The organism is Ensifer sp. ENS07 (genome assembly GCF_014852185.1).
GTDB lineage: Bacteria > Pseudomonadota > Alphaproteobacteria > Rhizobiales > Rhizobiaceae > Ensifer > Ensifer adhaerens.
Genome location: NZ_JACVBE010000020.1, coordinates 1 through 56,390 on the forward strand (window position 1 = coordinate 1; position 56,390 = coordinate 56,390).

Sequence of the window (56,390 nt, forward strand, 5' to 3'; positions counted from 1 at the left end):
GCTACGGCGACGGAAATTCCGATCCTTCCGAACACGCAAGTCCACCGCGGCGATATCCTGACGATCGTCGGGCGAACGCAGGACACCGCGGCTGCCGCCAAAGCACTGGGTGTGGCCGACCGGCCGAGTGACATTGCCGATGTCGCGTTCATCGGCGCCGCGATCGCGATCGGTGGCTTGCTTGGCGCGCTCGTCTACAAGGTCGGCGATGTGCCGTTTACCCTGTCCACGTCCGGGGGCGCGTTGATTTCCGGGCTTTTCTTCGGCTGGCTGCGCTCCGTGCGTCCGAAATTCGGGCGCATACCGACCTCGACCGTCTGGTTCATGAACTCGGTCGGTCTGAATGTCTTCATCGCCGTGGTCGGCATTTCCTCGGGCCCGGGTTTCGTCGCCGGGTTGCAGCAGCTTGGTTTCAGCCTGTTCCTTTGGGGCATATTTGCAACGACCGTGCCACTGGTGCTGGCCATGTATGTCGGGAAATATGTGTTCCGGTTCCATCCAGCCATTCTCCTGGGGTGTTGCTCCGGTGCGCGCACGACCACCGCGTCGCTGGGGATGATCAACGATCGGGCCAAGAGCCAGATCCCCGGGCTCGGCTATACCGTGACCTATGCCGTCGGCAACACCTTGCTGACGATCTGGGGCATGGTGCTCGTGATGATGATGACCTAGGTCCTCTCTGGGACAGGCCCGGGGGCGGGTCCGTCGGAATGCGCGTAAAAACAGACAGATAGACAATCCGTGCAGGACCGTTCCGGAAATGCCCTTGCGCGTCCATTCCGGGCCGGCGTGGATCGTCTTTCTGCCCGCGGAAACGACCGTCCTGCGGACCGCTTCTGCGACCGGAATTTAGTTGCCACAGAGTGAGAGCCGCGCGTTGGGGCGGCGGGCAGTCCTTTCAAAACTGGATCGGGAGCGTGTTATGTCGAACAAGACCGCACATGTTGATCAGTTTCTGCTCATCCATTCGGGGCGTGCAGACAATTGGCGCGAAATCACCACGCTGGCGGACGCCTGGGCCGCCAAGCGTGGCGAGCGGGCAGCGCTGGAAGCGACGATCGCCGCGGTCAGGGCGGCCGAGGAGTACCACGCCTATCCGGGGGGGCGATTGCTGTCGGCGCTGGCCGAGCGCATCGCCACGGACGACGCCGGCGGGGCTGCAAAGCTAGCCCGACGCATCTCGAACGGATTGCTCACCCATTCCTATCGCGGCCGCCCGAGCGAGTGGGACGTGCATGAAGAGATGGCGGCGACCGAAGTGACTGACATCATGCCACCGGGAACGGGCGAGGCAGGCGGGCGGCGCCCCTATTTCGAAGTTCTTTACGTCAACAGCCAGCCCGCCGCGCGGTGGGATGCCTTCGCAGCCGAGATCCGCAGGCTACGCCGACCCGAGGATGGTTTCATCTACGAGCCCGTTCTGGTGGGTTCGTTCGAGGATGCCTTTTGCGCGGCCGCTCTAAATCCCGATATCATTGCCGTCGTGCTGGCCGAAGGATTTCCGTACCACTCTCGTCACGACGCGCCAGTGCTCCGCTCGGTGCTTGACCCCCTGGGAGAGACCGAGGGACCGGATATGTCGGCGTTGCGCTTGGCGCGCAGCCTGAAGCGGATCCGACCGGAACTCGACGTCTATCTGCTGTCTGACCGCCAGGTCGAAAAGATTGCCGGCGACCCGACGGCCGATGCCATCAGGCGCGTGTTCTATGCGGTCGAGGAGCCGCTCGAGCTGCACCTGGCCATCCTGGAAGGCGTGCAGGCGCGCTACGAAACCCCCTTCTTCGACAACCTGAAGAAATATGCGCGCAGGCCGATCGGCACATTCCACGCCCTGCCCATCGCCCGCGGCAAATCCGTCTTCAAGTCGGACTGGATCCGTGACATGGGCGAGTTCTACGGCCTCAACCTGTTCCTGGCGGAAAGCAGCGCGACCACCGGCGGTCTCGACAGCCTGCTGGAGCCGACCGGCACTATCAAGCGATCCCAGGAACTGGCGGCCCGCGCCTTTGGCGCAGACCACGTGTTCTTCGTTACCAATGGTACGTCCACCTCCAACAAGATGGCTGTGCAGGCGCTGCTGGCGCCAGGCGACATCGCAGTGGTCGACCGCAACTGCCACAAGTCGCACCACTACGGCATGGTGCTGACCGGCGCCCAACCGTACTACGTCGAGGCGTTCCCGATGACGGAATATTCGATGTATGGCGCCGTGCCGCTTGCGACCATCAAGCGCGCGTTGCTGGCGCTGAGGGCCGAAGGTCGCCTTGACCGGTTGAAGCTGCTCGATCTCACCAACTGCACGTTCGACGGCCATATGTACAATGTCCGGCGGGTGATGGAAGAGTGCCTCGCCATCAAGCCGGATCTCATCTTCCTCTGGGATGAGGCGTGGTCGGGATTTGCCCGGTTTTCACCCTTCCTGCGGCCACGCACCGCCATGGGGGCGGCGGCCGACATCGAGGACTGGCTGCGCGATCCGGCCTCAATCAGCGCCTATGAGAAGCAGCGCGCCGATCTCGGCAAGGATCCTTCCGACGAAGCCCTGCTCGCCGCACGCCTGATCCCAGATCCGCGCCTTGTTCGGCTGCGCGTCTACCAGACCAACTCCACCCACAAATCCATGTCCGCGATCCGGCAGGGTTCGATGCTGCTCGTCAAGGATGTGGATTTCCACACTGTCGAGGCGCAATTCCACGAGGCGGTGTTCACCCATGCCTCGACCAGCCCGAACCAGCAGCTGATCGCCAGTCTCGACGTGGCGCGCCGGCAGATGGAACTCGATGGATATGGGCTGGTGATGAACGCGATCGAGATCGCTCTCAAGATTCGTCGGGCAATCAACGAACATCCGCTGATTTCAAAGTATTTCCGCGTTCTAGGTGCGGATGAGATGATCCCGGAGCAATATCGCCAGTCAGGGTTCAAGGACTACCTGGCACCGGGTGCGACCTGGGCCACGGCGGTGAAGGCGAGGAACGAGGACGAATTCTACCTCGACCCCACGCGCATGACGCTAGTGTGTGGCACGGCCGGTTTCGACGGAACCCAATTCAAAGGCCTGCTGGCAAACGAGTACGACATCCAGCTGAACAAGACTTCGCGCAACAGCGTGCTGCTGCAATCCAACATCAACAATACCCGCAGCGATATCGCCCACCTCGTTCGCGTTCTGGTCGAGATCTGCCACGGCATCGAGAAGCGGCTCGCCGACGGCGGGGAAGAAGAGCACGCCGTGTTTGCGGCGCGAGTAAAGTCGCTGATGACCGACGTGCCGGATCTTCCCAATTTCAGCCACTTCCATGAGCTCTACCGCGGCGATGCCGGCCGGGCGACGCCGGAGGGCGACATGCGCGCTGCCTTCTTCCACGCCTACGACGCCTCCGTGTGCGAATACGTGCCGCTCATCGGCGCGGAGTGCGACAAGAGGCTGAAGCAGGGGCCGGAAATGGTCTCGGCTAACTTCGTCATCCCCTATCCCCCGGGGTTCCCCATCATGGTGCCGGGTCAGGTCCTGACGCAGGAGACGATCGACTTCATGCGGAAGCTGGATGTGAAGGAGATCCATGGCTACGAGAAGGCAAGGGGTCTGAAGCTAGTCAAACCTGATGCAGTTGCGGCCAAGGCGAAACGATCGGCGAAAGCACGGTAGTGCCGGAGCTTGCACGGGTCCGCGGGCTGCTACCCGGACGAATTCGACCCCCCCATGCTTTTCATGGATTGCCGGTTTGCATGGACGTTTGGGGTCGGCGGTAAAGGTGCCTTGGCCCTTGATTGAGGTGGGAGGGAGTTCGTCTGGTCATGATTTGGATCGAGCAATTCCTGGTCAAGTATCCTGAGCTTGCCGTATTCCTTGCAATTAGCATCGGGTATCTGATCGGCGGCCTCAAGTTCGGAGGTTTCAGTCTGGGTCCGGTCACCGGCTCGTTGTTCGCCGGTATCCTCATCGGTCAGTTCGCCGATGTTCCGATTGCCGGGATGGCGAAATCGCTGCTTTTTCTCCTGTTCCTTTTCGGTATCGGCTACTCGGTCGGGCCGCAGTTCCTGCAGGCCTTGAAACGGGACGGCATGAAGCCTGTTCTGCTTGCGGTGGTCGTCTGTGTGACCGGGCTGGTCACAGCCGTTGTGGTCGCGAAAATCCTCGGCTTGGATTCTGGTTTTGCGGCCGGGCTTTTGTCGGGCGCGCTCACTGAAAGTCCGGCAATGGGCACTGCCACCGAAGCGATCAACGCATTGCCGCTGCCCGAGGCGGATCGCGCACGGTTTGTCGCCCACATCGCCGTGGCCGACGCAGTTTGCTACGTATTCGGCGCTGTTGGCGTCATCCTGTTTTGCAGCGTTGTCGGTCCAAAATTGCTTGGCATCGACCTCGTCGCCGAGGCGCTAAAACTTGAGAAAGAATACGGGATAACCCGAAAGGCCACCGGGGTCGCGTCCGCCTGGCACAGGTTCGAAATTCGCGCCTACCGGATAGCGGAGGGCGCGCCCATCGCCGGTCGATCGGTCGTCGATGCCGAGGCAACATTTCCGGAGCATCGACTATTCATTCAACGCCTGCGACGCGGGGGCTTAATCCTTGAGGCCGCTCCCGAGCTTGTGATTGAACCTGGCGATATCGTTGCGGTGTCCGGAACACGAGAGGTGCTGGTCACCGTCCTTGGTCAGCGCTCCGAGGAAGTCGAGGATCGTGAGCTGTTGGACGTGCCGATATCGGTGACCGACGTGTTGCTGACGAGCCCTGAACTTAATGGCCGAAGCATTGCGGATGTGGCGACAGAAGGCTGGACAAGAAGCCTCTATCTGCGAACGATCAGTCGTGGCGGCCAGGAGATTCCTCTGGCGCCAGGGATCACAGTGCAGCGCGGGGATATCCTTCGCCTCGTCGGCCCGGAACCGGTCGTGGTGAGCGCCGCCAAGCGCATTGGTGTCGTGGTCGCGCCGGCCACTGCAACGGACTTCCTGGTCCTCGGCCTTGCGATCTTCCTGGGCGGGCTTGTCGGCGTTCTCGTCACGTTTCCCATCGGAGACATGAGGATTTCGCTGAGCACCAGTGTGGGCACACTCCTCGCCGGATTGGTGGTGGGGCACCTGCGCACGCGCTTTCCACTTTTTGGTCGCATACCGGATGCTGCGGTGTCACTCATGACCGCGCTTGGTCTTGCCGCCTTCGTCGCGATGACTGGCCTTCATGCAGGTCCGGTATTTGGCCCCGCTATCGCGGAAGCGGGTGTCGGGCTCCTGGTCGGCGGCATGATCGTCACAATGGTTCCATTGATCGTAGGCCTTTACTTTGGACGCTACGTGCTTGGCATGAACCCCATACTGTTGTTGGGTGGACTAGCCGGCGCGCAGACCATGACGGCCGGCATGGCCGCCGTCCAGGACAGGTCGGGGAGCTCGGTAGCAGTCCTTGGTTACACGCCTGCAGTCCCTATCGGCCATATACTGCTCACCACATGGGGGACGGTGATCGTGGGTATCATCGCCGGATAAGAAGCCAATAATCTAATCGATCAGCGGCAAAACAAGTGCACGACGAGAATTTGCAACAGACTTCTAAAGTAAAGTGGCGAATACTGACTGCGGACCGACAAGGCGAATCGCCCGTGACTGAAAGGTGCTTTTGATGCGGCATGTATTACACGTAGTCTCACCCGCACTTTTCAGCGTGGCACTGGGGGTTGCGGCACCTGCTTCGGCCCAGGAGCCAGCAAAGCCGGCGCAGGCCAGCAAGGAAGCCGAGCATTGGATACCGAAGCTGCGGCTCGGCGACGACAATGCTTATTTCGAATTCTACGGTCAGATCAACAAAGGCCTGCTGAGCTACGATGACGGCGGGCAAACGGATAACTATTTTCCGGCCGACAATGGGAACTCGTCGTCACGCGCGGGCTTTCGCATCTACAGCCTCATGGAAAACGACTGGTCTTTCGGGGCCAATCTCGAATGGGAGTGGAACCCTTACTCGACAACCAATGTGAACCAGTTGAACGAGGATCACTTCGACTGGGGGACTGATCTGCTGCGCAAGGCGGAAATCTATCTAAATTCGAAGGACTACGGCAAGTTCTGGTTCGGCCAGGGCAGCATGGCGTCGGATACGACCGCCGAGGTGGATTTGTCCGGCACGGACGTTGTTGGTTACTCACTGGTGTCGGATATGGCCGGCGGACCGTTTTTCCGCAACGCCGACGGTACGCTGTCGACGGTCCGCGTAAAGGACGCTTTCACCAACTATGACGGCCTTAGCCGCAAGCTGCGCGTCCGCTACGACACCCCAGCCTTTGGCGGCTTCAGCTTTGCGACGTCGGTCGGAACACAAGTCGTTCCGGAGGAAACCGACGTCACCGTCTGGGACGCGGCGGTTCGATACAATGAGACCTACGACGCCTTCAAGGTCGCAGCTGCAGTTGCCTTTTCAAGGCCCGGCGATGGCAACTCGATATACGATGCGTCCGTTTCGGTCCTGCATCTCGATACCGGGCTCAGCCTCACCCTTGCAGCGGGCTACTCGGACAAGGAGACGGTTGATGGACGCTACGGCTACGTAAAGATCGGCTATCAGGCGGATATCTTCGATGTCGGCAAAACCGCGTTTTCGGTCGACGCCTATTTTGGCAAGGACATCGCGGGCAGGGGCAGCAAGAGCGATTCCTTCGGCGCGCAGATTGTCCAGAACCTCGACTATCTACAGACGGAACTCTACCTTGGAGCCCGGACCTATTCGCTCGACCAGGAGACCGCCGATCTTCAAGATAGCTTCGCTGTGTTGGGTGGCGCCAGAATAAAGTTTTAAGGAACAAAGCGGCGAAGCAAGATCGGTCCATGATCTTTCGCGCCGCTCCCGTCTTCCGCCGCTTATTTCCAGGATCTCGTTATCTGAGCAAATGGGTGATCTGAATTGACCACTGCAGGGACTGGTGTCTGCACAGCATTGATTGTTGCCGCGTTCCTCGTTCCAAAAACGGTTTCGGCCGCAGCCGCAGAGGCAGATATCGTCGCTCAGCTTGCGTCTTGCGCGGCTCGATTGGAAGCAGGCAGGAGCTACGAAAGCTATGTCGACGGATTTGCCGACGCGCGCGACGCTGTGAGTGGCGCGCTCGCGTTCATGCGCAGCAGGGTTGAAACGCCCGAAGCGGAGGAAAATGCCGAAACCCTGAAGACGGCGTTTTCTGCCGATCTTCTGAATAGCCCGATGCAGGCCCGGTCCCGTGTCTCCGCGCTTGTCGATGAGTGTTTGGCGCAAACGGCTGCGGTTGAAGCGATATTCAATGGCGTTGAGACAAGCCGTGTCAACGAACTCGAGGCCGCAACAAATGCGCAGCGTGAAGCCACTGAACGCGCTGAAAGCGAAGCCGAAAGGGCGGAGCAGGCGGAGCGGCGGGCGATCGCTGCGGAAGCCGCGGCAGAGCGAGCCAAGGCCGAGATCGCAATCCTCAAGGAACAGCAACGCGAACGGCAGGAGGCAAAGGCACCCACGACCGAAAGGAGCGATCCGCGCGAGGAGAATGAGAACTCCGTCTCACTAAACGTGCGGGAGAACGTCCAGCGTGCACTTCAGGCAAATGGTTACACCATTTTTGAAAGCGCCGAAGAGATGGAGTGCATGTGGACCGGTTCAGCGCACCAGTGCAGGCGGCCAACGGGTGGAACCATGATCAGCGTCATGTCCAGTCCATACAGAGTCCACATCCTGAATGCAGGCAGCTCGATCGACTGTTTGAGGCTTCGCGAAGGTGAATTGGTCGCGCAAGGCAATGGTGACGATTGCCGGTAGAGGGCCTTCGCAGCCGGGTTTCAGGCAACGCGCCCGGCTTCGCTGGCGTGTCGAATAAGGCACACCCGGCCCCGGAGCGAGTTTCGATCGCTCGGACTGTCCGACCCGAGTGACGAGCGGAAGCTCTCGAATGGCATTGCCGCGGCCACTGGATTGCGAAGTGCTCCTTGACAGGGCGATTAGGCCCTACCTTTGGTCGGGCCAGCCATCGCCAGACTTGATACTCAAGCCGGTAAGCCGGCGAGGCGCAGGCCCTCACGCAGTCGATCTGCATCCTCGGCCCTTTGGAGATACAAAGCGTCCACGAGCCAATCTACATGTTCGCTTGGGCCGGCAGCCGGATCGCCTTGCCACAACGCGCTGACTGCTGCGATGCAAGCCTTGCCACACTGCTGCGCCTCTTCGAGACGCCCCAAGTGACCGAAGGCAGCCGCGCGCAAAGCCATGTACCGCGGGTGTCGCCGGCTTGGTGCGTCCAGTATTAGTTGTTCCAATAGACTGGCCGCCTCTTGGTAGCGCCTGAGCCGAAACATGATGTGCGAAAGATAATAATTATACCAGGGCGGGTGGCATGGGTTGAGTCGAAAAGCAATCTCGGCTGCGTGCAGAGCCAGTTCGGGCTTTCCGATGCACGATTGGACCCAGGCCCAGAAAATCTGGATCAGCGGATCGTTGGGGTTCAGGGTTCGGGCAAGGCCCAAATGCCGCTCGGCCCGCTCGAAGTCGCGCCACATCAAGCACATGTATCCGAAGGTGGAGTGCACCCGGGCATCGTTGGGGTCTTTCGCCAGTGCTTCTTTGGCCTGGTGAAACGCCTCGATCCGGTTCTCGTCCTTCTCTCGTGGTACTCCGACGCTCATCTCGACCGAACGATTGAGATAAATCCAGGCGAGGCCCGCATGGGCACGGGCAAAGCCTGGATCGATCTGGAGTGCCTCTTCAAATTGTGCTTGCGCACGTGCTTGGGCCTCAGGCGTGAATACGTCGGAAAATCTATTCCCCTGGAGGAACAGGTCATAGGCCCGAATGTCTTCCGGCTGACGTCGCCGGGCTGTCACCTCGCTATCCTGGATAATCCGTTGGGCCACCATAGCGACAATGCTCTGGGAGATTTCTTCCTGAAGGGCGAACACGTCCTCCAGTGCGCGATCGTATCGTTCCGCCCAGAAATGGGCACCGCTTCCAGCATCAATGAGCTGGGCCGTGATGCGAACGCGCTCGCCTGCGCGACGGACACTGCCCTCGACGAGGTATCGAACCCCGAGCGAACGCCCTATCTCGCGAGCGTCCACATTTTTCCCCCGAAACGAGAAGGAAGAGTTTCGCGCGATGACCATGAGCTCGCGAAAGCGCGACAGCTCCGTAATTATGTCTTCGCTGATACCGTCGCTGAAATAGACCTGTTCGGGATCGCCGCTCATGTTTTCGAATGGCAAGACCGCCACCGTAGGTCTATCGCTCGACGCCCAGGCGACTTTCGCACCCTCAAGGACGTTGTCGAATACCAAGCTGTAAGTCCGGACCGGCCGTGAAATATTCTTCAGACGCTGCTCGCCCGCGAACTCGAACCGACAGTCGAGTTTTCCAGAGAGGTGGTCGTAGGCTGTCCCGGAGATAAGGAGACCACCTGGCGGGCAACACTGTTCCAATCGGGCCGCCACGTTGACACCGTCTCCCAAGAGGTCCTGATCATCCACTAGTACGTCGCCAAGATTGATGCCGATACGCAAGACAATCCGGCGCTCAGCCGGTATTCGCGCCTGCCATTCAGGCAATTGTTTTTGAACCGCAGCGGCGCAGGCTACAGCCTCGACGACGGAACCGAATTCGGCGATCAGGCCGTCGCCCGTCAGCTTGAAGAGACGCCCATGATGCTGCGCCAAGAGAGGCTCGAACAGTCTCCGGCGCAGGTCCGTGACTGCCACGAGAGTTGACGCCTCGTCCAATTCGACGAGACGTGAATAGCTGACAATATCGGCAACGAAGATTGCCGCCAGTCTGCGTTCTCCGAGGATGCTCATCTCCTCGCCCCTTGCTGCCAATTGCTCTTGGCTACACAAACCGAACCCAACAACAATAGCCCAGCGACGCCTCTGCGGCCATCTCCTGATTTGGAGACTGTGCTGGTCGAAGAGATCTGGAAGCGTGTAGGACTCGAATTCGGAACGGGCGCCGTGATCGATTTTGATCATCTAGGGTCGAATGCCCGTATCTGGCCCATCTTTGGATCTGAACGGGTTTACGATTAAAGCGATCAGGAAATGCAAGCCCATTTTGCCGCAAGGCAAAGCCCACGCAATTGCTCATCGGTCAGTTCGCCGATGTTCAGGTTGTCAATGATCTCAGGTCAATTTTACGCAAGGGATGGGAAGAGATAGCGTCGACGGCGAGGGGCAAAATCGCCGTCACCCGTGATCAGGGTTCCCGAATAGCAGCAACCTCGTCCTCGAGGATCGGGAATGAACCTTCAATTGCTGCGCCAATGAAGGCTTTCCGTGACAGATCGAGCGCTTCGCCGCGCTCTAATGCGCCATGGCAGCGATTCCTTGCGCGTTCATAGAACCATCCGCCCTGGGGCAGCTCACTCAGATATTGCAGGGCGTCCTGTGGTCCGTTGATACACCGCTCGCCATTCACGCCAATCCTGACAGGATTATCCCAAATGATGGTTTGCATTTGCGTTGACTCCGGTTCGGCACAGAACGTCTAGCGGGAAGCATTGTTCCAACCATCGCTTTGGTAGTTGAGAGGCTCGGGTTCGCCACGATGGTCACGTGCCGCCGACGCCTTGCCGCGTCACCGACTAGGGGCGTTCGTCAGCGCAGAACGCCACGCCGAAATAGACATCTTTTCAGCGATGCTTCCCTCAATCATCAGCACGCTATCGAAGAAATCAATTCCGCCCTCGGATTGGATCGAGGAGGTATCGTGCATAATGGCAATAACCGTCGCCTCCGGGCAATTCTCCTTGATCGCTTGATAAAACGCTTGCACCGCCTGCCCATCAAGAGCGCTTGTTGCCTCGTCAAGGAAGAGCAAACCCGGCTTCAGCAACAGGACTTTCGCAAGAACCAGCTTCTGCTTTTCACCCCCGGACAAGAGCTTGTCCCACTGCTGCCCCTCGCGTCCTTCATCAAAGAGCTCCCCAGAAAATTCGTGGAGCCCTGCTTCTTCAAGCGCCGTGGAAACCGCAGCGTCCTTATGCTCACGCGCCTCATCCGGAAGACAGACGAGATCCTTCAGGCAAACGCCCTGCAGTTTGACCTCCTGGGCCGCAAAGAGAGTTCGCAAACCATCCGGCAACGCGATCTTGCCCCGACCGTGCGGCCAAAGACCGTTTATCGCCTTGAGAAGTGAGGTCTTGCCACTCCCCGATTCACCCATCACCAAAGTCCACTCGCCCGGAGCGAAATTCAGTTCAATGGCGGTCAAAAAGGGCTCGTCGTCACCAGTATGCAGGAGCTCGACCGAATGGATGGTCAAGCCGCTTTCTACGGCTCCCCCTGTGGTATATTCAAACGCGGCGGGTCCACTTTGAGCATAGTAGTCTTGCGGTCGCTGCACCGTTTCTATCGCCTGCGCAAGCTCTGTTATGCGCCGCGCGTCCGCCCGCAGCGTCGCGATGTCAGGCATCGCATGAATGAACCATGAGCATTCGTTGATGAGGGCCGTCGCTAGTTCGGCACCGGTGACATAGTCTTGTAGGCTGATGGTCTTGTCGACATAGGGAAGCAGGCCCGGCGCGTAGGCCACGATGCGTGAGCCGATGAAATTATGCACCAGCTCAAAGCCCATATAGCCGGCGGTAATCCGATTGAGCCTCGCCCATGTGTGGTCGATATCGCGATACCGGTGCACATTGAGTGCCTTTTGCGCTGGCTCCCCTCTGATAACCGCAACGTGAAAACTACGGCGCAGCAACTGGTTGAGTTCGCTGCGATAACTGCCTTCCGCCGATTGAATGCGGATGGACAGACCCTGAAGGATACCTCCCAGCTTGGCCGCAATGAATGTGTTGAGGGGCACGTAGATCGCAATCGCCAGCAGCGTCAGGAAGGCGCTGCCGTAGCCCCCGAGAACGTCAAGCCCACGGACCGGGCTTGACGTTTCGATCAGCTTACCGCCAACGAACGCGAGCGATAGCACCACCCCGGCGATGCCGACGCCCAGACCGATTGCACCGCCGGTCATGCCCTTTATTGCTTCCTGTACCCGCTGATCGATGTTGTCCGGCGATGACGTGTCCCCTTCACCCGCCCCACCAAACCCATTTTGTTGCAAGTGGAAGTGGGTGTGATTGGAATCGAGAAGTGCCTGATTGAAGCGTTCATCCAACCACTGGCGCCATTTTCGGTGTAGGCTGGTCGAAAGGAAGTGACGGACCGCAGTAAACCCCGCGTCCCTTGTGATCGCGATCGCAGCAAGCGTCGCTGCGGTCTTTAGAAGCGACGCAGGCGTTGTCGGTACGGTGGGATGGTGGAAATTCGCGATCCGGTTGACCAGTTCGCCCGAGGTCAGCGCGAACCATACGCTTGCCTGAGCCGACAATCCGGTAAGCAGCAGGATGAGAAAGGTCAGGCCCCAAGCTTCTCTCCACCGGTTGGAGAGCCAGTAAGCGAGCAACAGCCCCCAGAAGCTGCGCATGGAGGATACGGGGCTGCTTGGGCGTTGCCGTTTCTCGCCGAAGGGCCGTTTAACCAGTGCTGTTGCCCGTTGCGCCTTGCCGCGCAAGACTTCACTCAAGCTCATCTTCCTGAATTGGGGCGCGGATCCGGCTTGTCAAATACAGATGACGTTGCGGCGGCGTACTAGCGCTACGTTAGGCAGCGATGTCTGAGGACTGGCCTGTCATCTGCATCCCTGCCGAACCGCAACTCCACGGGGCTGCGATTCACCGTCTATTCCAGCGATAACGTCTTGAGCGCGGCCGTGTCGTTTCACGATGGAGCTTGCTCGCGGCAGCCCCGGGGCCACTGAGGCACTCAGCTCAGCCAGGGTCTCCGATTTTCCTACTTGGAACAAACCAGCCGTATTTGGGTTCAAAAACCACGCTGGCGCAATTTCGCGTATCGAGGAGGACCTGGCATGCTCAAGTGGGCCATAATATTCTTCATCATCTCGCTCGTCGCGGGCTTGCTTGGGTTTTCTGGCATTTCGTCGGCGAGCGCCGGCATTGCTAAGGTCCTGTTTTACATCGCCCTGGCAATCTTCCTTGTGTTCCTCGTCCTTGCATTCATGGTCGGAAGCATCGCGTTCTAGGAGCGTCAAGCTCGCCACATCCGACAACGGCCCTCCGGCCACATTTAGAGCCGCGAGAAAAGCCAGCGGAGAGCCTGACACACCTACTATGGCGGCTCAGGCCGGTTGGACGCACCCGTGCGAGTGGCAGTGGGGAAGGGAGCGTTCGGGTTCATTCGTGCTCTTGCGTAGTCGTGCAGCACCCTGATTTGACGGAATGGCCGTGCAGGCAGGCAACAGCAACACGCCGTTCGTCAAACTACGGAACTGCGGCGCCCCTGCATGTACCGATCGAGATCGGCGCGTGTGGGGCCGATGCGAATGAAAATTTCACGCGCCTCCAAGGGCGTCAGACCATAGGCAGCTATAAATTCAGCGAGGTCGTAGTGCCCGCCGTAAACAGCCTCTGAGGGGTCTATGATCTTGGCGCGTCCTCTTTTGGTGTAGGTTGAAAGCGATACACCGCCGCCCGACATGGGTTGGTTTTGCTTCATCTTTCTCTCCCTAGTTGCCGATGCACCTTCCGATTGGATCGACGACCGGCTCGTTCTTTTGTGTAAACTCGTCAAAGCGCTCCGCAGTGCTTTTTGTTCCCTTCGGGAACCTTTGAAGCCGTTTGGTGTTCGATGCGCGTCTTGCGGGCGGCGAGGAAATTATTGAGGAGTTCAAGGGAAGCCCGGACGCGAGGCCGAAGCACAAGCCCCGTCCCTATCGCCGTCCGTTCCTGGATAGCCATTTGAGGAAACGAACGAACTGGACTTCGTCGGCGCGAAGTCCAGAGATCGGTTTGGCGTTGTTCCGGGCCCGAGGGATTTTCTGGTTGGCATCCGACAAGGCAAGAATTGCCGGATGCACGTAACTTTTGCGGCAAACGGCCGGTGTGTTGTGAAGGGCATCTGCGGCTGCCTGGCACATGCCTTTGACGGTTGGGCGTCGGCCCTCCCTTAGAGCCTGACGGGCAACGGCATATGCAGCAACGCTTCCCGCCCAGGTTCTGAACGTCTTGGCTGAAATCGGCGCTCCGCAGATGTCTGCAAGATACCGGTTGAAGCGGCCAGATTCGATCGGTTCCGGCCTTCCGTCTGGCCCCACGCAAACGAAGAGCTGGCGGCCTGGAAGCTCCGCTATCTCCTCAAGTATCCGCTGCAGCCGCGGGTTTCTCAACCGTCTTCGGATGCGCTGTCCACCCTTTCCCTTAAAGTTCAGCTCAATGCTGTCGTCAGCAATCTTGAGATGCCGTTTGAGCAGCGTGGCGGCGCCATAGCTGCCATTCTCCTGTACGTAACTTGAATTTCCGATGCGAAGTGGCGCCTGATCAAGCAGCGACGCAAGGGCTGCAAGAACGGTGGCAGGGTTGCCAACCGCGCCTTCCATCTGCTTGCGGATCGTTCGCCGCAGCCGAGGCAGCGCTTTGGCAAAGGCGATAAGCTGGCTGTATTTGTCGCGGCTGCGCATGTCCTGCCAGATTTCGTGGTATCGATACTGTTTGCGACCGCGCGCATCATAGCCCGTTGCCTGGAGGTGTCCGTTTTGCCTAGTGCAGATCCAGACATCTTCATAGGCTGGCGGCAATCCAAGCTTCTGGATGCGGGCAAGAATGCGGGTGTCTTTCAGAAGCTCACCGTTCGGCCGTCGGTAAACGAAGCCGTTGGTGGAGCGCGACCGGCTATAGCCCGGTTCCTTATCCGAGACATAAACAAGCTCGGCGGCGGCGTCGCACCCTCTCTGCTGCGTGTCCAATCAGATCCGCCCCATCAGAAGGAGGATCACAAGAACGATGACCACTACGCCCAGCAGTCCGGATGGCCCGTATCCCCAGCCCGATGAGTGAGGCCAAGCGGGGAAAGCACCGACGAGGAGCAGGATAAGAATGATCAACAGTACGGTTCCAAGCATCTAGCGATCTCCTCTCAAAAGCCGATCAGGTCGTCTCCCAGCACGGGCTCACACGGGCGCCGCCGCGAAAAGACGGGTCGTCCAAGTGGACTTGCCATGATGTCTTCATGTTCAAGCCACCTGATGTGGGCATCCAACGCATTCTTTGGCGATTGGTTCCTTCGATCCCCGTCGGCAATCACGACAGTCATCGACCTTCTATTTCGGTCGCGGGTTTGCCGTTTCACGATTCCTTTCGTGCATCGCACCGGGCCTTGGGTCCTCAAAAGCTTGGCTTCTCGGGATTGAAGGCGTATCTTCGGCCAGGCAAAGCCATAGGCGGCGGACGCGGCCGAAGAACGTTGTTCCGACGATCAGGTTGAGGCGATGGCATCGGGCAAGAAAGCTGACGTTGAAAAACGGGAATTGCTGGCTGACGGCGAAGGATCGTGCCCAGTCGATAGCGACGCGGCGCAACTCGACCACGTGCCGGATAGATTGCTGATACTTGCCAACCGGCTGCAAAGGGCTCTCGACAATCGGCAGTTGTCGCGAGAAACCACAGACCTCCTACGTCGGAAGCATTGAGATGGTCACCGAGCGGATCGAGGATACCATATGACGCCGGACCTGCAGCGATTGCGGGTGCTAGTCGCCGAGGATGAGTTCTTTGTTGCGAATGACATCGCTCTTTGGCTCGAGCAGGCCGGCGCGACGATTATCGGCCCAACGCCCACGGTAAAGGAAACGTTGAATAGTCTCGCCGAGGCGGTCGACGTTCAGGTGGCTGTTCTCGATATCAACCTCAACGGCGAACTGATCTTCCCCGTCGCAGACGAACTTGCGCGTCGATCGGTTCCGGTGATTTTCTTCAGTGGATATGACGACATGAACGTTCCCGAACGCTTCCGCGCGGTTGCGCGTGTCAGCAAGTGTTCCGGCTCGTCGGACCTCTTGAACGCGGTCTTTGAGCAGCATCTTCTGAGCCTGTCGAACCTGGCGCCGCTGCACGCCGGGCTGACTGATCAATCTGTGAGCGAACTGATACCGGCGCTGCGTTACAGAGCGCGGCTTCTTATGGTCGGAGCTCCGGCGAAAGCCGCCGATCTTCTCCTGGAGCGGACCCTAGAGCGCGCCATTGCCCTGGCGGGTACAAGGGGCAGGTCTCAAAGCCTTGACGTATGGCTGTATGAACTGATGGCGGCAATTCACATCGAGAGCCCATACGGGCCGCACTAGGCACTCCTGGCCGCCGCGATGCGAGAGGGCGCCGACCGGTGTGAATGGGCGGCGCGCGGACCTCATCCGGATTCGGCGTTCTCCTCTCATCCGGCATATCTTCGGGTTCGGGTTCTCCTACGGGAGGTGGCGTTTCATGCGGCCTTGGCATTGGCGGTTGCCGCTCGCCTGGATCGTGTCGTTTGGGGTTCATGTCCATGCTCCTCGTTTACAGGCAGAACAAGGGTAGCTGCGCTTGGTTCCGAGAAGTATCAGCGGCATTCACGGAACGAAGTTCTACCCGGAACAATCGATCGTCAGGTGGGTTGCCCACGAACTTGACTGAGACATCTGGTGTTCGCCGCTAAAGAAGGTTCCGTCGTAAGCCGGTGCAACTGGCACCCGGCGCTGTGCCATCTGTTGGTGTTCTGCGAGAGCAGGCTTCCAGCGCGGGCGCGCCACACCCTATTGTGGGTTTGGGGTTTGCTGAGCGGGCGCCATGCCCTGCGGGCTCTCGGTGCTTGGACGTTGTTCAGCATCAGGCTGCTGCTGTTGGGATGACGCCGGTTGTGACGGTCCCACTGCTCCGGCCTGCTCACCGCCGCGCTGGCCCCATTCGACGAAGCCCCAAACAAGCAGCGCCAGAAAGAGGCTTGCGGCAAGCACAAGGAAAACACGGGCACCCATGCCGGCCTGACGGGTTTCACGCGCGGAGAAAGTGGTTCGATCAGCGCCGTGCGTTGCTGTTTTCGGTTCGCCGCGTTCGTCTAACTGCTCAGCCATCGCATCTCTCCATTGTCATGCCGTCGACGTTCACTTCAGGGTCTGGCGGACCAAGCACCCCTTGCCCAAGCCAGTCCTGGGCATTGCAGGTCGAACCGATAACTTCTCTGAAGGTTCCAAACGGGGTCACCGTCGGGCCCCGGCTGTCATCCGGCCTGAACCGTACCCGCTGGGTCGATCGCCCGTCATCGTAGCGGAACTACAAATCGAAGGACGCGAGGATAGGGTAAGGACCCCGAGTTGCCCTTGGTGCATTGCCCGACCAATCGCTGCAGGCTTTTGGCGCGATCCAAAGTGATCTTTGCGCCTGGGCATCGATACGGAACAAAGACGGGATTGGTCGGTTGGTCTCTCTCCACAGGCAGGAGGGTCAATGACATGGACGACAGGAAAGAACGCATTCGCCAGCGTGCCTATGCGATTTGGGAAAGCGAAGGACGCCCCGAGGGTGAGGATCGACGCCATTGGGAAAGGGCAGAACGCGAATTGGCAGAGCGAGACCAACGTCCTGCAAGCGACGCTACAAACGACAGACGAGAGGAGAGTGAGGTGGGAACGGTCGTCGCGCCTTCGACCGCCCCGCGGGGAAAGGCCGGTCAGCCAAACAATGAACCATGAATTCGGAGGAGCAGACCCATGCGAATAGCTGCCATCATGACGAAGGACGTGCACGTCGCGAGTCCTGACGATACCATTGCGACAATTGCGCGGGAAATGGCCAGGAACGATATTGGCTGTCTTCCCGTTGGTGACAACGATCGGTTTGTCGGAATGATGACCGATCGGGATATCGTCGTGCGCTGGGTGGCTGACGATCGCACGCGCGTGGGCGACATCATGACGGCCAACGGGAAATATTGTTTCGACGACGAGGAAGTGTCCGAAGTTGCGCGTAACATGGGCGACGAGCAGGTCCGTCGACTGCCGGTCGTTGACCGCAACAAGCGCCTTGTCGGCGGCGTTTCGTTTGCCGGCGCAGCGCGCCGGGATCCCTCTCTCGCCGGCATAGGCTTGCAGGGCATGACGAACCCCGGTGGGCCACATAATCAGAGGCCCTAGCCATGGCCGATATCCGCGAAAGGCGCACTTTGTGGCGCTCTCCCGTTGCACTGTCTGAATCCGAGCAGCGTGTTTGGGCGAAAGAGGTCGCCCTGCACGCCCATGCAGGCCAGTTGGACAAGGCGGGAGAACCCTATATCCGTCATTGCCAGCGGGTTGCCGGGGCGGTGGAAGGCGACAAAGCCAAAACAGTCGCCTTTCTTCATGACGTCGTTGAAAAGGGCCCGGGCTGGACGTTCGAGAGATTGCTGGACGCGGGCTTTTCCCAAGACGTCGTGGCAGCCGTCGAAAGCCTGACCCATCGCCCTGGAGAAACCAAGGACGCGCTGACAATCCGCGCGGCGGCCAATGCGCTTGGAGCTGTGGTAAAACGAGCCGACCTTCAAGACAATCTAGCCCAAGTCGAAGGACAAGGCAGGGATGTCGCGCAATACAGACGCAGCTTGCTGCTGCTCGGTGTCGCCGCCAACAACGATGAGCACATGGGGCAAAATGAGGGCGCCGACGATGATCGTCGAAGAGACCAGTTCGGGCCCAAGTTTTCGCAGGGCGATGCCCGCGCCATGACTCGGCGCGAGAACGCCGATCGCGTCGCGAAGACGGGCCTTATCCTCTTTTTTGGATTGGCTGCGGCCGCCGCGATCTTTTTTATCCTATCGCGTTGATCGTCAGCCGCTTGGGTCAGGGCGCCTCGCTCAATCGACCGGAACACCGTTCATGCGATAGGCGAGTTCGTCGCGGGCACGGCTGAGTCTGCTCTTGATGGTGCCGACCGCGCAATCGCAGATGCTGGCCGCCTCCTTGTAGCTCAGGCCGTAACCGGCAACGAGCACCAAAACATCCCTGTGATCGGGCGCCAGCGTGTCAAGCGCGTTGCGCAACTCGCCATTCAATACGCACCAATCCTGGGGAGCCGGCATGGGGATGGGAAGATCGGCGCAGTTGATGGCGCCGGGCGCCTCGCGTTTGCGCAATTTGTACTGCGTGCGAAACGCGTTGTGCATGATTGTGAAGAGCCACGATTTGAGATTGGTCCCGGGTTCGAAGCTGTCGATACCGCGCAGCGCGCGAAACAGCGTTTCCTGTAGGAGATCGTCGGCCTCAAAGCTCGACCTGGAAAAGGTTCGTGCAAATGCCCGCAGGGCCGGGATGAGGTCGACCACCTGTGTCTCAAGCGGGCGGGTGTTGTCTTCAAGGGTTGGGAATGAAGGCATCGGGGCTGCCTTTCGGGATTGCCGGATTGTTCTGTTGGTCAATGCGTGGCCGGCAATTAAGTTCCTGGGTTTTCATGGATCGCCGATCGCAAACCAACGCCGCCATAACTCGTTCTTTAGCCCGCGTCGTGGATCGCTTGTGAACCATCCGTCAGGAGTGACCCCGACGCCGACCTGCAGGGGGCGCGTGCGCGAAAAACATCGTTACCGCCGATTATGAACCCGTGTGAGAAAATCACGCATAAGGAGCGCTGCCTGATCCAGGTGGGTTTCCAGGAGCCAATGCCCGCCATCGAGGAGATGAACTTCGGCGTCCGGCAAGTCGCGGAGATAAGCTCGGGCAGATTTCTCTGGCATGTAGTGGTCGTTGGATCCCCAAACGATGAGGGCAGGGGGCTGATGGTCCGCCAGATATTTGCGGTGTTGCGGAAACCATGACCGGTTCTCCTTCAAACCTACGATCAGGTTGACGGCGATCTCCTTCCGCTTTGGTGTCATGAGCGACCAATGCAGTTTCCATAGGTCGGGAGGAATGGCCTCTGCGAGATCAGGCTTCAAGTCGTTCAGGAACTCTTCCCGGAAAATCTCCTCGGTCACCGCCTCGGCCAACGTGCGTTTCATTTCCGGCAACGGAAGCGCCCAGGTCTTTTCAATGTCTGCATATTTGGGGCCCAAGGCATCTTCATAGGGGATGTCGCCGTTCTGAATGATGAGCCCGACGACGGATGCCGGCCGTAGAATGGCCATGCGAATTCCGATCGGCGATCCGAAATCATGCAGATACAGAACGAAGCGATCGATCTTAAGTGCGTCGATGAAGCTGCTCAGAAAGGCTGCGTATCCGTCGAAGCTGTAGTCGAAATCCTCTGGCGTCCCGCTGTAGCCCGCACCGGGGAAATCCGGAGCGATCAGGTGCCAGCGGTCGGAAAGCCGTGGCATTAGATTGCGAAACTCGTAGGATGAACACGGATATCCGTGCGGGAGCAAGATAACCGGAGCATCTTGTCGTCCCGCTTCGCGATAGAAGACCTCAATGCCGGCAACCATGATCCGCCGATGCCGTACCAGCGTGTCCATAGCAAATCCTCCGCAGGATGAGCTGACTGCTTTCGAACGGGATCGACCGATCACCAACGAGCGCAGCCGCTCGTGACAGGGGATAACTGGTACCATCGCCGGTTGTTCCCTTTCGGGGAACCGGCGAGCGATATGCTGGATATCCGTAGACTGCTGCAAGGGCGACAGCGCATTCGATTTCAATGCCTTGCGCCCATATCTTGAAGCGACTGACGATCCTCCCCCGTAATGCTGTCGGCGCCGGCGCGCTTTCCCAATCGCTCTCGATTTTCAGCTATGCGTTTCCATAGATTGCCGGCCGTCTTCGCGCTCTGGTTATGCCGTCGAAGCCGAAGCACGACGCAATGCCAGATACTCCCAAATGGCAACGCCAAAGAGGGTCGCGGTCGCCAGAAACTGGAGGTGATAATTGGCGGCAAGCGCAGAAAGCGCTCCTGCAAGGGCAAGGATCGCGAACCCGACAATGTGCGAAATCGGGAACTGGTGCGCCGCGGCCAACTTTATCCAGATGTTGCCAGCCAAAAAAAGCGCCGGGCCTCCGAGTATCGCCAGAGCGGTTTGCATCGTGCTTTCATCTTTGGCATGGGACAGGCTGAAGTCCTCTCCTACTGCCGTCAGGATGACGCCAGAAACGATTGGCAGATGGCCGTATGTGAAGAGATTGAGCGCCAATGTCTCGGGTTTCGACGTCGCCTCCGCTTTGTTGGCGGCTTTTTCCTGGCCGTGATGGAAGTAGATCCACCACATGAAACCCGTGCTTAAAAACGCGCTGCAGAAGACAGCGAAGGTCATGTCGTCCGCCATGTGCTCTGCGGCGTTGCGGCCGGTCGTCAGGATCGTTTCACCGAGGCAGATGATTACGAACAGCGCACAACGTTCTGCCATATGCTTGCCAGAAACGTCCAACGTCTCGGGCGCTGATTTCCCCAGGCCAGGAAGATAGTATCGCAGGGCCGGAGCCAGATATTCGACGAGAAGAGCGGTACTCCAGAATGCAATTCGCGGAGTCGTCTCCATTTGAGAACCCACAAGCCAGAAGGCGCTTGCAAGGACTAGCCAGAGGGTAATCCGCAGGAACGTCAGGAAAGAGGCCGCATCGACGCGATGATAGGCGTAGAGCATGAAAAAGGAACGCCCTATCTGAATGGCGCAGTAGATCACCGCAAATGCAAATCCATGGTCTCCAAACGCGTCCGGCAAGGCGATAGCCAGCAGGATACCCCCAAACATCAGGAGAAAGAGCATCAGCCGTACTGGATCTTGCTCGGTATCGAGAAGGTTTGTAACCCAGGTCGAGTGAATCCAGATCCACCAGATCGCAAGAATGAGCAGCGCCGCCTCGACAAGGGCTGTGGGGCCGAAGTCGCTAGCAAGTGTCTTTGCGAGCTGGACCAAAGCGAACACAAAAACGAGATCGAAGAACAGTTCGGGAAAGCTTGCTCTGGTCTGGTCGGCGTCGGCCTTCCTTATCCATTGCTTTCCAGTTGCCGCCCCCTTGGCCGCTGTCGGTTCTGCCGCTCGATGTCGCGACGCTGGGTGCATTATTGTTCCTCCGCCCGAGATGGAGAAAGAGGTAGAGCGGGACGGAGTTCCAGCAATATCCCACTCGATGAGGAGAAGGCCTCTGAAGGGATTGGAGAGGAGCACGATTGCTTACAACTATTCCCCCTGTTCGAAGGGGCCGCTCGCTTGCAAAGCGGGGCGTTGATGATGCCCACTTCGACAGAAACCGCCCCTCGAGAGCCGTCCACACACTCCATTTCATGCGGGATCCGAACTAGAAGGCGCAAAGCGGTACTCTGGGTTGTCTAAGCGCTGAGCAGGGTCAACGATCTTCACGCGCCCACATTACAGTCACCGCGATACAACGCATATGCACGTCAGGCCTCGGTCTGCAGGTTAGAGCGCGTTGGATACAACCTGAGTTGCTACCGATATCAACACAGCCGCCAACGCGACCACTGTCCCAAGTCGCAAAGCCTTCATCCAACGTACCCGCGTGCCGTTCCAATCATAGCCCATTTTGCTCCCCTGTCGGGATCATGCCGCTTGGGAATGGTCGTCTCTTTTCCTGTCGAAGGACGTAAAACGTTTGCGTCCTCGTGGAACTAGCCAAAGGATCCCCAGGCGAGGCCTGTCGCTATGATTGGAGCGCCAGGCCTCTGGCCGTCTCCTCCCCGTCCGAAGACGACTGGTGCTCGCTATCACACCGCTTGCCGGAACTCTATTTGCCCATCCGGGCTAAACCCTGTGGCTAATGAGGATATCGCGATGAACTCCCTTGAGTACAGATGAGTAGCTTGACAGGCATTAACCTGTGGGCTGAGAAATCGGCTCATCTGAATTGGTGCTTGATCGGGAAGTGGCCGCTACTGGTACGGGAGGCGGGAAGGGCGTTTTGCTACGTTCAGCTGCGCCGGGGAAGTGTTTGGGCAGGATATTTCGCAGGATCAATAGCCTTTATGCGACTTTCGAAATACGGAGCCACAGCGCTCTGGGTTGTGCTCCGTCTCGCCGCTGGTCAAATAGCGATCACGCGAGGGACGTCCCCGTACTGGCTTCGGCAAAACGATGCAAAATCCTTGAGGAATTTCTCCCCCGCCGGACGATGAGCGGGGTCCATGAGCTTTTCCATGATTGCGTCTGGCGTCTCCTTCATAACCGGAAGCCGGAAGAAAATCGTCTCGGAAAAATTTGAGCTTAAGGTCAAAAGGACGGTGCGCAGCGCTGCGAGCATGTCGTCGCCTCGGTGCGAAGCGTGGATGAGGGCTATCGGTTTCGCGATTACGGCCTCCCCCGAGACAAGCCAGTCGATCGCGTTCTTGAGGCCTCCGGGAATGGTGCGAACATACTCGGGGCTCGAGATGATTAGCCCATCACTTGCGGAAATTTTCTCGACGAAGCGGATGACGCTTTCTGGGGCGTTTGCGCCCTCCAGATCGGGAGAAAAGATCGGCAGCTCACCAATGTTATCAAAGACTTCAATGGTGACATCGGCTGGAGCGAGGGATTGGAAAGCCCTCAACAAGGCCGAATTGGTGGAAAGCCGACGCGTACTTCCTGAAATTCCTAGTATCCTCATTCCTCAAGGATAGTGAAAATTCCGCAGCCAGCAAGCCATCGTGGACCCGGTGCCGCTTTCAAAAGCACATTGTCAACGGTGAGGAAGGTAAAACGAGGGAACAACGGGCGGCCTTTCCTCGTTGAGAAAAACCGGGCGTAGGAGGACCAAACAATGACGGACGAGCCGCGCGAACGCGATATTTTGTCGTTGAGTGACGACCCGCTGCCAAAGGCCGAGTTTGTTCTCAAGACACCACGCCTGGCGACGCAAAGAGAGCAGCTTGATGTGTTGCGGGCCGACGTGGCCCGGCTTCGCGAGCGCCTCATCGCCATAGCGGACGGGACTTCCAGACTGGCGGCGCTCGAGGCGACCGTTGTTTTAGAAACGGTAGAAAGCGGTATCAGACGTCATCTCACGCCGGTTCTGATCACCGCGGGTGTTGCAGGTTATATCTGGAGCGCGTTCTTGAGGCGACGATAACTGTGCCCACCTGCTTTCTGCGACGGTGCAGCGCACTCGAAAAGACGTGGCTGAAAAAAGACGGTCCCCAAGGAGGGAGCCATCTTACACACGATCCGGAGAGATCCTGGATCGCTTGCGGGTGCATCAATAGAACCGCTCGATCATAGGAATTTTCCCATGCCTGCGCGGCCGTTTCGTTGAAAGCCGTTTTTCAGCCTTGGATGTTCGAGCGCCGTGCCCTTCACTCTCATCTCCAAAAACAGAACGCGATTGCCTTGTCGCAATCGTGGCCATGCCCTAGTTCTTGAAGCGATTTTAGTCTGGGGCCTGCCTCGGCCACGTGCCACAGAACGGGTCGTATTTTATGATTAGGCGGAAAATGCATGCGCGGAAGTGAACGCGTTGAATTGAGGAATAGGACGCGGGATGCACATCAGCGGGTAGACGCCGCGGTCGGCGAGCTCAGCACTATCGAGGACTATCGCCGGTACGTAGCGCGCGTGTTGCCGTTTCGTGCGACAATGGACGAAGCGCTGAGGAACGTCTCTTGGCCTGAAGGCTGGAATTGGCGATCATCAGGGGTTGCAGAGCTGCTTGCTCAGGACGCGTGCGATCTCGGCTTGGCACCGGCGCGCCACATTCGGCCTGATTTCGATCTTTCCGACCCAAGCGCGCTGCTCGGTGCCCTCTACGTGGTGGAAGGGTCGTCTCTCGGTGCGCGGGTCTTGCGTCAGAGGGCGTTGAAGCTTGGTTTCGATGAAACCTTCGGCGCGAAGCACCTTGTTTCGATGGCGAACGACACGACCCGATGGCCGTCCTTCCTGTCGCTCCTCGAACGAACCCGCGATTTTGACGTCGTTCGGTCTGCCGTCACGGCGAACGCCGTGTTTGCTCTCGCCCAAACTTGCTTTGAAAGTACATATCTTGTCGCCAGTTGAACCCGTCACCCTCGAGACTTGCGACAGGGAGCCCATTCATATCCCCGGGAGCATCCAACCGCACGGTTGTCTTCTGGCGTGCAATGTCGGGTTCACGACGATCGAACGCATATCGGCAAACGCTGCGAAGATGCTCGCCTGGGAGGGCAGCCTCCTTGGGCGGCCTCTTGTCGACGTGCTCGGCCCAAAGTTGTTGCATGATCTGCGCAATGCGCTTGCGGCCGCGGGAGCGGCCTCACGACCGGCCCTTTTGCTCGATGTCGCTTTTGGCGACCGCGTGTTCGACATTGCCGTCCACCTTCACAAGTCGGCCGTCATCATTGAGTTCGAGCCGGCGCCGTCGATCGGTCAGCCCTTGCATATCGCGCGCGAGATGATTGGCCGTATCAAGGACATCACCGACGTCGACCGTCTCGTGCAGCGCGCGTGCCGGATCGTTGCCGGTACCATCGGCTATGACCGCGTGATGATCTACCGCTTTGAGCAGGACGGATCAGGCAAGGTCGTCAGCGAAGCGAAACGCGCCGATCTTGAGAGTTTTCTGGGCCAGTATTTTCCAGCAAGCGATATCCCCCAGCAGGCCCGCGCACTTTATCTCAAGAACACCATTCGCGTCATTTCGGACGCGAGCGGTGCGCGCGTCCCGGTCGAGCCGGTTCTGGACGGATCCGGCGAACCATTGGACCTCAGTTTCGCGCACTTGCGCAGCGTTTCGCCCATCCATTGCGAATACTTGCGCAACATGGGCGTCGCCGCGTCGATGTCGATTTCGGTTGTTCTGGACGGCCAGCTCTGGGGGTTGATCGCCTGCCACCATTATTCGCCGCGCGCCCTGCCGATGGCTCAACGCGTTGCGCTTGAAGTGTTCGGCGAATTTTTCTCGCTGCACCTGAAATCTCTGAAGGAACGTCGCCGGGTTGCGGCCGTCGCCGGCACACGCGAAGCGCTCGACCGTTTTCTCATTTTGTCCTCCCATCACGAGGATGTGGGTGAGCTGTTGCGCCAAAGCCTGCGTGAATTCTCGCAGTTGCTGGCAAACGACGGCATCGGCGTCATGGTCGATGGCAAATGGGCGGGGATCGGCACCGCTCCGCCGGACGAAGAAAGAGCCGCTCTTCTGGACTTCATCCGCACTGTCAGCGAAGGGCGCGTTTGGGCGACACATGCCCTGTCACAGAAGTTCCCGAAGGCATCGGCCTACAGCGAGCGGCTTTCGGGCGTTCTCGCCATTCCCCTTTCGCAAACCGGCTCGGATTGCCTGGTGTTTTTTCGCAAAGAACTGGTCCAGACCCTCAACTGGGCCGGCAATCCTGAAAAGACCTATGAGGCAGGTCCACTCGGCGACCGCCTGACACCACGCAAGAGCTTTGCGATCTGGAAGGAGACAGTCCAGGCGCAGGCGCAGCCCTGGTCGGAGGCCGAGCGGGAAATCGCCGAGATCGTCCGGGTCGCGATCGTCGAGGTGGTGCTCCGACACAATGAGCTGATGGCGGGCGAGCGGCGCAAGTCCGAGGTTCGGCAGCGGATGCTGAACCAGGAGCTTAGCCACCGCGTCAAGAACATCCTCGCCGTCATCAAATCTCTGGTGACGAGCCCCCAACGGCACAAGAATTCGCTCGAAGAATATGTTTCGACGCTGCAGGGTCGCATCGAGGCGCTCGCAATCGCGCATGACCAGGTCGTGCGCGGCGATGGGGGCGGGATCCTGGCGGATCTCCTGGAGGCCGAACTCCAGCCTTACCGGACAAATCTGTCGACAATAACGCTCGAAGGTCCTGCCGTCTGGCTCGACAGCCGTGCTTTTTCGGTAATGGCGCTGGTGTTTCACGAGCTCGCGACCAATGCCGCCAAATACGGCGCGCTTTCGGTGACGGCTGGCGAAGTAGAGGTGCGCTGGACGATGACCGGGCCCGATTGCGACGTCTCCTGGCGCGAGCGAAACGGTCCACTCGTAACTCTGCCGTCACGCAGGGGCTTCGGTAGTGCCCTCATAGAGCGCAGCGTTCCCTACGATCTTCATGGGCGCAGCTCCGTCCGCTTCGAACCATCGGGGCTTGAGGCAGAGTTCAGCATCCCCTCTCCACACGTCAAACTCACCGCGTCAGGTCCGACAATGGCAACATATACGGTCGGCACCGCCGCCCCAGAACAAAGCGGCCTTGGCCGTGCAAACCCCAGGGTTCTGATCGTCGAGGATCAGATGCTCATCGCGCTTGATCTCGAAGCGATGCTGTCGGACGAAGGGTTCTCGGAGGTTTCGACGGCGAGCTCCGTCCAGCAGGCCATGGCACATATCGAGACGACTGCTCCGGAACTTGCGATTCTCGATATCAATCTCGGTCAGACCAATTCGTTCGGGATCGCCGCCGAACTCATGCGCAGAGGCACTCCATTCGTTTTTGCTACAGGCTATGGCGAGGGCGCAGAACTGCCGCCGGAGCTCATCGGGGTGCCGATCGTGCGTAAACCCTACAGCCGAAGTGCTATCGTCGGAGCGCTTTCACAGCTGTGGGACGAGACCCTATCCAGAGACGCGCAAAGCGCAGTGACAGGAACGACGAAGGGAAAGACCGAAATCGATGTCTGACATCAAGTCGCTGTCGCGCGAGCAACTCGAAGACGAGATCCTGAGGCTGAGAGCCCTGTCGCAGGAAGGCGCCACGCATGACGACGCGCGAGAGGCACGCTATCGAGCCCTTTTCGAGGCGATCGATGATGGTTTCTGCATTATAGGCTTCATCGACGGACCGCATGGTCCGCTCAGCGATTACGTGCACCTTGAAGCAAATTCCGGCTATGGCCGGCATACAGGCATCTCGAACATTGTCGGCAAACGGCTTCGCGAGATCGAACCCGCGAACGCGGATGTCTGGTTGGACGTTTATGGCAGCGTGTTGCGCACCGGCAAACCAGTGCGCTTCGAGCAGGAGTTTCAATCAGTCGCCAGGCATATCGAAGTTTCGGCCACCCGCATCGAGCCGGCAGGCCTGCGCCAGGTGGCGGTCCTATTTCGCGACGTAACCGAGAGAAAGAAGGCCGAAGCGGCGCTACGCGAGAGCGAAAGCCACGCGCGCGATAACGTACAGCGCGTGCAAATGGCGATGGCCGCAGGGGCGATCATCGGCACATGGCTGTGGGACGTGCCTACCGATCGCTTCACGGTCGACGAAGCCTTTGCGGCCGCGTTTGGGTTCGATCCGCAACAGGGGCGCTCAGACCTGAGCCTTGCCGATATCGTCGGCGCCGTTCATCCCGACGATCAGGAACGAGTAACCGCCTCGGTCAAAGAGGCCCTGGCAAAAGGCGGAGCCTATGCTCACCAATACAGGACGCGTCGCGAGGACGGGAGGTATCGCTGGCTCGAGGCGAACGGTCGCGTGGAATGCAGCAGTGACGGTGTTGCGCTCAAATTTCCGGGTGTCCTGATCGATATCGAGGAGCGGCGCGCGGTCGAAGCCGAACGTGACCATGCCCTTGCGGCGCTCCGCACGCTCAACGAAACGCTGGAGCAACGGGTAGAAGAACGCACCGCAGCCCTTGTCCAGGCGGAAGAGGCCCTGCGGCAGGCGCAGAAGATGGAGGCTGTCGGACAACTGACCGGTGGCCTGGCGCACGACTTCAACAACATCCTCGCCGGCATCAGCGGCAGCCTCGACCTGATGAAAACGCGGCTCGCCCAGGGCCGTGTGGGTGAAATCGACCGTTACATGACGGGCGCACAAGGGGCGGTCAAACGGGCCGCGGGCCTAACCCAGCGCCTCCTTGCTTTTTCCCGCAGGCAGACGCTCGATCCGAAGCCGTCGGACATCAATCGCATCGTCGCGGGTATGCAGGACTTGATCAGCCGCAGCGTCGGCCCTGGGGTGGCGGTCGAGACCGTCGGAGCCGGAGGGCTGTGGACCGCCTTCGTCGACGTCGGCCAGCTCGAGAACGCTCTGCTCAATCTTTGCATCAATGCTCGCGACGCGATGCCGGATGGTGGACGCTTGACGATCGAGACCGGCAATCGGTGGCTCGACGAACGCGCGGCAGCCCAACGGGGATTGCCGCCGGGGCAATATGTCTCCTTGTGCGTCAGCGACACCGGTACGGGCATGTCGCCGGACGTGGTCGCGCGCGCCTTTGATCCGTTCTTCACGACGAAGCCGATCGGACAGGGTACGGGACTTGGCCTTTCCATGGTCTACGGTTTTGCCGGCCAATCCGGTGGTGCGGTGCGTATCTACTCCGAGGTGGGCAAGGGCACGATGATCTGCATTTATTTGCCCCGCCACGCGGCCGAAGAACATAGCTCCGACATACCAGTCGACGCGGGGCCCGCGCCTGCAGCGACCGGCGTTCACACCATCCTGGTCGTGGACGATGAACCCCTGGTCAGGATGGTCGCGGTCGAGATCCTCGAAGAGCTGGGCTACGAGGTGCTGGAGGCGAGCGACGGTCCTTCCGCCCTTAAAATACTTGATGCGCGCCCCACAATCGATCTTCTGGTTACCGACGTCGGGTTGCCGAACGGCATGAACGGACGGCAGCTTGCCGATGCGGTGCGCGTCCAGCGTCCCGGTCTTAACGTGCTCTTCGTCACAGGATATGCCGAGAATGCGGTGCTCAACCACGGCCACCTCGATCATGGCATGGAAGTGGTCACGAAACCCTTCACCGCTGATGTGCTGGCGCGGCGGGTCGAAAGCTTGATCCGCCAATGACAAGCGGGCCCGGCGCGCCAGGCTTCCTCCATTTCGCCTATGGACTGCCAACTGCGCGCAGTTGGCTGACGCGACCACCGCGCAATCTCCAAGTCCGCGCTCTTTTTAGGGATTTCGAAGTGCTCGATAAACCTCATTCTGTTCAAGCTGCGCCCTTGGTCTGAATTTCCGTCCAACCAAAGCCCGCAAGGGGAACAAAAAATCAGCCTCGGCATTTAGCTGTCGACGACCAAGGTCGTCGCGACAACGCGTCTTTGTTGGAAATTCAATCGCTTTTCGATTTCGCGCCGATACCAAGAGACACTCCCAGTGGCGAGCAGAGGAGCAAAACCATGAAAGCGATCGGATCGCTGGCATTTGGCATCGCATTGTCGGTTTGCGCCAGTGCCGGGGCTGCGTCCGTGGCTTCGCTCGTGCTGGCCAAGCCCACCGAACCTCCTCCGCTCAAGGTGGCTTCCGCTCCGGATCTTTGGACCGCAACGCCGGTTCGGATCGATCGGAGCCAGCAGAACTACGAGCGTTTGCCACCCGTCTATTCCACCTACGTCACGAACCCGGTTTCGGCGAAGCTAACATCGGGGCGTCTGGCACCCACCGCTCCAGCCTCGGTGGCCTCTCATACCGGCCTCTCGACAACCCACCTCGATTGGTGCTCAAGCCGCTACCGGTCCTATAACCCCGAAACCAACGCGTACCGCTCATATGGTGGGCAAACACGAACGTGCCAGTCGCCTTAGGCAGTCAAGCGTCCGATCGACAAAGACCAGACGGCGTTAATCGATCGGCGGTTTGTTGGCTACGCGAAGGCCGATCCGCGTACCGCCTCGTGCACCGCCCGCTATCAGGGGAAGGTGCCGATGACAACACCTGCCAGCCCCACAACGGCCCTCGAAGGCACGGCCTGTATGCATCCCAAGATGCGCGCCTCGAAGCGAGCAGCAACGTGTGGTCCGTGTCGGGGCGATGAGTAGCCCGCAGTGTCAACTGCGGCACGAACAATCTTCGGCAGGACCGGCTTCTCCCGGGTGGGCGTTGGATCGGCTGAGGCATTCAAGGGATCGCGATGCCGAAGGATACCCAGCCTAAAGCGGAAGGATGAGCGTTCGTCCGGCGATCCAACCTCTACCGGAAAATGGAGATGCAAGAGTTGGAAAAAATCACACGGAAGCGCAAACTGCGGTCCAATCGGCCACTGTGGTTGAACACGCGTCATATCAAGGTTGTCGCGCAAAGTCGCATCTCCGCTGACAAAGTCGATGTGCTGATCGTCGGCGGTGGCATCGGAGGGGCGCTGATGGCGTTGTCCCTTGCCAAGCGAGACATGAAAATTCTCGTCGTCGACCGACGCGGCCCGGTACAAGGCAGCACTTTGGCGAGCACTGCGATGATCCAGCACGAGATCGATGTGCCGCTCCACCAGCTCACCTCGATGATTGGACAGGACAAGGCGCGGCGCGCATGGCAACGCTCCGCAAGAGCAGTGGAAACACTGATTACGCTCGTCGATAATCTTGGAATCGACTGTGGCTTTGAACGAAAGAAGTCTCTTTATCTGTCCGGCAATGCCCATGGTGCCCGAGCGCTTCGCCTGGAGACTGACGCACGTCAGAGCGCTGGCATTTCAGCGAGGTTTCTCAAGTCCGCTTGCTTGCGCGACGAGTTCGGTCTCAATCGGACTGCGGCAATCGAGTCCGATATTTCTGCAGCCGCCAATCCGGCGCAGTTGACAGCCGGCTTGTGGCTCAAAGCCCAGACAGACGGCGTTTTGTTGGTAGCAGATACGGAAATCACCGACGTTCGCAGCGTTGAAGGATGGAACGCGGCTGCAACCTCGAAAGGTGAAATCATACTGGCCAAGCACATCGTGTTTTGCACGGGCTACGAGTTTCTCGACGCCGTGGCCCACCAAGGCCATCGGATGGTATCTACCTGGGCCCTTGCGACTAAGCCGCACCATCCGCGGCCCGACTGGCTCAAGAACTATGTTCTTTGGGAGGCATCCGATCCCTACCTCTATTTTCGCTCGACCAAGGATGGTCGCCTGATTGTTGGAGGGGAGGACGAAGAAAGCGCGACGGCATTTGCGGACCCTATCAAGCTTAGAGCCAAATCAAAGGTCTTGCGCGCAAAGCTGTCGGCGCTCCTGAAAATACCAATCGGCGAACCGGATTATCTTTGGGCCGCGCCTTTTGGCATTACCTCTGACGGGTTGCCGCTTATCGGATCCGTTCCGGGCCTGGAGAATGTCTATGCCGTGATGGGTTATGGGGGCAATGGCATTACCTACAGCCAGATCGCTGCGGAGATCGTGTCGTCAGAGATTTTGGGCCACCGCGACCCAGATAGCGAATTGTTTGCCTTTCGCTGAGCTTTGAGGCCAGGTCTCAAAACAAAAAGGCCGCCGGAACGGCGGCCTTTGAAAGACAAAGAGTGAAGGTGCTTTGGATCAATGGAAACGCTGGTTTGAATACCAGTCGTCAATGTCTTTCTTTGCCTGATCCTTCGCATATCCATAGCGCTCCTGGATCTTGCCTTCGAGTTGCTCGCGTTTCCCGTTGATCTGGTCGAGGTCATCGTCGGTGAGTTTACCCCACTGCTCCTTGACCTTACCCTTGATCTGCTTCCAGTTGCCTTCGACACGGTTCCAATCCATTGAGGACGCTCCATTGCTATTTCAGGTACATTTCTGGAACGACTGAACCGCGCACTTGTTCCGTTTTTTGTAGAAGCTGTCGCGACGGAATTGATGGTCCTGTTTGACGGGGACCGGGCTTTAAGGAACCTCGACACAGTTCTTCGGCCGACTGCAGGGCCTGCGCGCAAAGCCCCGCGTTTGGAAGGCTGCCTCGTCGGTTTAGCCAAGGCGGCTTCTGCCCGGGCGCAAACCGAAATGGTCGCATGATGGAGAGAAGGGACACATAGGCAGACAATGCTTATCCGTTGCCAGCGGCATTATGCCGGCAACGGATGAATTTAGCACACCGAGAAGGTGTCCTGCGGAAATCAGAGCTTGTAGCGCCGACGCTCCTCTTCAACCTCATCGGAGGTATAAGGAGCGAGCGTCGGATCAAAGCGCCGCCAGCCCTGCTCGGAATACGAAGCACGACGTTGCACGGGGTCGACCCAGCTACCGCGGCGCAGGATCGCCTCTGCATCCGCCTGGAGCGCGTCGTCGACCCGTGCCGTGACGACCGCGCCACCGCGCCGTACGCCTTCCGCATAGACATGGGCATGTTCTTCCGGAACGCCCGAATCCGTCATCGCGCCGATGATGCCGCCGGCGGCACCGCCTGCAACAGCACCGGCGGCAGCACCCGCTGCGGTCGCGGCAAGCCAACCGGCTGCGACCACCGGCCCGACACCCGGAATGGCCATGACCCCGAGGCCGGTCAAAAGTCCGCCAATGCCGCCGACCGCAGCGCCGACACCGGCGCCCGTTCCTGCGCCTTCAGCCGCATTGCTCTCATCGGCGCTGCCATAGCGATCGCCAGCATTGTTGGAAACGATGCTGATATCGTCAGACGGCACGCCGCGATCTTCAAGGGCCGACACTGCAGCGCGGGCGTCCGAATAGTCGTCAAAAAGTCCACTAACGGTTTTCATGGGGATTTCCTCGTTGCTGGAGTTAGTTGGCAACAATGTTGCCCTGGTAGTCGAGCGCGACCTGCGTGGATTTGCCGTCCTTCGACGCAGTTGCGCGCCAGACGCCCTTGTCGTCGAGCTTGAGACCGGTCACATCGGTGTAGCCGGCGTCAGTAAGGCGATCCTTGGCCTGTTCTTCGGTGAAACTGTTGGCGCCGGCAACGGGCGCTGTTGGATTGGTAGTGTCTGGTGTTGCAACGGCAGGCGTATCACCATCTGTCGTAGCCGGCGGTGTGGCGGTCTGCGCGAGCGCGCCCAAACTCGATGCGCCGAGGAAGACCGCGGCGAGCAGCATATTTTTCATGATTTGGTTCCTTGTTTAGATCCTCTAGGCCCAGGTCCTATATCCGGGCGTTCTGAGGAAACCTTGAGATCATAAGAGCCACGTCCCGGTTCGTTTCGACCAGGTGAGCAGCATGATGGATAAGACCAGCAGCCTGAGGGAACACTGCGCTTTAGCACGATGGATGCTCCCTTCGGACGGACGCTACATGGCGTCCATGCCCTTGATTGCATTGTCGAGATGCGACGTGCATTTCTCCATATCGTTCGCCATCATGGCATCTCTCGCCATGGTCAGTTCCTTGGTGGACTCTATCTTTTTTGCGCCGTCGGAGATTTGCGCGACTTGCTGTTCGGCCTTGGCGATTGAAGCTTCGTCGCAGACGACCTTTTGCTGTGCCAGAGCTGGGCTGGCAAATGCCGCGATGAGGGCGAGAGTAGCAATCGGTTTCAGCATTGGTATGTTCTCCATAGGGCCGATACGACACCGGCGTTCACGGCGATTGAACGGCAAAAAGGGTCTTTCTGTTCCCTTGATAGCCGGCCGAAAAACGAAGTTTTTTCAAGGAACATCCACGCGTTTGCTGCGTTTGGAGCGCGTGCAGCTGTGGGTCTGTTTGTGCGCTTTTTAGCCGTCTTGGCGGCGAACAGCGAGCGCGGTTGTTGGTGAATAGGACACGCTCACGTGGGGCAAGAGTGAGCCCTCGTCTCGTTCAGATTAAGACCACGAGGGCCGCAGGCTGACACGCCGGTGCGACAGAGAGGGTGGGATACGCGCATCTACAAATGTGACGTCAGCGGACTTTCGCTCTATTTCGCTATTCGTCACAGCGTTGGTGCCGTCAACGGGCCAGTCGGTTTTGTTGCCGACATTCTGTAGACTCGCACAGGCCGAAGAGCGGGACATTTCGGTCATAAGACAACGTTTATTTTTGGCCCTGGCGTGAGTGCTTTCGTCATGGCGATTTAAACACCCGTTTGCGTTGATTTCGCTTCGACGGAGGGCTTTGCGCGCTAGCCTTGTGGGTGGTCGTCAGGGGTGAAGATGCTCCCCGTCTCATCGCCATCCCAATAGGTGACTTTCGATGCGTGAACCTTGATCATCAAGAGACCGGGCGTGTCCACGCCTTGGGGAAACCATCTTTCAAGCTCGCTCATCCAATGCTCGGTAAACGTCTGCTTGTCATCCACGAGCGAAGCATTCCCTTCGATTGCAATGAAAATACCGGGTTTGCCGAGCAGGCTCGGACGAGCAGTGTAAGTCAGTGCTACCTTCGGATCTGCCTTGATCTCAGTAATTTTTTGTGACTGCTCAAAGCAGAAGAACCAGGTGTCCCCCACATAGTCGACGTCGCCATTGTTGCTCATTGGTCGGCTGGAGATGGTTCCGTCTGCCTTCTTTGTCGAAAGCATGCCAAAGTCGATATTCTTCAGTTCGTTCGAGATGTCGTTGAGTGTCAAAGTCATCGTGCTCTCCCTTGGCCGTTTCAGGTCCTAACCGCGACAGCACAAACAGGTTCCTTGGCACCGCGCTGGCGCACTTCATCGGTCACGGTTCGCTGAAACCGGTCGCGGAAACACGGAAGCGACCTGCAGGATCGTTGCGAAAGATCAGTCCACCCCGCGCCTTCGATCGCGCCGGCACGTAGTCAAGCGTGATCTCCGCGGTCTCTATGACATTGTCGCTGTCGGTGATTTCGCCACGTACGACGACGGCGGCCGCCGTTCGGTCGGCTGCGTTGTTGACATCGAACATGACCCGATATCCGCCTGCACGCCCCATGCTGCTGACGACCGTCACCGAGAGGTCCGGAGGTCCATCGGCCTGGGTTGCAGCCTGATAGCTGATCCAGCCAATAAGCGCCGTGATCAGGATAGCGGATACTGCACCGGTTGCCCATTCGATCCAATGCGCCTTGCGATTTTCAACGGAGCCTAGTTTGGGGGACTTTGCCATCAAGTCACCTAAAGAATGAGCCGCGCGGCCGCTGCGCCGATTGCGCTCGGGAAGGCAAGAACCGCCGTGGCGACAATCGCTTGGGTTGGATCGAGGCCGTCCAGCCGATGAAACGTCCACAGGCAATAGAGGCTGATCGCAAATGCGATGACGTAACCCGGCATTGTGAAGCGGATAAGGGCATGCCAGCCAGGTGTGTTCTCATCGAGTTCATGGCCGCCTATGAATGACAAGGCGTAGACGAAGCCATGCATCAGCAGGATCGACGCCGATATCGCGGCAATGGCGTGCCACAGCGACATCTTAAAGGATATCAGGATCATTTCTTCGGTTGGAGCGACGTTGAGACCGAGAAACAGAGCCCCAACGACCATCATAAAAAGTTCGCCACCGTAGCCATCGCCCCGGGTCTCGCCGATCGGATCCTTCTCGTCCTCGCTGCTTTCGGATCGTGTCCCCAGCTCGCTGCGGCCGAGCAAGGCGCCAATGCTGGCTGGGACCGCCTGGATGGCGATCATTCCAAGCACTTCTGGCAGGGCCTGGCCAATCTTTAGGACGCCAATGATGAAAAGAACAAAGGTACTCGCCGCGATACCCAGGCAGTATGCAATGCTTGCGTCTCGCAGCGCTTCGCGCCATGTCGTTACATTTTCAAAGCCGATCCGACGCGCAAGGAGGACAAGCAGCGGAATGTTGACCAAAAGCAAAATAAGCAGCCGGTCGCGGTCGATGTAGAGGCCGAGTTCCCACATTTCCATTGTGAGGAACATAGGCAGCGCAAAAAGCAGCGCGCCGGCGAAGCCGCGTGCCAGGCCCTTTGCGAAGCGGCCATGGTCAAAATCGGCCCGCGTCCCGCCCTTGGTCATCTTTCCCTCTCAAGGCTGCTGTCGCCTCACAAGGACGCGGCAGCATTTCTCGCTGACAGAGGTAACGTCGAGAGGCAGCGCAAGTTCCTGATGCTACAGCCGGCCCGTGCAGCCCCCTCGAAGTCGGCGTTTCCTTGCTTGCATCGATCAATTGCGCATCGAACCCGTTCAGCCGTCCGCACTCCGGTGATCACGACCGGCGCGTGGCGTTCAGGCTTTCGTTGCTCAGGGCATTGGAACAATAACAACGTCCACGTCTTTCCACCGGGTTGGTAGCCCTTGGGAAAGGGAATGTTCGTGAAGTTGGAGCAGTAAGCGATGCCCTTGGGTTCTTTCGACAAGGAGGGGAGTGAAGATATCTTGCGAGCGAGGCTTGCGGCCATCGTGGAGTCGTCCTTCGACGCCATCGTCAGCAAGGATCTCGATGGTACCGTTCGGACCTGGAACGGCGCGGCTGAGCGCATGTTCGGCTACTCAGCCGAGGAGATGGTCGGGCGATCAATCCTGACCATCATACCCACTCATCTTCACGACGAAGAGCGAGATCTGCTGCAGCGCCTGCGTAAAGGGGAACGGATTGAACATTTCGAAACCGCCAGGCAGCGCAAGGACGGGAGCTACATCACGGTATCGTTGACCATTTCCCCGATCCGCAACGCCAAGGGCCGCATCGTCGGGGCGTCCAAGATCGCGCGTGACATCACCCCGGCGAAAGATCGCGAAAGGCGAATTCGTCTGCTTCTGCGGGAGGTCAATCACCGGGTGAAGAACCAGTATGCCATTATTCTGTCGATGATCAGGCAAAGTAGAAGCGAAGAAGCGGAACCAGCAGCCTTCCAGAAGGACCTCGAAAACCGCATCTGGGCCCTTTCGGCATCCCATGATCTGATTGCATCGGCGGATTGGCAGGCAACGGATCTAAGAGGCCTGGTTGAAAAGCAAATCGCTGCATTTCATGCAGACGCGTTCTGTCGGATCTCTGGCCCGGACCTCGCCCTTGCCCCGGCCGCGATTGAAAATCTTGGAATGGCGATCCACGAGTTGGCCTTGCACTCTTCAAAGGGCGGGGTGCTGAGGGCGGGTGAGGGCACGATTTCAATCGCGTGGGATCTCGCCACGTCTGCGGCAGACCTCACCTTTTCCATGAGCTGGGAAGAGCAGCTTGGCCGAGGTCACGATTACGCGTTTCCGCGTTCGGGTTTCGGCGCTGTCGTGCTGAAGAGGACCGTGGCGCAAGCTTTGAACGCAAAGGTGCAAGCGACCTGCAGCGACGGGTGCCTTCGGTGGAAACTGGTCGGGCCAGCGGGTCGTTTCCTGGAATGGCCGCAGCTTTCGCTATGAAGCCTTCCACTGACAACCGTGCGGTGTGACTGAAATGTGACAGGCGATGCCTGCCGAAAAGGAAATGGCGGCAGAGAGATGGAAAACGAGTGGAGGAGCCATAGTTAGAACGTCGCAGCGCGTTGTCCCAGTCAGGCGGCGCCAGGGGGAGGTATCGGGGCAGGCAAGTGAACGGCTCGTGGTTTCGAAAAGTTTGCCCGCTTCGGCCATCTGCTTGGCGATGGCGAGACGGGAACGGGTCGACCAATCTGGACCAGGTGGAGGAGTGTCATTAGAACCTTCGCCTGAACCGATTTGGTTTCCCCTCCATTAACGCGTTGGCCGTAAACGTCCGCTGTTTCCACCGGACAACTCAACAACTGCTCTTCCCCGGAGTCTGAATGTCAGCGACAGCAACCAAAAGCCTGAACTCGCGCTCGTTCCAGGGCATCCTTGGCCTTGAACCGGCCGTGGCGCTTGGCCTGGCAGCCACCCTCTTCTTTTTCGTCGCGAGCAGTGTCGTTGCCTATCTCAACCTGGAGGCGCTGCAGCGAGGCAACGAGAGGATCGTGCAAACGCATGTCGCCATTGTTTCTCTCGATGAACTGCTGTCGCTTGTTCAGGATGCCGAGACCGGTCAGCGTGGATTCCTGTTGACGAATAGCGGCGGGTATCTCGCGCCCTACAACGCGGCAGTTCGCGCCATCCGGCCAAAACTCGATCAGATCGGCGACCTGACTGCGGCCAATCCGGGGCAGAGCCAGCGGCTCATAACCCTTAGGCAGCATGTGGAGGCCAAACTTGCGGAGCTTGGTGAGACCATCGATCGGAGACGGGCCGACGGGCTCGAGGCAGCGATCGCGATGGTGAACTCCGATCGCGGCAAGATCGAAATGGATGCGGTCCGCGCTCAGATTGCGGCGATGTCCGGCGCCGAGCTGGACGTGCGCCTTGATCGACTGGCCGAAATGAAAGGCGCACAGAAGACGGCGCGCCTCAGCACCCTATTTTCCGCTGTTCTCGGAATTGCCCTGACCGCGGCAATCGCCTTCCTCATCCGCAGGGCCGCGATCGCCCGCCGAAGGGATGAGTGGCTGCAGGCCGGCCAGGTCGGGCTGGCGTCAGCGATGATGGGCGATCAATCGATCGAGCAGTTGGGCAACAACATTCTCGACTTCCTTGCGCCCTACGCCGGCGCCGTTTCGGGAGCGGTCTTCATCGGCGGTGGTGGTTCGTTCCAGCGGGCAAGTGTCCGGGGTGTGCCCGCCGAGGCGAACCTGCCGACGGCGGTTCGTCCCCGCGAAGGCCTTTTGGGCCAGGCGGTTGCGGAGGGGACCTCGATCGTGGTCGACGATGTACCGGATGGCTATCTTGCCTTCGGCTCGGCGCTTGGGATGGACAAGCCGCGCCATCTCGCTATCCAGGCGGGAAAGGTCGACGGATCCGTGAATTCGGTGATCGAACTCGGCTTTCTCACGCCGGTTGACGAGACGATCGTTACCCTTCTTGATCGCGCATCGGAGGCTATCGCGATTGCCGTGAAGTCGGCGACCTATCGCGGCCAGCTTCACGACCTGCTGGAGGAAACGCAACGGCAGTCCGAAGAGTTGCAAACGCAAAGCGAGGAGCTGCGCGTTTCAAACGAAGAGCTTGAAGAGCAGGGGAGGGCGCTTAAGGAATCGCAGGCGCACCTTGAGCAGCAGCAGATCGAACTTGAGCAGAACAACGCTCAACTGGAAACACAGGCGCAGCGGCTTGAGCTTCAGCGCGATGACCTGGAGCGCGCAAACGTATCCATATCGGCCAAGGCCAAAGAACTCGAGCAGGCAAGCCGGTACAAGTCCGATTTCCTTGCCAACATGTCTCACGAGCTGCGTACGCCGCTGAACTCTTCCTTGATTCTGGCCAAGCTGCTCGCTGACAATGCCGACGAAAACCTGACTGAGGAGCAGGTGAAGTTTGCCAAGACGATCCAATCCTCGGGCAATGATCTGTTGAACCTGATCAACGACATTCTCGATCTCTCCAAGATCGAGGCAGGGCATGTGGAAATCCGGCCGGAAGCGGTGTCGCTGGAGCGTCTGGCCGGAAACCTTCGCCAGGTCTTCATGCCGTTGGCGACTGAGAAGAAACTCGGGTTTTCCGTTGAGCTTTCAGGAGATCTCCCGGTCAGCATCGAAACCGATCCGTTGCGGCTCGAACAAATCCTCAAGAACTTGCTTTCCAACGCGATCAAATTCACCGAGACCGGCAAGGTTACCTTGGTGATTGGCTCGGTTGCCGAAGGTAAGATTAGCTTCTCCGTCAGCGACACCGGAATCGGAATTGCACAGGAACACCAGCGGGCGATCTTCGATGCCTTCCATCAGGCCGATGGCACAATCAGCCGTAAGTATGGCGGCACCGGGCTCGGTCTTTCTATCTCTCGGCAACTGGCGCGGCTTTTGGGCGGAACGATCGTGCTTCAAAGCCAGGCGGGACAGGGCAGTACGTTTACCGTTACCATCGGGGAACGGTTCGATGTGGCCAAGCCGACAGCTCTTGCGCCAAGTCCAGGAACGCTCGCAACGACGGTCACGGCGCAAAAGGCAAGTTCGGTTACGCCGAGGCCGATCCGCCGGATCGACGACGACCGCGATGTTCTGACAGATACCAAACGCGTGCTGTTGGTGATCGAAGATGATGACACTTTTGCCGGCATCGTCCGTGACCTGTCGCGGGAAATGGGTTTCCAGGCAATTGTCGCGGCAACCGCCGAAGAGGCGCTTTCGCTTGCGAAGGAATTCATGCCAAGCGCCGTCGTGCTCGATATAGGGTTGCCGGATCAATCGGGCCTCGCCGTCCTGGACCGACTGAAGCATGATGTCTTGACCCGTCATATCCCGATCCATGTCGTGTCGGGGAGCGATCACACCGAGAGTGCCTACTCTCTCGGGGCTGCCGGTTATGCCATCAAGCCCGTCAATCGAGAAGAACTGTTGAAGGTTCTGCAAAAGCTCGAGGCGCGGTTTACGAAACAGATGCATCGCGTCCTGGTCGTCGAGGACGATCCGGTTCAGCGCGAAGCGGTGGCAAAACTGATCGGCACCCAGGACGTTGAGACGGTGACCGCCAGCACCGCCGCCGAATGCCTTGACCTCCTGAAGCACCAGACTTTCGACTGCATGGTGCTTGACCTGTCGTTGCCTGACGCGTCGGGATATTCGTTGCTGGAGACGCTGAGCTCACAGAGCGCCTATGCCTTCCCGCCCGTCATCGTTTATACCGGACGCGAACTCTCGGCGGATGATGAGCAAAAGTTGAGGCGCTACTCGAAGTCGATCATCATCAAGGGGGCGAAATCCCCCGAACGACTGCTCGATGAAGTGAGCCTGTTCCTGCATCAGGTGATATCGGAACTGCCGGACGAACAGCAAAAGATGATCCGCAAGGCGCGCAACCGCGATGCGCTGTTGGAGGGGCGTCGCATTCTCGTGGTGGAAGACGACATCCGAAACGTCTACGCGCTCACCAACATTCTCGAACCGCGCGGTGCGATTGTTGAGATCGCGCGCAACGGCCGCGAGGCACTGGAGGCTCTCGAAAAAGCTTCATCTGGCCCCGGGCGCCCGATCGAGCTCGTGCTGATGGACGTCATGATGCCTGTGATGGACGGGTTGGTCGCAACCGCTGAAATCCGAAGGAACCCGGCTTGGAGGAAGTTGCCAATCATTGCGCTGACCGCCAAGGCAATGCCGGACGATCAGGAGCGCTGCATTGAGGCTGGGGCGAATGATTACATGGCCAAGCCGCTGGACGTCGACAGGCTCCTGTCGCTGGTGCGTGTATGGATGCCCAAATGACCGAAGCCACCGCCGCTGAAAAGGTGGAAGACATCGAGATCCGGCTGCTGCTGGAAGCGCTGTTTCTCAAATACCACTATGACTTTCGCAACTATGCGCTGGCCTCGATCAAGCGCCGCCTGAAGAAGGCGCGCGAACAACTGGGGTTCGAAACTATCTCGGCGATGCAGGAGGGACTTCTGCACGATCAGGCAATGCTGCCCCAATTGCTGCGTTTTCTGACCGTCCAGGTGAGCGAGATGTTTCGCGATCCGAGTTACTTCCAGGCGATCCGGGAAAAGGTCGTTCCCCACTTGAGGACCTACCCTTCCTTGAAGGTGTGGATTGCTGGCTGCAGCAGCGGCGAAGAGCTTTATTCGCTGGTTATTCTGTTTCGCGAAGAAGGCCTCGAAGATCGAACGATCTTCTATGCCACTGACATCAGTCATGAAGCGCTGGAGGCGGCCGAGGCCGGCGTCTATGCACTCGACAGGATACAGCTTTTCACCGAGAACCATCGCAAGTCGGGTGGAAAGTCATCGTTGTCGGACTACTATCAGGCGGCATACGGCAAGGCGCTGTTCGATAAGACCTTGCGCCGGCATGTCGTGTTTTCGGATCACAGCCTGGTAACCGACGCTGTTTTTGCAGAAATGCACCTCATATCGTGCCGAAACGTCATGATCTACTTCGACCGCGCGCTTCAGGACCGCGCGGTGGGTCTTTTCAAGGACTCGCTCGCTCGCAAAGGTTTCCTTGGGCTCGGCGCCAAGGAGAATTTGCGCTTTTCCCTTCATGCCGATGCATTCACGGATTTCGTGCGTGAGGAGAAGATCTACCAAAGGCGTGTCGAATGACGCCGGCAAAAGCTCAAGCGGTGATCATTGGCGCTTCGGCGGGGGCTGTCGAAGCACTTTCGGCCATTCTGCCGGCGTTGCCGCGAAGCTTCCGGTTGCCCGTGATCGTGGTCGTTCACGTTCCATCCGACAGGCCGAGCCTTATGGTCGACCTGTTTCGCGCAAAGTGCCGGTTGCCTGTCGAGGAGGCCGAGGACAAACAGTCGCTCGAGGCCGGCACGATCTATTTTGCGCCGCCGGACTATCATCTGCTCGTTGAAACGGACAGGAACCTGTCCCTCTCCTCTGATGAGCCTGTCCTCTTCTCCCGCCCATCGATCGACATACTTTTCGAAAGTGCTGCCGATGCCTTCGGTCCGGATCTTGTCGCGATTGTCCTGACCGGCGCCAATCGTGATGGGGCAGACGGCCTGGCGGCTGTCCACAAAGCAGGCGGGACGGCGATCGTGCAAAACCCTGAAAGCGCTCACGCTCGCGCCATGCCGGAAGCTGCAATCCAATCATGCCCGAGCGCGATCGTCCTGTCGCTCGATGCCATTGCCGAATACTTGAAAGAGGTCTGAGAACAACTATGGAGCCCGTCCCGTTTCTACTGGTCGATGACCTCGAGGAAAACCTCATATCGCTCGAGGCACTGCTTCGCCGCGACGATCGCCTTCTCATGAAGGCGCGGTCCGGCGACCAGGCGCTTGAGATCCTGCTTCAACAAGACGTGGCGCTCGCGCTCGTCGACGTTCAGATGCCGGGTCTGGACGGTTTCGAACTTGCCGAGCTGATGCGCGGCAACGAACGCACGCGGCACATTCCCATCATCTTCGTTACGGCGGGTATTGCAGACGGCCGACGCCGCTTTCGCGGCTACGAGGCTGGCGCGGTGGACTTCATCCAAAAGCCGATTGAACCGGACGTTCTGTCAAGCAAAGTCGACGTGTTCTTCGAACTGTACCGGCAAAGGCAGCAACTCGCCGCGCAACGAGATGAGCTCGCTGCCCAGGCGCAGGCGCTCAAGCAGGCAGCGGAGCACAAGGATATCCTGCTGCGGGAAATCAATCACCGCATCAAGAACCTGTTCAGCCTCACCGCCGGGTTGATCTCGGTGAGCGCCAGGCAAGCCACAACCGTCTCCGATCTCGAGGCTGATCTGCGGTCGCGGCTACACGCGTTGTCTCGCGCCCACGAGCTTACACTGCCCGACCTCGTCGGAGAGGACGATCGCGGAGACATCGCGACGACGGTTGTGGCGCTGTTGAAGGCGATCGTTGCGCCACACGACCACGCTCACGGCTCTCGCATCCTGATCTCCGGAACGGACGCTCCCCTCGGCGACAAGGCACTGACGTCAATGGCGCTCCTTCTGCACGAGCTAACCACCAACGCTGTCAAGTATGGTGCCCTTTCCGGCCCTGCGGGGCAATTGAGCATCGACCTTTCGACGATCGACGAAGAACTTCACGTCAAGTGGAGTGAACACGGATCACATCCCTTGTCCGAGAGCTCCGAAAGGACGGGATTTGGAACGACGCTGGAGAAAGCGGCAATCTTGGGATTGAACGGATCGCTGGCGCGAAATTGGCGGACAGATGGGCTTTGTCTGGCGCTCCGCATCCCGCTGGCCAATCTAAAAAGCTGATCAGTCGTCGCCCTGCTCGCGGACGGGAGAGCGACTTTTCTCATGGCCGTCGCAGGCGACGCCCAAAGAAGGCCAGCGCAGCTCCGAGCTCCGTCGACGTCATCGAGGAAGGATCTACAATCTGTGTGCCATCGACCCGAGTGATCGTCACTTGGACGCGGGCCGTCGCGGATCGGAGCGTCAACGAAGGAGAGGAATCTAAAACCGTTCCAGCATCTTCTTGAGAGTTACGTTCTGCGCACGGAGTTGTTCCGCCAGCAGTTTTCGGAGGCGGCTGTTTTCCGCATCAAGTGAAACCAACTCTTCCAAGGGCATCGTCGGCGCCGATCTCGACTCCAGATCCGACTGTTTCTCCGTAGGTTCCGAAGCGGTCCTCGGGGAGGGGCGGGGAGAATGCTTCCCGCTGGCGCGTTTCGGTAAACCGCGGGTCCTGGCGACAGTAAGCGGGCCAATTGCGGTCTCCCGAGCTTTATCAGCGACATTGGCATTTAAATACGCCGCAGCGACCTGGTCAGCCACCTTATTCGTCGGTTCGGGCGCCGTGATCACGGCCGGTTCGTCAACAAGACTCGGGACATCAGCATCACAGGCGGGATCAATGCCGCCGTCGGCATTCAATTCTTGACGGCCGAACAGATGAGCCGCTTCGTTTTCAACCTCGCGCGCAAGGGTCTTGAGATCTGTGTTGCCCCAGATCGAACCCGCTTGCGCTTTTGGCTGACGGCGGCCGGATTTGAACTCAACAACGAACCTGCGTTGTGGCCTTTTCATATAGTTTGAACCCAATGTAGATCGACGTGCTGCGGCATGATTGGCTGCACAACGTCGGGTGCAACCTCGCATCTCAGCCGCCCGCCAATGGAGCGGTGGAGCCACAGCGCTCAGCGCGTGGCTTCTCCGGGCCTCAATCTATGCCAAGCCTCTTGCGCAGGTCGGCATTCTCAGTGCGCAGTTTTTCCGTCAGGAGTTTTCGCAGCTTCTGGTTCTCGGCGTCGAGCTTCACCAGTTCGGCGAACTCGTCGCTGGCCGATGCGGGTTTTTTGCTCGTCTTATCATCCGCCTTTAAGCTACCCTTCCAGTTATAGTAGGTCTGCTCGGATATTCCTGCGCTTTTAATCGCATCTTTGATCGTGCTCGTGCCGTCTGCGACCTGGGCCCCGATCTGCCTCAGCTTCTCGAGTTTATCTTGTTCGCTGAACTTACGGGACTTGGTGGGTTGCTTTGATGCTGTTGCCTTCGAAGTCGCCCGTGTGGTTTCCCCAGCCGCTTTCTGACGCTTCGTCGCGCTTCGCTTTGCTCGCTCGGGTGTGTGCACAGTCGTTGCGTCCTCCGCAACCAGGCTGGTTGGCGTCGTGTTTTCGTCAGGCATTAGTGATCCCTTTTTTATGGTCGCCCTTTTTTTCAACCGAGTGAAGACCAGAGTCAACATTACTTGCCGGTCGATTTTTGGTGTCGATCCAATAGGGTATACGGATTGGCTAGAAGTTTCCATGCTGGAGCAACTAGACACTAAACCCGAGGGTCCAGATCGGCGTTCGCCGACAAGGCTTCAATTGCACTGCAGGCTCAACGGTTGTCGATGGGGCGGCGTAGCACTTCCCCATCGACAGCAAGGTTCAAATTGCGTGCATTGGCAGCTGCACTCATCTTGCCTTTGCTTTGCCAAGGACAGATGTGACGGCCTCGACCGCCGCTTTCACCACAACATTGGCCTCGTCCTTTGTGAGGCAAAGCGGTGGCGCAAAGCCGAGGATATCACCTTGCGGCATGGCCCGCCCGATGACGCCGCGCTCAAGCAGGGCAGCCGCAACTTGCGGGCCGATCTTCTTTGCCGGATCGAAAAATACCCGGTCGTCCTTATCCTCGACGAACTCAATTGCGGCCATCAGGCCATCGCCACGTACTTCGCCCACATGTCTGTGGTCAGCGAGTGACTTCGTCAGTTCAAAGCGGAAATAGGCACCCGTGCTGCCGGCATTTTCAACCAGGCCCAACTCGTCGATCAGTTCGAGGTTGGCGACCCCCGCGGCCGCACAGATCGGATGGGCGGAATAGGTCCAGCCATGGCCGATCGCGCCCAGTTCGTCGGATCCTTGCACCAGCACCTGCCACATCTTATCCGATACGATCGTGCCGGAAAGCGGCGCGTAGGCCGAGGTCAGACCCTTGGCAATGGTGATGAGGTCGGGCTTCATGCCGTAGTGGTCCGATCCGAACATCGTGCCGAGACGGCCGAAGCCGGTCACCACCTCGTCTGCGACGAGCAGGATGTCGTATTTTTCGAGCACAGCCTGGACCTTCTGCCAGTAGCCCTTCGGCGGCGGCACGATGCCGCCAGTACCGAGGATCGGCTCGCCGATGAGGGCGGCGATCGTCTCCGGTCCTTCCGCAAGGATCATCTCCTCGAGCTTGTCGGCGCAATATTGCGAGAACTGCTCTTCATCCATCGAGCGATCGGGGCGTCGGAAGAAGTAGGGTGCTTCGGTGTGCAGGATCGGCGCGCGCGGCAGGTCAAAGGCGTTGTGGAATAGATGCAAGCCGGTCAGGGAGCCCGTCATGACGCCGGAGCCGTGATAGCCGCGCCAGCGGGAGATGATCTTCTTCTTTTCCGGCCGGCCAAGGATGTTGTTGTAGTACCAGATCAGCTTGATGTTGGTCTCGTTGGCATCGGAGCCTGAAAGACCGAAATAGACGCGGCTCATGCCCGCCGGCGCACGATCGATGATCATCTTGGAAAGCGTGATCGACGCTTCCGTACCGTGGCCGACATAGGCGTGATAATAAGCAAGGTTCTTCGCCTGCTCGGCGATCGCGTCTGCGATCTTCTGCCGGCCGTAGCCCACATTGACGCAATAAAGGCCAGCAAAGGCATCGAGGCTCGTCCTGCCGCTGGTGTCGGTAATATACACACCTTCGCCGCCGCCGATCACCCGGGTCGGTGTTTCACCACGCGCATGCATGCCCATATGCGTGGAGGGGTGGAAGAAGTGATCACGGTCCCAGGCGCTGAGTTCGTTGCTTTTTTCGAGCATGGTCTTTCCTTTCGCGTATGAAATGTGGCGCCTGCGCTCAGGCGGCCGTATCGATGCAGAGATATTTGAGTTCGGTGAAGGCCTCGATGCCGTGGCGGGAGCCTTCGCGGCCAAGGCCCGACTGTTTCCAGCCGCCGAAGGGGATCGGTCCGCCGGTGATCTTCACCCGATTGATCGCGACCATCCCGTACTCCAAAGCCCGTGCAAGACGCATCTGGCGCGCTCCGTTTTCGGTGACGACATAGGCGACGAGGCCGTACTCGGTGTCGTTTGCCCGGGCGACTACTTCGGTCTCGCTGTCGAAGGCGGTGACCGCGGCAACCGGGCCGAAGGTCTCCTCACGCATGATCAGCGCATCGTCCGGTACATCCGTCAAAAGGGTCGGCTCGAAGAACAGAGCGCCTGTCTTGTGGCGCTTGCCGCCCGCCAGCAGCTTTGCGCCGCGCTTCAGCGCATCGGCGACCTGTTCTTCCACCTTGGCGATGGCACGCTCGTGCATCAGGGGGCCGATCTCGGCGTCTGGTTCGAGGCCCGAGGCAACCTTCAGCGCTTCGATGCGAGCCTTGAAGGCCCGCGTGAAGTCCGCAAGTGCAGGGCGCTCGACATAAATGCGGTTGGCGGCGAGGCAATCCTGCCCGGATGTGGCGAACTTCGCCGCCATTGCGATGTCGGCAGCCTTCTCGATGTCGGCATCGGCAAAGACGATCAATGGTGCATGGCCACCGAGCTCCATCACCATCCGCTTCATGGTGTCAGCGCACTGGCCCGCAATCAGCTTGCCGATCTGCGTCGAGCCGGTGAAGCTCATGGCGCGAATACGCGGATCGGCATTCATGCGGCCGACGATCGTGGCGGCATCGCCGGTCACCACATTGAAGACACCCGCGGGAAGCCCAGCCCGCTCGCCAAGTTCGGCAAGGGCGAGCGCTGAAAGCGGCGTTTCGCTGGAGGGATGCGCAACGACCGTGCAGCCGGCGGCAAGGGCAGCTGCGGCCTTCCGGGTGATCATGGCTGAGGGGAAGTTCCACGGCGTCACGATCCCGACGACACCCAGCGCCTCGCGCCGCACGATCATTTCGGCTCCGGGCAGATGGCTGGTGACGCTTTCCGCATTCAGCCGCTTTCCTTCCTCCGCGTACCATTCGACGAAGGAGGCCGCGTAGTCGATTTCACCGCGCGATTCGGCGAGTGGTTTGCCCTGTTCCAGCGTCATCAAGAGCGCAAGGTCCTCGCGCGACTCCAGTATCAGGTCGTGCCACTTGCGAAGAATCGCGGAACGCTGCTGCGGCAGCATGCTGCGCCAGGCGGGCAGTGCGTCACTCGCCGCCGAGATGGCTTCTGCGGCCTCATCGGCACCAAGGGCTGCGACCCAGGCAAGCGTCGCCGACGAGGCAGGGTCCGTCACCTTGAAGCTTGCGCCGTCGCGGCTAGCAATCCAGCGCCCACCGACATAGGAGAGCTCCCTTAAGAGGTGCGGATCGGCAAGGCGGGCAAGCGCGTCGTGAAAGGTCGTGCGGGCAAATACGGCGGTCATGGCAGCCTCCTCTTGGTGTCTGGAGGGAGTCTGCCAGAGGGCGAGGGACAGATTGTCCATTGCCGGGGTGGGCGTCAGAGACTTTGGCTAAAGATTGGCCCGGCCGTAGACAATCTCTCTATTCGGAAGGGGGAAGCAACGTCTCGAGTGGAAGCACGGTCTCCTCCTTCACCGTCTTGGTGACGATGTAGGTGAAGTAGCGGTCGATGCCGAGCTCACGGTCAAGCAGGCTGTCGACAAGGCGCTGGTACGCATCGATATCACGCGCCACGATCTTCAGGATGTAATCGACGCCACCGCCGACCGACCAGCAGGCCACGATCTCGGGCGTTGTCGCGACAGCCCGTTCGAAGCGTTCGAAATCCACTTGCCGATGATTGGCGAGCGTCACCTCCATCATCACGCTGGCAACAGGCGCAACGCGTCGCACCGCAACACGCGCGTGATATCCCGTGACGATGCCGGCCTTTTCCAGCTTGCGCAGGCGCAGCCAGCAGGGCGTTGGTGATAGACCCGCCCGTTCCGCCAGCGCCAGCTTGGTGATGCGTCCGTTCTGCTGGATCGCCTCCAGGATACGCAGGTCGATGGCGTCGAGTTTCATTCGGGGCGCCCTCCGGGCGGGGATCGTGTCAAAGCGGAGGAAAAGACAATGGGAAACCATTTTGGCATTGTCAATTGAACTGATTTTGAGCACTGTCGAAATCATGACAAATTGGCGACCCGACATATCCCAGTTGCGCCGGCCGGCCTATCTCTCCCTCGCCGAGCAGATCGCCCGCGCCATCCAGGAAGGGCATCTGCCGAACGGGACGCGCCTGCTGCCGCATCGCAAGCTCGCCGACGACCTGAAACTTTCCGTGCAAACCGTCAGCCGCGCCTACGACGAACTGATCCGACGAGGGCTCATTTCCGGAGAAATTGGTCGAGGTTCCTTCGTGCAGACAAGGCCGAAGGAGCCTGAGCCGCCCTACCTGCCGGAGCGTCTTGGCGAACTGGTGGATCTCTCGATCCTGAAACCTGTGTGCGAGCAACTCCATCTGGAGCGCATGCGCGCAGCCTTCGGGTGGCTGGCGGAGAACCTGCCGTCAAGTTCGGCGCTTTCGTTCCGGCCGAATATGGTTTTCCCGCGCCATCGCACCGTCGCGGCCGAGTGGCTGTCGCGGTGCGGTCTCGATGTATCGCCCCTCAATATCAGTCTGACGAATGGCGCAACCTCAGGCATGACAGTGGCGCTGATGAGCGTCGCTCCGCCGGGCTCGACCGTTGCGACCGAGGCGATCAGCCACCACACGCTTGTGCCGCTTTCCAGCTACCTTGGCCTTCATCTCGAGGGCTTGCCGATCGATCGCGAAGGCATGATCCCCGAGGCGTTGGATGAAGCTTGCCGCACCGGCGTCATCCGCGCCGTCTTTCTCCAGCCCTCGGTGATCAATCCGACCGCGGCGTTGATGGGGCCTGAGCGCCGGCAGGCGCTTGCCGAGGTCGCACGACGCCACGATATCGCGATCATCGAGAACGACATCCTGGGGCCGCTTGTGGAAGGTCGGGCGCCGCCGATTGCGGCCTATGCGCCGGAGCGCACCCTCTACGTCACCAGCTTCACAAAGATCACGGTACCGGGCCTGCGCATCGGCTATCTTGCCGCTCCGGATCGCTATGTCGCAGCGGCTGCCAACCGCCATCTCGTCTCCAACTGGATGGCGACGCCTTCAATCGCCGAGATCGCAACACTTTGGGTCAGCGACGGCACGGCGATGGAACTCGTCAATTGGCAGCGCCGGGCACTTGGCGTTCGTCACACGATCGCCGAGGATGCGCTTGCGGGCTTGCCCTATTATAGCCATCCGCAGAGCCTGCATGTGTGGCTACCCTTACCGGAAGGGCATGCGGAGGAAGGGTTCGTATCCCAGGCGCGTCTGCGCGGTGTCGCTATTGCGCCCGGCTCTTCGTTCCGCACGGCCGACCAGGGTTGGCAGCCGGCGGTGCGCATTTCGCTCGGCTCGACCACCGAGCAGGAATTGCGCACCGGACTTGGCATTCTCGCCTCACTCGCCAGCGGAAATCCAGAAGCGCTGTTGCTCGCGATTTGAGTGAACTGCCTTGCAAATGGGCGATGTCAGAATAATTGTACTGATATTATTATTGACATTGACATGATTTTGTTTGCCGCGCATCGTTGCTCCATCACTTGTCTCAATAGGGAGAGACATGCATGGCAGCGCCGATCATCCGCATCGACAACATCACCAAACGCTACGGTCCCTTGACCGTACTCGACGGTTTGTCGATGGACGTGCTGCCGGGCGAAAAGCTGGCGCTTATCGGTCCCTCCGGATCGGGCAAGACAACGATCCTGCGCATTCTCATGACATTGGAGGCGATCAGCGGCGGCCATATCGAGGTCGACGGCGACCAGCTCTATCATATGCCGAAGAACGGCAGCCTCGCGCCGGCCGACGACCGCCATCTGCACAAGATGCGCGAGAAGATCGGTATGGTCTTCCAGCACTTCAATCTCTTCCCGCACAAGTGCGTGCTCGACAATGTCACGCTCGCGCCGATGCTGACGAAAGGCATGGCGAAGGCCGCGGCGGAGAAGCGGGCGATGGAGCTTCTCGACATGGTGGGCATGGCCGACAAGGCAAAGAGCATGCCCGCGCAATTGTCCGGCGGACAGAAGCAGCGCGTTGCGATCGCCCGGGCGCTGGCTCTTTCGCCAAAGATCATGCTGTTTGACGAGGTGACCTCGGCACTCGACCCGGAACTGGTCGAAGAAGTGCTGAATGTCATGCGCAAGCTTGCGGTCGAAACAGACATGACCATGCTGCTCGTCACGCATGAGATGGGTTTCGCCCATGATTTTGCCGATCGCATTCTCTTTTTCGACCGCGGCAAGATCGTCGAGGAGGGCAAGCCGGACGAGATTTTCCGCACGCCCAAGCAGGAACGCACGCAGACCTTCCTGCGCAAGATCATCGCGGCAGGGCACCGCGTCTGAGCGGCTTTGCCGCCCGGAAACAAGGCTCCAAACAAAAACCAGGGACAGCCAGAGGAGTTCGCAACTATGAGCATGAGAACCTTTTTGACCATAACCGCCAGCGCGGGCGCCCTCACGGCAATGGTTGCCACAGCGCCAGCCTGGGCCGACGGCAAGCTTGAGGAACTGAAGGAACAGGGTTTCGCCCGTGTCGCCATCGCCAACGAACCGCCCTTTACGGCAGTTGCCGCCGACGGCAAGGTTTCTGGCGCAGCTCCGGACGTCGCGCGTGAGGTCTTCAAACGCCTTGGTGTCGAAGACATCGTCGCCTCGATTTCTGAATATGGCGCGATGATCCCGGGCCTTCAGGCCGGTCGCCACGACGTCATCACTGCCGGCCTTTTCATGAAGCCGGAACGTTGCAACGCCGTTGCCTATTCAGAACCGATCCTTTGTGATGCCGAAGCCTTCGCGCTGAAAAAGGGCAACCCGCTGAAGCTGAAGAGCTACAAGGATATCGCCGACAACCCGGACGCCAAGATCGGCGCGCCAGGTGGCGGTACGGAAGAAAAGCTCGCGCTCGAAGCCGGCGTCCCGCGCGATCGTGTCATTGTCGTTCCGGATGGCCAGAGCGGCCTGAAGATGCTGCAGGACGGCCGTATCGACGTCTATTCTCTGCCGGTGCTTTCCATCAACGCTCTTGTCGCCAAGGCGAACGACCCCAGTGTCGAAGTCGTGGCGCCGGTTGAAGGCGCGCCGGTCTATTGCGACGGCGCGGCCTTCAAGAAGGGCGAGGAAGCCTTGCGCGATGCCTTCGACGTGGAACTCGCAAAGCTCAAGCAGTCGGGCGAGTTTGCCAAGATCATCGAACCCTATGGCTTCTCTGCCGCGGCCGCGATGTCGACGACCCGCGAAAAGCTCTGCGCCGCCAAGTAAGGCCGCAGCAATCGGGCCTCTTCCCAAACCGGGGAGAGGCAGTCCGCTCCCTCGTATATGGAAGAACGATGACCGACTGGTCCGGCTACATAGGGCTGATCCTTGAAGGCGCGCTCGTGACGCTTGAGCTTACCGTGCTCGGCTCCTTGCTCGCGCTCGTCATGGCATTCGTCGCGGGTCTTGGACGCGTCAGCCGCATTTTCGTGGTTCGCGCGCTTGCCACCACCTATATCGAGTTTTTCCGCGGCACGTCGATCTTCGTCCAGCTGTTCTGGGTCTACTTCGTGCTGCCATTCGCCGGCGTCACCTTGTCGCCGCTTCAGGCCGGCGTACTGGCGCTGGGACTGAACGTGGGAGCCTATGGGGCGGAGGTCGTGCGCGGCGCGGTCAAGGCGATCGGCCGCGAGCAACGCGAGGCCTGCATAGCGCTCAATCTCTCGCGCTATCAGTCGATGCGTTACGTTGTCCTTCCGCAGGCCCTGCCGCTGATGCTTCCGACCTTCTGCAACAACGCGATCGAGCTCTTGAAGGGTACGGCCGTCGTGTCGCTGATCTCGCTCACCGACATGACCTTTCAGGCCCAGGTGGTCCGCGCCCAGACCGGCAGCACGCTCGTTCCTTTCGCAACGATTCTCGTGCTCTACTTCCTGATGGCACTCGCCATCTCCAACGGCATGCGCTGGCTGGAACGCCGGGTAACACGCGGCCTTGATGGCGTGAGGACCTGACGATGGAATGGGACTGGAATTTCGTTTGGGAAATCATGCCGACCCTGCTTGAGGGTCTGAAGATCACCATATTGGCAACCGTTTTCGGCGCGGCACTCGCTGCCATCATCGGCCTCGTCTTTGCCATCCTGCGCATGACCGCGCCTAAGCCGATTGCGAAGGTCACGGGCTTCATCGTGGAGTTCATTCGCGGCACGCCGCTCCTTGTCCAGCTCTACTTCATCTTCTTCGTGTTGCCGGATATTGGCGTTCGCCTGCCGGCAATGCTCGCCGGCATCATCGGCCTTGGGCTCCACTATGGCACCTATGCGGCGGAGGTCTACCGCGCCGGTATCGAGAACGTGCCGCGCGGCCAATGGGAGGCGGCCAAGGCGACGAACCTCACCGGCCGCCAGACCTGGGTTCACGTCATCCTGCCACAGGCGATCCCGCCGATGATCCCGGCGCTCGCCAACTATCTGATCGCCATGTTCAAGGAGACACCGCTCCTTTCCGCCATCACAGTGCTCGAACTGATGAACCAGGCGAAAAGCGTGGCCAACAGCAGCTATCGCTACATCGAGCCGATGACGCTGGTCGGGGTCTTCTTCCTGATCATGAGCCTGATCTCCGTCGTCTTCCTGCGTTGGTTGGAAGAACGATACGCCCAAGTGGAGGAGCGCTGATGCGAGCGGTCGATCTTACACTTTCCTCGCGCATGCCGAAGCTGGATGAGCGTCCGCTCGACAAGCGCATCGGCCTGATCATCCTTGCGACCGACCACACCACGGAAGTGGACTTCCATCGCATGGTGGCAAGCGAGCAGATTGGCGTCTATGCGACGCGCATTCCCTACGCGAACCCGGTGACGCCGGAGAACTTGCGCGCCATGCAGCCCTCGCTGACATCAGCGGCCGCACTGATCCTGCCGGACGAACCTCTAGACATTGTCATGTATTCCTGCACCTCCGCGTCCGTCGTCATCGGCGACGCGCAAGTCAAGGCGGCGATCCATGCGGCCAAGCCAAGTGCTTCCGTCGTCACGCCGACTGCGGCGGCGGCCTCTGGCCTCAAGGCGTTCGGTGCCAAGCGGATTTCCGTACTGACGCCCTACACGATCGAGACCAGCGAGCCGATGGCTAACTATTTCGTGTCGCTTGGCTTCGACATCGCCCGTTTCACTTGCCTCGGTCTTGATGACGACCGGGCGATGGCGCGCATTTCTCCGGACGAAATCGTCGCCTTTGCGAAGCAAGCGACGGCGCCAGACAGCGACGCGCTTTTCATATCGTGCACGGCGGTGCGGGCGGCAGGCGTCGCGGCCGAGATCGAGGCCGTCATCGGCAAGCCGGTCGTTACCAGCAATCTCGCCACTGCCTGGGCCTGCCTGCGCCTCTGCGGCAATGAGACGGCACGGCCGGATCTCGGGCAACTCATGACACTTGCCTATTTGGACCGGTAGCGATGTCGAACCTTCCCGTAACAGTGGCGGATATCGAACAGGCGGCGCGGCGCATAAAGGGCCGGGTCTTGAATACGCCATTCGTGCTTTCCGCTTCGCTCTGCGAACGCTTCGGTGTGCCCGTCGGCCTGAAGCTCGAGCACCACCAGACGACAGGCAGCTTCAAGCTCCGCGGCGCCACGAATGCCGTGCTCTCGCTGACGTCGGAAGAGCGGGCGAGGGGTGTCGTCGCCGCCTCGACCGGCAATCACGGCCGGGCGCTCGCCCATGCCGCCAAGGCCGCAGGATCAGTCGCGACAATCTGCGTGTCCAAACTCGTGCCCAACAACAAGGTGTCGGACATCCGAAGGCTTGGGGCCAATGTCCTGATCGTCGGCAAATCGCAGGACGAAGCCCAGCATGAAGTGGATCGGCTGGTGGCTGAAGAGGGTCTCGTCATGGTGCCACCCTTCGATAATCGAACGGTCGTTGCCGGGCAGGGCACGCTCGGTCTGGAGATCGTCGAGGCAATGCCGGATGTGGCGACGGTTTTTGTGCCGCTTTCCGGCGGTGGGCTTGCGGCCGGTGTCGCCGCGGCCGTGAAAGGGCGGTCACCGAAGACCCGCGTCATCGGCCTTACGATGGAACGTGGCGCGGCAATGAAGGCGAGCCTTAGCGCAGGGCGGCCGGTGCAAGTCGAGGAGGTGGCAAGCCTTGCCGATTCCCTCGGTGGCGGCATCGGCCTTGATAACGCCGTGACCTTCGAAATGTGCCGCGCGCTGCTCGACGACGTGATCTTGCTGTCTGAAGCCGAGATCGCGGCCGGTATGCGGCATGCGTATTCCCAGGAGCGCGAGGTGATCGAGGGGGCAGGGGCCGTCGGCATCGCGGCCTTGCTTTCCCGCCGGTTTGGCCGGCTGGAGGGGCCGGTGGCGGTCATCCTCTCCGGCCGTAATGTCGACATGGACCTGCATCGACGGGTCATCAATGGCGGGGTCGATCCGCTAGCGGAGACCGCGGCATGACGGCGATGAGAATTCTTACCGAGGCGGAACTCAGGCGTATCGTTCCGCTCGATCTCGATGCCATTGCCTGCGTCGAAGGAGCGTTTCACGCGCTTGCCACCAAAGCGGTGGCGATGCCGCCGATCCTGAGGCTCGACATCCCTGAAGAGCGCGGTGAGGTCGATGTTAAGACGGCTTACGTGCCCGGTCTCGACGGTTTCGCCATCAAGATCAGCCCCGGCTTCTTCAATAATCCGAAGATCGGCCTGCAGAGCACCAACGGCCTGATGGTGCTGCTTTCGGCGAAGACCGGCCTGGTAGAGGCCGTCCTGCTCGACAACGGTTACCTGACGGATGTGCGCACAGCGGCGGCCGGCGCGGTCGCGGCTCGACAACTTTCGCGCCCGGATGCCGCGGTTGTCGCCATCTTCGGCGCCGGCATGCAGGCAAGGTTGCAGCTTGAGGCCTTAAGTCTGGTGCGGCCGATCCGCGAAGCGCGCATCTGGGCGAGAGATGCTGCTAAAGCCGAGGCCGTCGCTGCGGACTTGACGGTGAAGCTCGGCTTTCCGGTTCGGGCGGAGGCCGACGGCCGGGCGGCTGTCGATGGTGCGGAGATCATCGTCACCACCACGCCTTCCGAAACACCGGTGCTTCGGGCCGAATGGCTCCAGCCTGGCCAGCATGTCACGGCCATGGGGTCGGACGCCGAGCACAAAAACGAGATCGAGCCCGCCATTGTCGCCACCGCCGGCCTCTATGTCGCCGATAGCCTGAAGCAGACGCGCAGGCTCGGCGAATTGCATCATGCCATCGAAGCGGGCCTCGTGACGGAGGATACGATCTTCCCCGAACTCGGCGAGATCGTCGCCGGGCGCAAACCGGGCCGCAGCGGCCCCGAGCAGATCACCGTGGCGGACCTTACCGGCACGGGCATTCAGGACACCGCCATAGCTACGCTTGCTGGCGCCCGCGCGGCAAT

Annotated in this window: 54 protein-coding genes and 2 pseudogenes (1 of these 56 running past the window's edge); 30 read left to right on the forward strand and 26 right to left on the reverse strand. The window is 59.6% G+C overall.

Going from position 1 to position 56,390, the window contains the following annotated elements:
• From IB277_RS34860 to IB277_RS34880, 5 genes and pseudogenes are all read left to right on the forward strand, one after another.
• Positions 1–672, forward strand: a pseudogene (locus IB277_RS34860) (aspartate-alanine antiporter); the annotation flags it as partial.
• A 250-nt stretch (positions 673–922) separates the two neighbouring features.
• Positions 923–3,649 (forward strand): decarboxylase, encoded by a 2,727-nt coding sequence (locus IB277_RS34865; protein ID WP_192372965.1) that lies wholly within the window; start codon positions 923–925, stop codon positions 3,647–3,649.
• Positions 3,650–3,798: 149 nt separating this feature from the next.
• The gene (gene aspT / locus IB277_RS34870; RefSeq protein WP_192372967.1) at positions 3,799–5,490 is read left to right on the forward strand and encodes an aspartate-alanine antiporter; all 1,692 of its coding nucleotides are present in this window, start codon (positions 3,799–3,801) and stop codon (positions 5,488–5,490) included.
• A gap of 133 nt (positions 5,491–5,623) precedes the next feature.
• Positions 5,624–6,793: a porin gene (locus tag IB277_RS34875; protein WP_060581325.1), complete on the forward strand. Its 1,170-nt coding sequence runs from the start codon at positions 5,624–5,626 to the stop codon at positions 6,791–6,793.
• 105 nt (positions 6,794–6,898) lie between these two features.
• Complete coding sequence (locus IB277_RS34880) at positions 6,899–7,774, forward strand: hypothetical protein (RefSeq protein WP_192372969.1); 876 nt, start codon at positions 6,899–6,901, stop codon at positions 7,772–7,774.
• A 224-nt stretch (positions 7,775–7,998) separates the two neighbouring features.
• Here the strand turns inward: IB277_RS34880 and IB277_RS34885 are convergent, their stop codons facing one another.
• From IB277_RS34885 to IB277_RS34895, 3 genes are all read right to left on the reverse strand, one after another.
• Positions 7,999–9,966, reverse strand: coding sequence for an adenylate/guanylate cyclase domain-containing protein (locus IB277_RS34885; protein WP_371813753.1), 1,968 nt, complete (start codon positions 9,964–9,966; stop codon positions 7,999–8,001).
• 223 nt (positions 9,967–10,189) lie between these two features.
• Positions 10,190–10,450 carry a DUF982 domain-containing protein gene (locus tag IB277_RS34890; RefSeq protein ID WP_060581327.1) on the reverse strand — a complete coding sequence of 87 codons (261 nt, stop codon included), beginning with the start codon at positions 10,448–10,450 and terminating at the stop codon, positions 10,190–10,192.
• Between the two features lie 120 nt (positions 10,451–10,570).
• Positions 10,571–12,517, reverse strand: a complete 1,947-nt coding sequence (locus IB277_RS34895) for an ABC transporter ATP-binding protein/permease (protein ID WP_246812885.1) — start codon at positions 12,515–12,517, stop codon at positions 10,571–10,573.
• A gap of 342 nt (positions 12,518–12,859) precedes the next feature.
• On the opposite strand from IB277_RS34895, the gene IB277_RS34900 reads away from it, so the two are divergent.
• A complete protein-coding gene (locus tag IB277_RS34900) occupies positions 12,860–13,033 on the forward strand; it encodes a DUF1328 domain-containing protein (RefSeq protein ID WP_192372974.1) in 174 nt (57 codons plus the stop codon).
• A 233-nt stretch (positions 13,034–13,266) separates the two neighbouring features.
• Here the strand turns inward: IB277_RS34900 and IB277_RS34905 are convergent, their stop codons facing one another.
• The 4 genes from IB277_RS34905 to IB277_RS34920 all read right to left on the reverse strand — a co-directional run bounded on the left by IB277_RS34905 (position 13,267) and on the right by IB277_RS34920 (position 15,412).
• A complete protein-coding gene (locus tag IB277_RS34905) occupies positions 13,267–13,506 on the reverse strand; it encodes a hypothetical protein (protein WP_060581329.1) in 240 nt (79 codons plus the stop codon).
• A 214-nt stretch (positions 13,507–13,720) separates the two neighbouring features.
• Positions 13,721–14,752: a DNA topoisomerase IB gene (locus IB277_RS34910; protein WP_060581330.1), complete on the reverse strand. Its 1,032-nt coding sequence runs from the start codon at positions 14,750–14,752 to the stop codon at positions 13,721–13,723.
• A complete protein-coding gene (locus IB277_RS34915; RefSeq protein WP_192372976.1) occupies positions 14,753–14,908 on the reverse strand; it encodes a DUF3309 family protein in 156 nt (51 codons plus the stop codon).
• A 198-nt stretch (positions 14,909–15,106) separates the two neighbouring features.
• Positions 15,107–15,412, reverse strand: coding sequence for a hypothetical protein (locus IB277_RS34920; RefSeq protein WP_060581331.1), 306 nt, complete (start codon positions 15,410–15,412; stop codon positions 15,107–15,109).
• 93 nt (positions 15,413–15,505) lie between these two features.
• Here IB277_RS34920 and IB277_RS34925 point away from each other — a divergent pair, with 93 nt between their 5' ends.
• The gene (locus IB277_RS34925) at positions 15,506–16,126 is read left to right on the forward strand and encodes a response regulator (protein WP_060581332.1); all 621 of its coding nucleotides are present in this window, start codon (positions 15,506–15,508) and stop codon (positions 16,124–16,126) included.
• 444 nt (positions 16,127–16,570) lie between these two features.
• Here IB277_RS34925 and IB277_RS34930 read toward each other — a convergent pair whose 3' ends face one another.
• The gene (locus IB277_RS34930; protein ID WP_060581333.1) at positions 16,571–16,888 is read right to left on the reverse strand and encodes a hypothetical protein; all 318 of its coding nucleotides are present in this window, start codon (positions 16,886–16,888) and stop codon (positions 16,571–16,573) included.
• Between the two features lie 378 nt (positions 16,889–17,266).
• Between IB277_RS34930 and IB277_RS39040 the strand changes: the two genes are divergently transcribed.
• The 3 genes from IB277_RS39040 to IB277_RS39045 are packed head-to-tail and all read left to right on the forward strand — an operon-like array spanning position 17,267 to position 18,612.
• Positions 17,267–17,506 (forward strand): DUF2934 domain-containing protein, encoded by a 240-nt coding sequence (locus IB277_RS39040; protein ID WP_192372978.1) that lies wholly within the window; start codon positions 17,267–17,269, stop codon positions 17,504–17,506.
• A gap of 18 nt (positions 17,507–17,524) precedes the next feature.
• Complete coding sequence (locus IB277_RS34940) at positions 17,525–17,947, forward strand: CBS domain-containing protein (protein ID WP_192372980.1); 423 nt, start codon at positions 17,525–17,527, stop codon at positions 17,945–17,947.
• 2 nt (positions 17,948–17,949) lie between these two features.
• Complete coding sequence (locus IB277_RS39045; protein WP_371813754.1) at positions 17,950–18,612, forward strand: hypothetical protein; 663 nt, start codon at positions 17,950–17,952, stop codon at positions 18,610–18,612.
• Positions 18,613–18,642: 30 nt separating this feature from the next.
• Here IB277_RS39045 and IB277_RS34950 read toward each other — a convergent pair whose 3' ends face one another.
• The 4 genes from IB277_RS34950 to IB277_RS34965 all read right to left on the reverse strand — a co-directional run bounded on the left by IB277_RS34950 (position 18,643) and on the right by IB277_RS34965 (position 23,320).
• Positions 18,643–19,161 (reverse strand): sigma-70 family RNA polymerase sigma factor, encoded by a 519-nt coding sequence (locus tag IB277_RS34950; protein ID WP_060581335.1) that lies wholly within the window; start codon positions 19,159–19,161, stop codon positions 18,643–18,645.
• Positions 19,162–19,365: 204 nt separating this feature from the next.
• The gene (locus tag IB277_RS34955; RefSeq protein WP_060581336.1) at positions 19,366–20,238 is read right to left on the reverse strand and encodes an alpha/beta fold hydrolase; all 873 of its coding nucleotides are present in this window, start codon (positions 20,236–20,238) and stop codon (positions 19,366–19,368) included.
• Between the two features lie 315 nt (positions 20,239–20,553).
• On the reverse strand, positions 20,554–21,780 hold the full coding sequence (locus IB277_RS34960) for a low temperature requirement protein A (RefSeq protein WP_192372982.1): 1,227 nt from the start codon (positions 21,778–21,780) through the stop codon (positions 20,554–20,556).
• A gap of 979 nt (positions 21,781–22,759) precedes the next feature.
• Entirely contained in the window at positions 22,760–23,320 is a 561-nt protein-coding gene (locus tag IB277_RS34965; protein WP_060581337.1) for an NADPH-dependent FMN reductase, read from the reverse strand.
• Positions 23,321–23,473: 153 nt separating this feature from the next.
• Between IB277_RS34965 and IB277_RS34970 the strand changes: the two genes are divergently transcribed.
• The 4 genes from IB277_RS34970 (at position 23,474) to IB277_RS34980 (ending at position 29,405) form a co-directional block, all read left to right on the forward strand.
• Positions 23,474–23,782, forward strand: coding sequence for a hypothetical protein (locus IB277_RS34970; protein WP_060581338.1), 309 nt, complete (start codon positions 23,474–23,476; stop codon positions 23,780–23,782).
• 365 nt (positions 23,783–24,147) lie between these two features.
• Positions 24,148–24,702 (forward strand): biliverdin-producing heme oxygenase, encoded by a 555-nt coding sequence (locus IB277_RS38440; RefSeq protein WP_246812886.1) that lies wholly within the window; start codon positions 24,148–24,150, stop codon positions 24,700–24,702.
• Positions 24,689–27,289, forward strand: a complete 2,601-nt coding sequence (locus IB277_RS34975; protein ID WP_246812887.1) for an HWE histidine kinase domain-containing protein — start codon at positions 24,689–24,691, stop codon at positions 27,287–27,289. Before IB277_RS38440 ends, IB277_RS34975 begins: the two co-directional genes overlap by 14 nt.
• Complete coding sequence (locus IB277_RS34980; protein ID WP_192372986.1) at positions 27,282–29,405, forward strand: response regulator; 2,124 nt, start codon at positions 27,282–27,284, stop codon at positions 29,403–29,405. Before IB277_RS34975 ends, IB277_RS34980 begins: the two co-directional genes overlap by 8 nt.
• Before the next feature lie 265 nt (positions 29,406–29,670).
• Here the strand turns inward: IB277_RS34980 and IB277_RS38445 are convergent, their stop codons facing one another.
• On the reverse strand, positions 29,671–29,829 hold the full coding sequence (locus IB277_RS38445; RefSeq protein WP_246812888.1) for a hypothetical protein: 159 nt from the start codon (positions 29,827–29,829) through the stop codon (positions 29,671–29,673).
• A gap of 184 nt (positions 29,830–30,013) precedes the next feature.
• Between IB277_RS38445 and IB277_RS39050 the strand changes: the two genes are divergently transcribed.
• Positions 30,014–30,142 carry a BA14K family protein gene (locus tag IB277_RS39050; protein WP_371813757.1) on the forward strand — a complete coding sequence of 43 codons (129 nt, stop codon included), beginning with the start codon at positions 30,014–30,016 and terminating at the stop codon, positions 30,140–30,142.
• 401 nt (positions 30,143–30,543) lie between these two features.
• Positions 30,544–31,773 carry an FAD-binding oxidoreductase gene (locus IB277_RS34990; RefSeq protein WP_060581340.1) on the forward strand — a complete coding sequence of 410 codons (1,230 nt, stop codon included), beginning with the start codon at positions 30,544–30,546 and terminating at the stop codon, positions 31,771–31,773.
• Between the two features lie 78 nt (positions 31,774–31,851).
• Here the strand turns inward: IB277_RS34990 and IB277_RS34995 are convergent, their stop codons facing one another.
• The 7 genes from IB277_RS34995 to IB277_RS35025 all read right to left on the reverse strand — a co-directional run bounded on the left by IB277_RS34995 (position 31,852) and on the right by IB277_RS35025 (position 36,152).
• A complete protein-coding gene (locus tag IB277_RS34995) occupies positions 31,852–32,058 on the reverse strand; it encodes a CsbD family protein (RefSeq protein WP_043621574.1) in 207 nt (68 codons plus the stop codon).
• Between the two features lie 350 nt (positions 32,059–32,408).
• Positions 32,409–33,008, reverse strand: coding sequence for a general stress protein (locus IB277_RS35000; RefSeq protein ID WP_060581341.1), 600 nt, complete (start codon positions 33,006–33,008; stop codon positions 32,409–32,411).
• Positions 33,009–33,030: 22 nt separating this feature from the next.
• A complete protein-coding gene (locus tag IB277_RS35005) occupies positions 33,031–33,351 on the reverse strand; it encodes a PepSY domain-containing protein (protein WP_060581342.1) in 321 nt (106 codons plus the stop codon).
• A gap of 183 nt (positions 33,352–33,534) precedes the next feature.
• Entirely contained in the window at positions 33,535–33,786 is a 252-nt protein-coding gene (locus tag IB277_RS35010; protein ID WP_060581343.1) for a hypothetical protein, read from the reverse strand.
• Positions 33,787–34,343: 557 nt separating this feature from the next.
• The gene (locus IB277_RS35015) at positions 34,344–34,796 is read right to left on the reverse strand and encodes a pyridoxamine 5'-phosphate oxidase family protein (RefSeq protein WP_060581344.1); all 453 of its coding nucleotides are present in this window, start codon (positions 34,794–34,796) and stop codon (positions 34,344–34,346) included.
• Between the two features lie 82 nt (positions 34,797–34,878).
• Positions 34,879–35,286, reverse strand: a complete 408-nt coding sequence (locus IB277_RS35020) for a TIGR02588 family protein (protein WP_060581345.1) — start codon at positions 35,284–35,286, stop codon at positions 34,879–34,881.
• A gap of 8 nt (positions 35,287–35,294) precedes the next feature.
• Positions 35,295–36,152 carry a TIGR02587 family membrane protein gene (locus IB277_RS35025; protein ID WP_192372991.1) on the reverse strand — a complete coding sequence of 286 codons (858 nt, stop codon included), beginning with the start codon at positions 36,150–36,152 and terminating at the stop codon, positions 35,295–35,297.
• A gap of 318 nt (positions 36,153–36,470) precedes the next feature.
• On the opposite strand from IB277_RS35025, the gene IB277_RS35030 reads away from it, so the two are divergent.
• Together IB277_RS35030 and IB277_RS39055 are read left to right on the forward strand one after the other, a co-directional pair.
• Positions 36,471–37,493, forward strand: coding sequence for a PAS domain S-box protein (locus IB277_RS35030; RefSeq protein WP_060581347.1), 1,023 nt, complete (start codon positions 36,471–36,473; stop codon positions 37,491–37,493).
• Positions 37,494–37,873: 380 nt separating this feature from the next.
• Positions 37,874–38,374 (forward strand): annotated as a pseudogene (locus IB277_RS39055) (CHASE3 domain-containing protein); the annotation flags it as partial.
• A gap of 219 nt (positions 38,375–38,593) precedes the next feature.
• Here the strand turns inward: IB277_RS39055 and IB277_RS39060 are convergent.
• Positions 38,594–38,884, reverse strand: coding sequence for a hypothetical protein (locus tag IB277_RS39060; protein ID WP_371813763.1), 291 nt, complete (start codon positions 38,882–38,884; stop codon positions 38,594–38,596).
• A 126-nt stretch (positions 38,885–39,010) separates the two neighbouring features.
• Between IB277_RS39060 and IB277_RS35035 the strand changes: the two genes are divergently transcribed.
• From IB277_RS35035 to IB277_RS35050, 4 genes are read left to right on the forward strand one after another with little or no spacing between them, the layout of a single operon-like run.
• Positions 39,011–41,314 carry a response regulator gene (locus IB277_RS35035; RefSeq protein WP_371813758.1) on the forward strand — a complete coding sequence of 768 codons (2,304 nt, stop codon included), beginning with the start codon at positions 39,011–39,013 and terminating at the stop codon, positions 41,312–41,314.
• Positions 41,311–42,150: a protein-glutamate O-methyltransferase CheR gene (locus IB277_RS35040; protein WP_060581349.1), complete on the forward strand. Its 840-nt coding sequence runs from the start codon at positions 41,311–41,313 to the stop codon at positions 42,148–42,150. The genes IB277_RS35035 and IB277_RS35040 overlap by 4 nt, the downstream gene beginning before the upstream one ends.
• Positions 42,147–42,713: a chemotaxis protein CheB gene (locus IB277_RS35045; RefSeq protein ID WP_192372997.1), complete on the forward strand. Its 567-nt coding sequence runs from the start codon at positions 42,147–42,149 to the stop codon at positions 42,711–42,713. Before IB277_RS35040 ends, IB277_RS35045 begins: the two co-directional genes overlap by 4 nt.
• 8 nt (positions 42,714–42,721) lie before the next feature.
• Positions 42,722–43,780 carry a response regulator gene (locus IB277_RS35050; protein ID WP_060581351.1) on the forward strand — a complete coding sequence of 353 codons (1,059 nt, stop codon included), beginning with the start codon at positions 42,722–42,724 and terminating at the stop codon, positions 43,778–43,780.
• Positions 43,781–43,978: 198 nt separating this feature from the next.
• Here the strand turns inward: IB277_RS35050 and IB277_RS35055 are convergent, their stop codons facing one another.
• The 5 genes from IB277_RS35055 to IB277_RS35075 all read right to left on the reverse strand — a co-directional run bounded on the left by IB277_RS35055 (position 43,979) and on the right by IB277_RS35075 (position 48,947).
• Positions 43,979–44,551: a hypothetical protein gene (locus IB277_RS35055; RefSeq protein WP_192372999.1), complete on the reverse strand. Its 573-nt coding sequence runs from the start codon at positions 44,549–44,551 to the stop codon at positions 43,979–43,981.
• A gap of 133 nt (positions 44,552–44,684) precedes the next feature.
• Complete coding sequence (locus IB277_RS35060; protein ID WP_060581353.1) at positions 44,685–45,149, reverse strand: transposase; 465 nt, start codon at positions 45,147–45,149, stop codon at positions 44,685–44,687.
• A 274-nt stretch (positions 45,150–45,423) separates the two neighbouring features.
• The gene (locus tag IB277_RS35065; RefSeq protein ID WP_192373001.1) at positions 45,424–46,812 is read right to left on the reverse strand and encodes an aspartate aminotransferase family protein; all 1,389 of its coding nucleotides are present in this window, start codon (positions 46,810–46,812) and stop codon (positions 45,424–45,426) included.
• A 37-nt stretch (positions 46,813–46,849) separates the two neighbouring features.
• On the reverse strand, positions 46,850–48,346 hold the full coding sequence (locus tag IB277_RS35070; RefSeq protein ID WP_192373003.1) for an NAD-dependent succinate-semialdehyde dehydrogenase: 1,497 nt from the start codon (positions 48,344–48,346) through the stop codon (positions 46,850–46,852).
• Positions 48,347–48,464: 118 nt separating this feature from the next.
• Positions 48,465–48,947 carry an Lrp/AsnC family transcriptional regulator gene (locus IB277_RS35075; protein WP_060608022.1) on the reverse strand — a complete coding sequence of 161 codons (483 nt, stop codon included), beginning with the start codon at positions 48,945–48,947 and terminating at the stop codon, positions 48,465–48,467.
• A gap of 67 nt (positions 48,948–49,014) precedes the next feature.
• Here IB277_RS35075 and IB277_RS35080 point away from each other — a divergent pair, with 67 nt between their 5' ends.
• The 8 genes from IB277_RS35080 to eutC all read left to right on the forward strand — a co-directional run.
• Positions 49,015–50,436 (forward strand): PLP-dependent aminotransferase family protein, encoded by a 1,422-nt coding sequence (locus tag IB277_RS35080; protein ID WP_246812890.1) that lies wholly within the window; start codon positions 49,015–49,017, stop codon positions 50,434–50,436.
• A gap of 122 nt (positions 50,437–50,558) precedes the next feature.
• Entirely contained in the window at positions 50,559–51,344 is a 786-nt protein-coding gene (ehuA, locus tag IB277_RS35085) for an ectoine/hydroxyectoine ABC transporter ATP-binding protein EhuA (RefSeq protein WP_034794806.1), read from the forward strand.
• 72 nt (positions 51,345–51,416) lie between these two features.
• Complete coding sequence (ehuB, locus tag IB277_RS35090) at positions 51,417–52,259, forward strand: ectoine/hydroxyectoine ABC transporter substrate-binding protein EhuB (RefSeq protein WP_371813759.1); 843 nt, start codon at positions 51,417–51,419, stop codon at positions 52,257–52,259.
• A 68-nt stretch (positions 52,260–52,327) separates the two neighbouring features.
• A complete protein-coding gene (ehuC, locus tag IB277_RS35095) occupies positions 52,328–52,987 on the forward strand; it encodes an ectoine/hydroxyectoine ABC transporter permease subunit EhuC (protein ID WP_034794803.1) in 660 nt (219 codons plus the stop codon).
• Between the two features lie 2 nt (positions 52,988–52,989).
• Complete coding sequence (gene ehuD / locus IB277_RS35100; RefSeq protein WP_034794801.1) at positions 52,990–53,652, forward strand: ectoine/hydroxyectoine ABC transporter permease subunit EhuD; 663 nt, start codon at positions 52,990–52,992, stop codon at positions 53,650–53,652.
• Entirely contained in the window at positions 53,652–54,428 is a 777-nt protein-coding gene (eutA, locus tag IB277_RS35105) for an ectoine utilization protein EutA (RefSeq protein WP_371813755.1), read from the forward strand. The genes ehuD and eutA overlap by 1 nt, the downstream gene beginning before the upstream one ends.
• Before the next feature lie 2 nt (positions 54,429–54,430).
• The gene (gene eutB, locus IB277_RS35110; RefSeq protein WP_192373009.1) at positions 54,431–55,432 is read left to right on the forward strand and encodes a hydroxyectoine utilization dehydratase EutB; all 1,002 of its coding nucleotides are present in this window, start codon (positions 54,431–54,433) and stop codon (positions 55,430–55,432) included.
• A protein-coding gene (eutC, locus tag IB277_RS35115; RefSeq protein WP_192373011.1) for an ectoine utilization protein EutC crosses the window boundary here: on the forward strand, positions 55,429–56,390 show its 5' portion. The gene runs 31 nt beyond the window's last position; only the first 962 of its 993 coding nucleotides appear in the window; it begins with the start codon at positions 55,429–55,431; the stop codon falls past the right edge of the window. The genes eutB and eutC overlap by 4 nt, the downstream gene beginning before the upstream one ends.

What these genes read in the sequence shown, in the direction of transcription:
- IB277_RS34865 (WP_192372965.1), top strand. Translation starts at nt 923, where the DNA reads ATGTCGAACAAGACCGCACATGTTGATCAGTTTCTGCTCATCCATTCG.
- aspT (WP_192372967.1), top strand. Translation starts at nt 3,799, where the DNA reads ATGATTTGGATCGAGCAATTCCTGGTCAAGTATCCTGAGCTTGCCGTA.
- IB277_RS34875 (WP_060581325.1), top strand. Translation starts at nt 5,624, where the DNA reads ATGCGGCATGTATTACACGTAGTCTCACCCGCACTTTTCAGCGTGGCA.
- IB277_RS34885 (WP_371813753.1), bottom strand. Translation starts at nt 9,966, where the DNA reads ATGATCAAAATCGATCACGGCGCCCGTTCCGAATTCGAGTCCTACACG.
- IB277_RS34890 (WP_060581327.1), bottom strand. Translation starts at nt 10,450, where the DNA reads ATGCAAACCATCATTTGGGATAATCCTGTCAGGATTGGCGTGAATGGC.
- IB277_RS34900 (WP_192372974.1), top strand. Translation starts at nt 12,860, where the DNA reads ATGCTCAAGTGGGCCATAATATTCTTCATCATCTCGCTCGTCGCGGGC.
- IB277_RS34905 (WP_060581329.1), bottom strand. Translation starts at nt 13,506, where the DNA reads ATGAAGCAAAACCAACCCATGTCGGGCGGCGGTGTATCGCTTTCAACC.
- IB277_RS34915 (WP_192372976.1), bottom strand. Translation starts at nt 14,908, where the DNA reads ATGCTTGGAACCGTACTGTTGATCATTCTTATCCTGCTCCTCGTCGGT.
- IB277_RS34925 (WP_060581332.1), top strand. Translation starts at nt 15,506, where the DNA reads ATGACGCCGGACCTGCAGCGATTGCGGGTGCTAGTCGCCGAGGATGAG.
- IB277_RS34930 (WP_060581333.1), bottom strand. Translation starts at nt 16,888, where the DNA reads ATGGCTGAGCAGTTAGACGAACGCGGCGAACCGAAAACAGCAACGCAC.
- IB277_RS39040 (WP_192372978.1), top strand. Translation starts at nt 17,267, where the DNA reads ATGGACGACAGGAAAGAACGCATTCGCCAGCGTGCCTATGCGATTTGG.
- IB277_RS34940 (WP_192372980.1), top strand. Translation starts at nt 17,525, where the DNA reads ATGCGAATAGCTGCCATCATGACGAAGGACGTGCACGTCGCGAGTCCT.
- IB277_RS39045 (WP_371813754.1), top strand. Translation starts at nt 17,950, where the DNA reads ATGGCCGATATCCGCGAAAGGCGCACTTTGTGGCGCTCTCCCGTTGCA.
- IB277_RS34950 (WP_060581335.1), bottom strand. Translation starts at nt 19,161, where the DNA reads ATGCCTTCATTCCCAACCCTTGAAGACAACACCCGCCCGCTTGAGACA.
- IB277_RS34955 (WP_060581336.1), bottom strand. Translation starts at nt 20,238, where the DNA reads ATGGACACGCTGGTACGGCATCGGCGGATCATGGTTGCCGGCATTGAG.
- IB277_RS34960 (WP_192372982.1), bottom strand. Translation starts at nt 21,780, where the DNA reads ATGCACCCAGCGTCGCGACATCGAGCGGCAGAACCGACAGCGGCCAAG.
- IB277_RS34965 (WP_060581337.1), bottom strand. Translation starts at nt 23,320, where the DNA reads ATGAGGATACTAGGAATTTCAGGAAGTACGCGTCGGCTTTCCACCAAT.
- IB277_RS34970 (WP_060581338.1), top strand. Translation starts at nt 23,474, where the DNA reads ATGACGGACGAGCCGCGCGAACGCGATATTTTGTCGTTGAGTGACGAC.
- IB277_RS38440 (WP_246812886.1), top strand. Translation starts at nt 24,148, where the DNA reads ATGCGCGGAAGTGAACGCGTTGAATTGAGGAATAGGACGCGGGATGCA.
- IB277_RS34980 (WP_192372986.1), top strand. Translation starts at nt 27,282, where the DNA reads ATGTCTGACATCAAGTCGCTGTCGCGCGAGCAACTCGAAGACGAGATC.
- IB277_RS34990 (WP_060581340.1), top strand. Translation starts at nt 30,544, where the DNA reads ATGCAAGAGTTGGAAAAAATCACACGGAAGCGCAAACTGCGGTCCAAT.
- IB277_RS34995 (WP_043621574.1), bottom strand. Translation starts at nt 32,058, where the DNA reads ATGGATTGGAACCGTGTCGAAGGCAACTGGAAGCAGATCAAGGGTAAG.
- IB277_RS35000 (WP_060581341.1), bottom strand. Translation starts at nt 33,008, where the DNA reads ATGAAAACCGTTAGTGGACTTTTTGACGACTATTCGGACGCCCGCGCT.
- IB277_RS35005 (WP_060581342.1), bottom strand. Translation starts at nt 33,351, where the DNA reads ATGAAAAATATGCTGCTCGCCGCGGTCTTCCTCGGCGCATCGAGTTTG.
- IB277_RS35010 (WP_060581343.1), bottom strand. Translation starts at nt 33,786, where the DNA reads ATGCTGAAACCGATTGCTACTCTCGCCCTCATCGCGGCATTTGCCAGC.
- IB277_RS35015 (WP_060581344.1), bottom strand. Translation starts at nt 34,796, where the DNA reads ATGACTTTGACACTCAACGACATCTCGAACGAACTGAAGAATATCGAC.
- IB277_RS35020 (WP_060581345.1), bottom strand. Translation starts at nt 35,286, where the DNA reads ATGGCAAAGTCCCCCAAACTAGGCTCCGTTGAAAATCGCAAGGCGCAT.
- IB277_RS35025 (WP_192372991.1), bottom strand. Translation starts at nt 36,152, where the DNA reads ATGACCAAGGGCGGGACGCGGGCCGATTTTGACCATGGCCGCTTCGCA.
- IB277_RS35030 (WP_060581347.1), top strand. Translation starts at nt 36,471, where the DNA reads ATGCCCTTGGGTTCTTTCGACAAGGAGGGGAGTGAAGATATCTTGCGA.
- IB277_RS39060 (WP_371813763.1), bottom strand. Translation starts at nt 38,884, where the DNA reads ATGGCGCGGCTTGTCCATCCCAAGCGCCGAGCCGAAGGCAAGATAGCC.
- IB277_RS35040 (WP_060581349.1), top strand. Translation starts at nt 41,311, where the DNA reads ATGACCGAAGCCACCGCCGCTGAAAAGGTGGAAGACATCGAGATCCGG.
- IB277_RS35045 (WP_192372997.1), top strand. Translation starts at nt 42,147, where the DNA reads ATGACGCCGGCAAAAGCTCAAGCGGTGATCATTGGCGCTTCGGCGGGG.
- IB277_RS35050 (WP_060581351.1), top strand. Translation starts at nt 42,722, where the DNA reads ATGGAGCCCGTCCCGTTTCTACTGGTCGATGACCTCGAGGAAAACCTC.
- IB277_RS35055 (WP_192372999.1), bottom strand. Translation starts at nt 44,551, where the DNA reads ATGAAAAGGCCACAACGCAGGTTCGTTGTTGAGTTCAAATCCGGCCGC.
- IB277_RS35060 (WP_060581353.1), bottom strand. Translation starts at nt 45,149, where the DNA reads ATGCCTGACGAAAACACGACGCCAACCAGCCTGGTTGCGGAGGACGCA.
- IB277_RS35065 (WP_192373001.1), bottom strand. Translation starts at nt 46,812, where the DNA reads ATGCTCGAAAAAAGCAACGAACTCAGCGCCTGGGACCGTGATCACTTC.
- IB277_RS35070 (WP_192373003.1), bottom strand. Translation starts at nt 48,346, where the DNA reads ATGACCGCCGTATTTGCCCGCACGACCTTTCACGACGCGCTTGCCCGC.
- IB277_RS35075 (WP_060608022.1), bottom strand. Translation starts at nt 48,947, where the DNA reads ATGAAACTCGACGCCATCGACCTGCGTATCCTGGAGGCGATCCAGCAG.
- ehuA (WP_034794806.1), top strand. Translation starts at nt 50,559, where the DNA reads ATGGCAGCGCCGATCATCCGCATCGACAACATCACCAAACGCTACGGT.
- ehuB (WP_371813759.1), top strand. Translation starts at nt 51,417, where the DNA reads ATGAGAACCTTTTTGACCATAACCGCCAGCGCGGGCGCCCTCACGGCA.
- ehuC (WP_034794803.1), top strand. Translation starts at nt 52,328, where the DNA reads ATGACCGACTGGTCCGGCTACATAGGGCTGATCCTTGAAGGCGCGCTC.
- ehuD (WP_034794801.1), top strand. Translation starts at nt 52,990, where the DNA reads ATGGAATGGGACTGGAATTTCGTTTGGGAAATCATGCCGACCCTGCTT.
- eutA (WP_371813755.1), top strand. Translation starts at nt 53,652, where the DNA reads ATGCGAGCGGTCGATCTTACACTTTCCTCGCGCATGCCGAAGCTGGAT.
- eutB (WP_192373009.1), top strand. Translation starts at nt 54,431, where the DNA reads ATGTCGAACCTTCCCGTAACAGTGGCGGATATCGAACAGGCGGCGCGG.